At 72.1% G+C, this 57,332-nt stretch carries 52 protein-coding genes and 1 pseudogene (2 of these 53 cut by a window edge); 33 read left to right on the forward strand and 20 right to left on the reverse strand.

What is annotated here, in order from left to right; translation table 11 throughout:
* Positions 1–168, forward strand: partial view of a DUF427 domain-containing protein gene (locus tag B0I31_RS24175; protein ID WP_106617668.1) — the end only. 585 nt of this gene lie to the left of the window's left edge; the window shows 168 of its 753 coding nt (coding positions 586–753); the start codon falls outside the window, past its left edge; its stop codon occupies positions 166–168.
* A 71-nt stretch (positions 169–239) separates the two neighbouring features.
* Positions 240–842 carry a uracil-DNA glycosylase gene (locus tag B0I31_RS24180; RefSeq protein WP_106617669.1) on the forward strand — a complete coding sequence of 201 codons (603 nt, stop codon included), beginning with the start codon at positions 240–242 and terminating at the stop codon, positions 840–842.
* An 86-nt stretch (positions 843–928) separates the two neighbouring features.
* Here B0I31_RS24180 and B0I31_RS24185 read toward each other — a convergent pair whose 3' ends face one another.
* On the reverse strand, positions 929–1,993 hold the full coding sequence (locus B0I31_RS24185) for an ATP-dependent DNA ligase (RefSeq protein ID WP_181320310.1): 1,065 nt from the start codon (positions 1,991–1,993) through the stop codon (positions 929–931).
* Between the two features lie 116 nt (positions 1,994–2,109).
* Here B0I31_RS24185 and B0I31_RS24190 point away from each other — a divergent pair, with 116 nt between their 5' ends.
* Positions 2,110–2,613 carry a DinB family protein gene (locus B0I31_RS24190; protein WP_106617670.1) on the forward strand — a complete coding sequence of 168 codons (504 nt, stop codon included), beginning with the start codon at positions 2,110–2,112 and terminating at the stop codon, positions 2,611–2,613.
* A 5-nt stretch (positions 2,614–2,618) separates the two neighbouring features.
* On the opposite strand, the gene B0I31_RS24195 is transcribed toward B0I31_RS24190, so the two are convergent.
* Positions 2,619–3,068: a cupin domain-containing protein gene (locus tag B0I31_RS24195; RefSeq protein WP_106617671.1), complete on the reverse strand. Its 450-nt coding sequence runs from the start codon at positions 3,066–3,068 to the stop codon at positions 2,619–2,621.
* A 10-nt stretch (positions 3,069–3,078) separates the two neighbouring features.
* A complete protein-coding gene (locus tag B0I31_RS24200) occupies positions 3,079–4,602 on the reverse strand; it encodes a GGDEF domain-containing protein (protein WP_106617672.1) in 1,524 nt (507 codons plus the stop codon).
* A 180-nt stretch (positions 4,603–4,782) separates the two neighbouring features.
* Here B0I31_RS24200 and ruvC point away from each other — a divergent pair, with 180 nt between their 5' ends.
* The 8 genes from ruvC (at position 4,783) to B0I31_RS24240 (ending at position 13,696) form a co-directional block, all read left to right on the forward strand.
* On the forward strand, positions 4,783–5,382 hold the full coding sequence (ruvC, locus tag B0I31_RS24205) for a crossover junction endodeoxyribonuclease RuvC (RefSeq protein ID WP_106617673.1): 600 nt from the start codon (positions 4,783–4,785) through the stop codon (positions 5,380–5,382).
* The gene (ruvA, locus tag B0I31_RS24210) at positions 5,379–5,972 is read left to right on the forward strand and encodes a Holliday junction branch migration protein RuvA (protein ID WP_106617674.1); all 594 of its coding nucleotides are present in this window, start codon (positions 5,379–5,381) and stop codon (positions 5,970–5,972) included. Before ruvC ends, ruvA begins: the two co-directional genes overlap by 4 nt.
* On the forward strand, positions 5,969–7,033 hold the full coding sequence (gene ruvB, locus B0I31_RS24215; protein ID WP_106617675.1) for a Holliday junction branch migration DNA helicase RuvB: 1,065 nt from the start codon (positions 5,969–5,971) through the stop codon (positions 7,031–7,033). The genes ruvA and ruvB overlap by 4 nt, the downstream gene beginning before the upstream one ends.
* A 98-nt stretch (positions 7,034–7,131) precedes the next feature.
* Complete coding sequence (yajC, locus tag B0I31_RS24220; RefSeq protein ID WP_106617914.1) at positions 7,132–7,494, forward strand: preprotein translocase subunit YajC; 363 nt, start codon at positions 7,132–7,134, stop codon at positions 7,492–7,494.
* A 140-nt stretch (positions 7,495–7,634) separates the two neighbouring features.
* On the forward strand, positions 7,635–9,479 hold the full coding sequence (gene secD / locus B0I31_RS24225; protein ID WP_106617676.1) for a protein translocase subunit SecD: 1,845 nt from the start codon (positions 7,635–7,637) through the stop codon (positions 9,477–9,479).
* 1 nt (position 9,480) lies between these two features.
* Positions 9,481–10,668 carry a protein translocase subunit SecF gene (gene secF / locus B0I31_RS24230; RefSeq protein ID WP_106617677.1) on the forward strand — a complete coding sequence of 396 codons (1,188 nt, stop codon included), beginning with the start codon at positions 9,481–9,483 and terminating at the stop codon, positions 10,666–10,668.
* Positions 10,665–11,183 (forward strand): adenine phosphoribosyltransferase, encoded by a 519-nt coding sequence (locus B0I31_RS24235; protein WP_181320314.1) that lies wholly within the window; start codon positions 10,665–10,667, stop codon positions 11,181–11,183. The genes secF and B0I31_RS24235 overlap by 4 nt, the downstream gene beginning before the upstream one ends.
* A 212-nt stretch (positions 11,184–11,395) precedes the next feature.
* Entirely contained in the window at positions 11,396–13,696 is a 2,301-nt protein-coding gene (locus B0I31_RS24240) for a RelA/SpoT family protein (RefSeq protein ID WP_106617678.1), read from the forward strand.
* A 245-nt stretch (positions 13,697–13,941) separates the two neighbouring features.
* Here the strand turns inward: B0I31_RS24240 and B0I31_RS24245 are convergent, their stop codons facing one another.
* Complete coding sequence (locus tag B0I31_RS24245; protein ID WP_106617679.1) at positions 13,942–14,793, reverse strand: peptidylprolyl isomerase; 852 nt, start codon at positions 14,791–14,793, stop codon at positions 13,942–13,944.
* A gap of 145 nt (positions 14,794–14,938) precedes the next feature.
* On the opposite strand from B0I31_RS24245, the gene B0I31_RS24250 reads away from it, so the two are divergent.
* Genes B0I31_RS24250 through B0I31_RS24260 form a run of 3 tightly spaced genes read left to right on the forward strand, consistent with a single transcriptional unit; the run spans position 14,939 to position 17,539 of the window.
* A complete protein-coding gene (locus tag B0I31_RS24250) occupies positions 14,939–15,646 on the forward strand; it encodes an MBL fold metallo-hydrolase (protein ID WP_106617680.1) in 708 nt (235 codons plus the stop codon).
* Between the two features lie 4 nt (positions 15,647–15,650).
* Complete coding sequence (gene hisS, locus B0I31_RS24255) at positions 15,651–16,913, forward strand: histidine--tRNA ligase (RefSeq protein WP_106617681.1); 1,263 nt, start codon at positions 15,651–15,653, stop codon at positions 16,911–16,913.
* On the forward strand, positions 16,910–17,539 hold the full coding sequence (locus tag B0I31_RS24260; protein ID WP_073895093.1) for a hypothetical protein: 630 nt from the start codon (positions 16,910–16,912) through the stop codon (positions 17,537–17,539). Before hisS ends, B0I31_RS24260 begins: the two co-directional genes overlap by 4 nt.
* Positions 17,540–17,555: 16 nt before the next feature.
* Here B0I31_RS24260 and B0I31_RS24265 read toward each other — a convergent pair whose 3' ends face one another.
* Positions 17,556–18,419 carry a spermidine synthase gene (locus tag B0I31_RS24265; protein ID WP_181320316.1) on the reverse strand — a complete coding sequence of 288 codons (864 nt, stop codon included), beginning with the start codon at positions 18,417–18,419 and terminating at the stop codon, positions 17,556–17,558.
* 7 nt (positions 18,420–18,426) lie between these two features.
* Positions 18,427–18,834: a hypothetical protein gene (locus B0I31_RS24270; protein ID WP_106617682.1), complete on the reverse strand. Its 408-nt coding sequence runs from the start codon at positions 18,832–18,834 to the stop codon at positions 18,427–18,429.
* Positions 18,835–18,853: 19 nt separating this feature from the next.
* On the opposite strand from B0I31_RS24270, the gene B0I31_RS24275 reads away from it, so the two are divergent.
* Positions 18,854–19,216 (forward strand): DUF1304 domain-containing protein, encoded by a 363-nt coding sequence (locus B0I31_RS24275; protein ID WP_106617683.1) that lies wholly within the window; start codon positions 18,854–18,856, stop codon positions 19,214–19,216.
* On the opposite strand, the gene B0I31_RS24280 is transcribed toward B0I31_RS24275, so the two are convergent.
* Positions 19,143–20,573: a YibE/F family protein gene (locus B0I31_RS24280; protein ID WP_106617684.1), complete on the reverse strand. Its 1,431-nt coding sequence runs from the start codon at positions 20,571–20,573 to the stop codon at positions 19,143–19,145. The genes B0I31_RS24275 and B0I31_RS24280 overlap by 74 nt on opposite strands.
* A gap of 164 nt (positions 20,574–20,737) precedes the next feature.
* Between B0I31_RS24280 and B0I31_RS24285 the strand changes: the two genes are divergently transcribed.
* Positions 20,738–21,364 carry a nitroreductase family protein gene (locus tag B0I31_RS24285; RefSeq protein WP_106617917.1) on the forward strand — a complete coding sequence of 209 codons (627 nt, stop codon included), beginning with the start codon at positions 20,738–20,740 and terminating at the stop codon, positions 21,362–21,364.
* Here the strand turns inward: B0I31_RS24285 and B0I31_RS24290 are convergent.
* Positions 21,343–22,440, reverse strand: coding sequence for an AAA family ATPase (locus tag B0I31_RS24290; protein WP_106617685.1), 1,098 nt, complete (start codon positions 22,438–22,440; stop codon positions 21,343–21,345). The genes B0I31_RS24285 and B0I31_RS24290 overlap by 22 nt on opposite strands.
* On the reverse strand, positions 22,437–23,072 hold the full coding sequence (pnuC, locus tag B0I31_RS24295; RefSeq protein ID WP_245950336.1) for a nicotinamide riboside transporter PnuC: 636 nt from the start codon (positions 23,070–23,072) through the stop codon (positions 22,437–22,439). Before pnuC ends, B0I31_RS24290 begins: the two co-directional genes overlap by 4 nt.
* Positions 23,073–23,118: 46 nt before the next feature.
* Between pnuC and B0I31_RS24300 the strand changes: the two genes are divergently transcribed.
* Positions 23,119–25,023 carry an intein-containing Rv2578c family radical SAM protein gene (locus B0I31_RS24300; protein WP_181320318.1) on the forward strand — a complete coding sequence of 635 codons (1,905 nt, stop codon included), beginning with the start codon at positions 23,119–23,121 and terminating at the stop codon, positions 25,021–25,023.
* A gap of 420 nt (positions 25,024–25,443) precedes the next feature.
* Here the strand turns inward: B0I31_RS24300 and B0I31_RS24305 are convergent, their stop codons facing one another.
* Entirely contained in the window at positions 25,444–26,838 is a 1,395-nt protein-coding gene (locus B0I31_RS24305; protein WP_106617686.1) for an FAD-binding oxidoreductase, read from the reverse strand.
* Between the two features lie 84 nt (positions 26,839–26,922).
* Between B0I31_RS24305 and B0I31_RS24310 the strand changes: the two genes are divergently transcribed.
* From B0I31_RS24310 to B0I31_RS24345, 8 genes and pseudogenes are all read left to right on the forward strand, one after another.
* A complete protein-coding gene (locus B0I31_RS24310) occupies positions 26,923–27,300 on the forward strand; it encodes a hypothetical protein (protein ID WP_106617687.1) in 378 nt (125 codons plus the stop codon).
* 96 nt (positions 27,301–27,396) lie between these two features.
* Entirely contained in the window at positions 27,397–27,996 is a 600-nt protein-coding gene (locus B0I31_RS24315; protein ID WP_106617688.1) for a TetR/AcrR family transcriptional regulator, read from the forward strand.
* Positions 27,993–28,742, forward strand: a complete 750-nt coding sequence (locus tag B0I31_RS24320; RefSeq protein WP_106617689.1) for a TIGR03084 family metal-binding protein — start codon at positions 27,993–27,995, stop codon at positions 28,740–28,742. Before B0I31_RS24315 ends, B0I31_RS24320 begins: the two co-directional genes overlap by 4 nt.
* Positions 28,743–28,798: 56 nt before the next feature.
* A pseudogene (locus B0I31_RS24325) lies at positions 28,799–30,297 on the forward strand (acyclic terpene utilization AtuA family protein).
* The gene (locus B0I31_RS24330) at positions 30,294–31,448 is read left to right on the forward strand and encodes an acyl-CoA dehydrogenase family protein (RefSeq protein ID WP_281262314.1); all 1,155 of its coding nucleotides are present in this window, start codon (positions 30,294–30,296) and stop codon (positions 31,446–31,448) included. The pseudogene B0I31_RS24325 and the gene B0I31_RS24330 overlap by 4 nt, the downstream one beginning before the upstream one ends.
* Positions 31,445–33,040: an acyl-CoA carboxylase subunit beta gene (locus B0I31_RS24335; RefSeq protein ID WP_106617690.1), complete on the forward strand. Its 1,596-nt coding sequence runs from the start codon at positions 31,445–31,447 to the stop codon at positions 33,038–33,040. The genes B0I31_RS24330 and B0I31_RS24335 overlap by 4 nt, the downstream gene beginning before the upstream one ends.
* A 7-nt stretch (positions 33,041–33,047) precedes the next feature.
* Positions 33,048–34,913, forward strand: a complete 1,866-nt coding sequence (locus B0I31_RS24340) for an acetyl/propionyl/methylcrotonyl-CoA carboxylase subunit alpha (RefSeq protein ID WP_106617691.1) — start codon at positions 33,048–33,050, stop codon at positions 34,911–34,913.
* 2 nt (positions 34,914–34,915) lie between these two features.
* Positions 34,916–36,103, forward strand: coding sequence for an acyl-CoA dehydrogenase family protein (locus tag B0I31_RS24345; RefSeq protein WP_106617921.1), 1,188 nt, complete (start codon positions 34,916–34,918; stop codon positions 36,101–36,103).
* A 1-nt stretch (position 36,104) separates the two neighbouring features.
* On the opposite strand, the gene B0I31_RS24350 is transcribed toward B0I31_RS24345, so the two are convergent.
* Positions 36,105–37,067, reverse strand: a complete 963-nt coding sequence (locus B0I31_RS24350; protein ID WP_106617692.1) for a hypothetical protein — start codon at positions 37,065–37,067, stop codon at positions 36,105–36,107.
* A 753-nt stretch (positions 37,068–37,820) separates the two neighbouring features.
* Here B0I31_RS24350 and B0I31_RS24355 point away from each other — a divergent pair.
* Both B0I31_RS24355 and B0I31_RS24360 read left to right on the forward strand, forming a co-directional pair.
* On the forward strand, positions 37,821–38,939 hold the full coding sequence (locus tag B0I31_RS24355; RefSeq protein WP_106617693.1) for a S8 family peptidase: 1,119 nt from the start codon (positions 37,821–37,823) through the stop codon (positions 38,937–38,939).
* A 35-nt stretch (positions 38,940–38,974) separates the two neighbouring features.
* Entirely contained in the window at positions 38,975–40,099 is a 1,125-nt protein-coding gene (locus B0I31_RS24360; protein ID WP_106617694.1) for a S8 family peptidase, read from the forward strand.
* A gap of 7 nt (positions 40,100–40,106) precedes the next feature.
* Here B0I31_RS24360 and B0I31_RS24365 read toward each other — a convergent pair whose 3' ends face one another.
* On the reverse strand, positions 40,107–40,592 hold the full coding sequence (locus tag B0I31_RS24365) for a GNAT family N-acetyltransferase (protein WP_106617695.1): 486 nt from the start codon (positions 40,590–40,592) through the stop codon (positions 40,107–40,109).
* Between the two features lie 232 nt (positions 40,593–40,824).
* Between B0I31_RS24365 and B0I31_RS24370 the strand changes: the two genes are divergently transcribed.
* Entirely contained in the window at positions 40,825–42,009 is a 1,185-nt protein-coding gene (locus B0I31_RS24370) for a S8 family peptidase (RefSeq protein ID WP_106617696.1), read from the forward strand.
* A gap of 105 nt (positions 42,010–42,114) precedes the next feature.
* On the opposite strand, the gene B0I31_RS24375 is transcribed toward B0I31_RS24370, so the two are convergent.
* From B0I31_RS24375 to dprE1, 5 genes are read right to left on the reverse strand one after another with little or no spacing between them, the layout of a single operon-like run.
* Positions 42,115–43,014 carry a decaprenyl-phosphate phosphoribosyltransferase gene (locus B0I31_RS24375; RefSeq protein ID WP_106617697.1) on the reverse strand — a complete coding sequence of 300 codons (900 nt, stop codon included), beginning with the start codon at positions 43,012–43,014 and terminating at the stop codon, positions 42,115–42,117.
* Positions 43,011–43,514, reverse strand: coding sequence for a phosphatase PAP2 family protein (locus tag B0I31_RS41920; RefSeq protein ID WP_425444393.1), 504 nt, complete (start codon positions 43,512–43,514; stop codon positions 43,011–43,013). Before B0I31_RS41920 ends, B0I31_RS24375 begins: the two co-directional genes overlap by 4 nt.
* A gap of 44 nt (positions 43,515–43,558) precedes the next feature.
* Entirely contained in the window at positions 43,559–45,259 is a 1,701-nt protein-coding gene (locus B0I31_RS24385; RefSeq protein ID WP_106617698.1) for a hypothetical protein, read from the reverse strand.
* Positions 45,256–46,011: a decaprenylphospho-beta-D-erythro-pentofuranosid-2-ulose 2-reductase gene (gene dprE2, locus B0I31_RS24390; protein ID WP_106617699.1), complete on the reverse strand. Its 756-nt coding sequence runs from the start codon at positions 46,009–46,011 to the stop codon at positions 45,256–45,258. Before dprE2 ends, B0I31_RS24385 begins: the two co-directional genes overlap by 4 nt.
* A complete protein-coding gene (gene dprE1, locus B0I31_RS24395; protein WP_106617923.1) occupies positions 46,008–47,351 on the reverse strand; it encodes a decaprenylphosphoryl-beta-D-ribose oxidase in 1,344 nt (447 codons plus the stop codon). Before dprE1 ends, dprE2 begins: the two co-directional genes overlap by 4 nt.
* Before the next feature lie 49 nt (positions 47,352–47,400).
* Here dprE1 and B0I31_RS24400 point away from each other — a divergent pair, with 49 nt between their 5' ends.
* From B0I31_RS24400 to B0I31_RS24420, 5 genes are all read left to right on the forward strand, one after another.
* Positions 47,401–47,832 (forward strand): GtrA family protein, encoded by a 432-nt coding sequence (locus B0I31_RS24400; RefSeq protein WP_106617700.1) that lies wholly within the window; start codon positions 47,401–47,403, stop codon positions 47,830–47,832.
* Positions 47,833–47,897: 65 nt separating this feature from the next.
* Entirely contained in the window at positions 47,898–49,673 is a 1,776-nt protein-coding gene (aspS, locus tag B0I31_RS24405) for an aspartate--tRNA ligase (RefSeq protein ID WP_106617701.1), read from the forward strand.
* Between the two features lie 4 nt (positions 49,674–49,677).
* Positions 49,678–50,619, forward strand: a complete 942-nt coding sequence (locus B0I31_RS24410) for a DUF389 domain-containing protein (protein WP_106617702.1) — start codon at positions 49,678–49,680, stop codon at positions 50,617–50,619.
* A 112-nt stretch (positions 50,620–50,731) separates the two neighbouring features.
* Positions 50,732–51,931 carry a hypothetical protein gene (locus B0I31_RS24415; RefSeq protein ID WP_106617703.1) on the forward strand — a complete coding sequence of 400 codons (1,200 nt, stop codon included), beginning with the start codon at positions 50,732–50,734 and terminating at the stop codon, positions 51,929–51,931.
* 51 nt (positions 51,932–51,982) lie between these two features.
* Positions 51,983–52,807: an SGNH/GDSL hydrolase family protein gene (locus B0I31_RS24420; protein ID WP_245950338.1), complete on the forward strand. Its 825-nt coding sequence runs from the start codon at positions 51,983–51,985 to the stop codon at positions 52,805–52,807.
* A gap of 4 nt (positions 52,808–52,811) precedes the next feature.
* Here the strand turns inward: B0I31_RS24420 and B0I31_RS24425 are convergent, their stop codons facing one another.
* The 3 genes in view from B0I31_RS24425 to B0I31_RS24435 are tightly spaced (at most 38 nt apart) and all read right to left on the reverse strand, a layout consistent with a single transcriptional unit that may run on beyond the window.
* Positions 52,812–54,608 carry a glycosyltransferase family 39 protein gene (locus B0I31_RS24425; protein ID WP_106617705.1) on the reverse strand — a complete coding sequence of 599 codons (1,797 nt, stop codon included), beginning with the start codon at positions 54,606–54,608 and terminating at the stop codon, positions 52,812–52,814.
* Positions 54,609–54,637: 29 nt separating this feature from the next.
* On the reverse strand, positions 54,638–55,846 hold the full coding sequence (locus tag B0I31_RS24430) for a bifunctional glycosyltransferase family 2/GtrA family protein (RefSeq protein ID WP_245950339.1): 1,209 nt from the start codon (positions 55,844–55,846) through the stop codon (positions 54,638–54,640).
* 38 nt (positions 55,847–55,884) lie between these two features.
* Positions 55,885–57,332 carry the 3' portion of an ArnT family glycosyltransferase gene (locus B0I31_RS24435; RefSeq protein WP_106617707.1) on the reverse strand. 343 nt of this gene lie beyond the right edge of the window, so only the last 1,448 of its 1,791 coding nucleotides appear in the window; its start codon lies beyond the right edge, outside the window; it ends in the stop codon at positions 55,885–55,887.

Genomic DNA, 57,332 nt, shown 5'->3' on the forward strand with positions numbered 1-57,332 from the left:
TGGTCGGTGGTGGTCGGCGACGAGACCCACGAGAACGTCGTCTGGGGCTACCGCACGCCGCTGCCGGAGAGCAGGCAGGTCGCGGGTCTGGTCGCGTTCTACAACGAGAAGGTCGACACCTACGTCGACGGCGTCCTGGAGGAGAAGCCCCGCAGCCACGTGGGCTAGGGCATGATCACCGGGGTGCCGCCCGGACGGCGGATGGTAGTGCCTGATCAAGACAGGAACGCTAGCCAACCATGGACGTCTTCCCCTCCACCCCGAGGGCACACCGCAACCCCGTGGTCGTCGCACGGAAGAAGGCCCTGCTCAAGGCACCCCATTTGGCGAAGCTGACGGAGTTCGCGGAGCGCATCGCCACCGAGCGCAAGGTCGGCGTGCCGATGTTCGACCCGGCGAGCGGCGGCGTGAACTCGAAGGTCCTGCTGCTGCTGGAGTCGCCCGGGCCCGCCTCGGCGGGCTCGGGCCTCAACTCGCCCGACAACGACGACCCGACCGCCGCCAACGTGTTCGCCGCGATGGCGGAGGCGGGCCTGTCACGCCGGGTGAGCCTGAGCTGGAACGTGGTGCCCTGGTACCTGTCCAGTCGCGAGCCGACGCCCGCGGACCTGCGGGCGGCCGTGCCGTACCTGGTGGAGCTGCTGCGGATGCTGACCGCGCTCAAGGCGGTCGTGGTGCTGGGCAGGCCCGCGGGCACCGGCTGGACGCTGTCCGGCCGCGGCCACAAGCTGAAGGTGTTCAACGCGCCCCACCCGTCGCCGCTGTCGATCAACCGGGACCGGGCGGGCCGGTGGCCACAGCTCGTGGACGCCTGCCGGCAGGCCGCCAAGGCGGCCGACTGACGCTCGGCGGCGCGACCGGAACCGACCCGGCTGACCGACGCCGACGCGCTGCCGGCCGCCGCGTGACGCCCCGGCCGACCACGTCCTCAGCCGCGCCCGGACAGCCCGAAGATGTCCATCAGCTCCGCCGGGGCGACCTCTTCGAGCTGGGCGTACGTGCACGACTCGGGCGTGCGGTCCGGCCGGAACCGGACCAGCCTGCTCGTGTGCCGGAACCGCCGTGACTGCACGTGCTCGTAACGCACCTCGGCGACCAGCTCCGGCCGCACCGGCTCCCAGGTCAGCGTCTTGGTCGGCGCCCACCGGCTCTGCGCGCCCGGCGTGGCCGCGTCGATCGCGGCCCACTCCGCCCACGGGTGGTCCACCAGCGCGTCCTCCCGGAACGGCGCCAGCTCCGCCAGCAGCTCGCGGCGACGCGCGGCGGTGAAGCTGCTCGCCACGCCCACGTGGTGCAGCGCGCCCGCGTCGTCGAACAGCCCGAGCAGCAGCGACCCGACGCCCTCGCCGTCCTTGTGCGGCCGGTACCCGGCCACCACGCAGTCCGCCGTGCGCTCGTGCTTGACCTTCCACATCACCCGCTTGTCCTGCTCGTACGGCAGGTCCGTGCGCTTGGCCACCACGCCGTCGAACCCGGCGCCCTCGAACCGGGTGAACCAGTCCTCGGCCTGGTCCGGGTCGTCCGTCGCGGGCGTCAGGTACAGCCCCGGCACGTCGGTCAGCACCTGTTCCAGCAGCCGGCGGCGTTCGCCGAACGGCGTCGGGGTCAGGTCCCGGTCGTCCAGCGCGAGCAGGTCGAACGCGACGAAGCCGGCCGGGGTGTCCGCGGCGAGCTTGCGCACCCGCGACGCGGCCGGGTGCAGCCGCAGCTGCAGCAGGCCGAAGCTCAACCCCTCGGGCGTGACGATGACGATCTCGCCGTCCACCACGCACCGCGGCGGCAGCCCGGACCGCAGCACCTCGACCACCTCGGGGAAGTACCTGGTCAACGGCCGGTCGTTGCGGGAGCCGAGCTCCAGTTCGGCGCCGTCGCGGAACACGACGCACCGGAACCCGTCCCACTTCGGCTCGTAGACGAGCCCTGGCTCGCGCGGCACCGAGTGCACGGCCTTGGCGAGCATCGGCCGCACGGGTGGCATCACGGGGAGGTCCACGCCGCCGAGCGTAGGTCGGCGGGACGGATTTCACCGTGGATCGGAATCGAGGACCGGACCTGTCCGCGATGGGGCCTAGCGTGGTGGCAACACCGAAACGGAAGGCAGAACCCACCATGAGCGCCACCGCGACCGCCTCGACCGAGCTGACCGACCTGCTGTCCACGCTGGCCAAGCACCGCGGCTTCCTCCGCTACACCGTGCAGGGGCTCACCGACGAGCAGGCGCGGCAGACGCCCACCGCCAGTGCGCTCTCCCTCGGCGGCCTCATCAAGCACGTCCGCAACGTGGAAGAGGGCTGGATGCGCTTCGCGGTCGGCGGCGCGGAGTTGATGGAGAGCGTGCAGGAGGACTGGGTCGACGGCTTCCGGATGGTCGAGGGCGAGACCTTGGAAGGGCTGCTCGCCGACTACGAGGAGACCGCCGCGAAGACCGAGCGGCTGCTCGCCGACCTCGACCTGAACACCGCACACCCGCTGCCCGTGGCGCCGTGGTTCGAACCGGGCGCCTCGTGGACCGTCCGCCGCGTGCTGCTGCACCTGATCGCCGAGACTTCCCAGCACTCGGGCCACGCGGACATCCTCCGCGAGAGCGTCGACGGCCAGAAGACCATGGGCTGACCGGCTCAGCGACGGCAGAGCCGGCGGACCAGGTCGGCGTGCGAGGGGTAGAGCGGGGCGAGGGTGTCGGCCTCACCGAAGGTGACGATGTCATCGGTGTAGGGCGGCACCACCACCGTGCCGACCAGGGACCACTCGCCGTCCGGCTCACTGGCCTGCCAGACCCCGGCGGGCACGACGACCTGCGGCCGCTGTCCCGCGGCGAGATCGGGACCGAGCACGGGCTGCGTCACCGTGCCGTCCGGGTGCAGCAGCAGCATCCGCAACGGCGCGCCGACGTGGTGGGCGTAGATCTCCACGTGGTCGAGCTTGTGCACACCGGAGAACTCGCCCTCGCGCAGCAGGTAGTGGATCGCGGACACCTCGGGCGAACGCCACGACTGCCCGAACCACCCGCCCTCCACCGGCAGCTCGACCAGCCCCAATTCCGCGATGACCTCTTCGGCCTTCACCACCCGACCCCGTTCACGTGAGTTCCGCTTCCACCGTGCCGTGCACCACGACCATGCCCTTGCCCAGCCGCTTGGCCGTGTACATCGCCGCGTCCGCCGTGCCGATCAGGTCGTCGGCGGTCAGCGACGGGTCGAACCCGTCGCGGTGCGAGATCCCGATCGACGCGCGGATCACGTGCGAGCCGTTGGCGGTGCGGTGCGGCTCGTCCAGGGCGCCCAGCACCCGCTGCCCGATCTCCTCCGGCGGCTGCGGGTAGCCGTCGACCAGCACGCCGAACTCGTCGCCGCCCAGCCGTGCCACCACGTCCTGCGTCCGCACGCACGCCTGCAACCGGGACGCCACGATCCGCAGCACCGCGTCGCCCTCGGCGTGGCCGTAGTTGTCGTTGACGTCCTTGAACCCGTCCACGTCGATGAACAGCACCACCACCGGCGACGTGCCGGCCAGCGCCGCGTCCAGCCGTTCCCGGAACAGCGCCCGGTTCGGCACCCCGGTCAGCGGGTCGTGGTAAGCCTGGTGCCGCAGCCTCTCCCGGCTGTCGCGCAGCTGCTCCAGCAGCTTCACGTTGTCGATCAGGGTCAGCAGCTGCCGGGCGATCACCAGCAGCACCACGCCGAGCCCGACGTAGATCTCCAGCGGGTTGAGCCGCACGCCGGTGGCCGTGCCGACCACGATGAACAGTCCCGTGACCAGCATCGGCAGGTACGGCACCAGCAGGTGCAGCAGCTCGCCCGCGCGCAGCCGGGTCGCGCCGACCCGTTCCCGCGCGGCGCTGCTCGGCGCGACCGAGCTGAGGAAGAACAACGCCGGGCACACCATGAACCCGATGTCGGCGGCGGTCGGGATGGTGTCGGCGCCCTTGCTCACCAGGTACGCGAACGCCCACGCCGACGACGCCTGCGCCACGCCCGCCAGCGCGATGAACAGCATCGGCAGCTGCCGCACCGAGCGGTGCGTCCACGAGGACACCAGCAGCACGACCAGCATCACCAGGTACGCCGCCGGGTGCGCCACCACGGTCGCGAATCCGGGGCCGGAAGTGGCCCACGCGCGCACGATCGACTCCAGCAGCGACACCCACGTGAGCACGAACAGTGAGCCGACCACGATCAGCCCGTCCAGCGCGACCACCAGCCTGCTGCGGTGACCGGGCAGGTTGCCGGGACCGCCGTGCGCCAGCACCAGGATCGCGCACAGCGTGAGCGCGGGCACGAGCATGAAACCGATCGGCGCCAGCGTGGAGGAAGGCAGCGCCACCCCGAGGAACACCTGGCCCCAGATCCACACGGCCAGCCCGACGACCAGGCTCGCCATCGCCGCGGCCATCCACATTCGCCAGTGCCGGGCCACGCCGTGCCGTCCCCGCGCGGCCCGCCAGTACGACACCATCGCCGCGCTCGCGGCGAGCAGCTGGGTGAACTTGTCGATCGCGACCGACGTGGGCCGGTCGAACACCCCGGAGACGACGAGGCTGACGATGCCGATCACCAGAGCGCAGACGGCGACGCAGAGGACGCCGAACCGCCTCACGGTCATGGCACCTCGCTCACGCCGCCACTGGAGTCGATCAGTCGACCGAGCCACTGTAATGACCCGGTGACGCTGTGTCGATCTGGGGGTGTCTGTTCGTCACCGTGCGCGTGTCATGAAGGGTCCTCACCGTGATCACCGGCTAAGGTTTCGAACTGGTGTTCGTCGGCGGTTGAGGGGACCAGCGTGCGCGTGTTCGGAGTCGACCCCGGCTTGACCCGGTGCGGGTTCGGGGTGGTCGACGGCGGCGCGGGCCGCACCGTGCGGCCGGTCGCGGTGGACGTGGTGCGCACGCCCGCGGACCTCGACCTGGCGTTGCGGCTGCTCCAGCTCTCCGACGCCGTCGAGCAGTGGCTGGACCGCTACCAGCCGCAGGTCGTGGCGATCGAGCGGGTGTTCAGCCAGCACAACGTCCGCACCGCGATGGGCACGGCGCAGGCGGGCGGTGTGGTGGCGCTGTCCGCGGCCCGCCGCGGCCTGCCGGTCGTCTTCCACACGCCCAGCGAGGTCAAGGCGGCCGTGACCGGCTCGGGTCGCGCGGACAAGGCACAGGTCACCGCCATGGTCACCAAGCTGCTCGGCCTCAAGACCGCGCCGAAGCCCGCCGACGCCGCCGACGCGCTGGCGCTGGCCATCTGCCACCTGTGGCGCGCGCCGATGCGGTCGCGGCTGGAGGAGGCTCAGGCGAGGGCCGCCGACATCGCCCGGACGCACCGCGCGAGACTGGCGCAGGCGGGTGCGAAGGCACCGGCCAAGCCGACGAAGACCGGAGGTAGGAGCCAGTGATCTCGTCACTGCGCGGGCAGGTGCTGTCCATCGGGCTCGACCACGTGGTCGTCGAGGTCGGCGGCGTCGGCTACGCCGTGCAGGCCACCCCCGCCACGCTGGCCACGCTGCGCCGCGGCGAGGAGACGCAGTTGGCCACCGCCCTGGTGGTGCGCGAGGACTCGCTGACGCTGTTCGGGTTCGCCGACACCGAGGCCCGCGAGCTGTTCGGCCTCCTGCAGACCGTGTCCGGCATCGGGCCGCGGCTGGCGCTGGCCACGTTGGCCGTGCTGGAACCGGACAAGCTGCGCGCCGCCCTCGCCGAGGGCAACATCACCGTCCTCACCCAGGTGCCGGGCATCGGCCGAAAGGGCGCCGAACGCCTGATCATCGAACTGCGCGACAAGGTCGGCCACCTCGCGCCCGCGCCGACCGCCACCGGTGGCGACACCGGCCAGGTCCGCGCGCAGGTCACCGAAGCGCTGCTCGGGCTCGGCTTCCCGGCCAAGCAGGCCGAGCAGGCCGTGGACGCCGTGCTGGCCGCGGACGGCGCGCTGGGCACGTCCGAGGTCCTCCGCCGCTCCCTGGCCACCCTGGGCCGCAAGCGATGAACCACGAGGACGACTTCGCCGACGACACCCTCAACCCGCTGCCCGACCCGACCGAGCGGGACGTCGAGTCGACCCTGCGGCCGAAGGACCTGCACGAGTTCGTCGGCCAGCCCAAGGTCCGCGAACAGCTCGAACTGGTCCTCCAAGGCGCGCTGCAACGCGGCTCGCCGCCCGACCACGTGCTGCTGTCCGGACCGCCCGGCCTGGGCAAGACCAGCCTCGCCATGATCATCGCCGCCGAGCTGGGCGCGTCGCTGCGCATCACCTCCGGCCCCGCCCTGGAACGCGCGGGCGACCTGGCCGCGATGCTGTCGAACCTGGTCGAGGGCGACGTGCTGTTCATCGACGAGATCCACCGGATGGCCCGTCCCGCCGAGGAGATGCTGTACCTGGCGATGGAGGACTTCCGGGTCGACGTGGTCGTCGGCAAGGGACCGGGCGCGACCAGCATCCCGCTCGACATCGCCCCGTTCACGCTCGTCGGTGCCACCACCCGGTCCGGCGCGCTGACCGGCCCGCTGCGCGACCGGTTCGGCTTCACCGGGCACATGGAGTTCTACAGCCCCGAGGAGCTTGAGCTGATCGTCCGCCGGTCCGCCAAGATCCTCGGCGTCGACCTGCGCGAGGACGGCGGCCGGGAGATCGCGGGCCGGTCCCGCGGCACGCCCCGCATCGCCAACCGCCTGCTCCGCCGGGTTCGGGACTACGCAGAGGTGCGCGCGGACGGCGCGGTGACCCTGGAGGTCGCCCGGGACGCCCTGGAGGTCTACGACGTGGACGAACTGGGCCTGGACCGGCTGGACCGGGCGGTCCTGGGCGCGCTGGTCCGGTCGTTCGGCGGTGGACCGGTCGGCGTCTCCACGCTGGCCGTCGCGGTGGGTGAGGAACCCACCACGGTCGAGGAGGTCTGCGAGCCCTACCTGGTGCGCGCGGGCATGCTGGCGCGCACGCCCCGTGGTCGCGTCGCCACCGCCGCGGCCTGGTTGCACCTCGGCCTGCAACCACCGCCGCGGGCTCCGGGCGAGGCCACCCGATCCCTGTTCGACGACGCCACCGAGTGATCGGGATAACTCACCTGGCACAATCGGCAGCGGCACCCCAGAAATTCGGACGTACCGGGCGCTGATCGCGCCTGCCCCGTCCGGTTGATCGGAGAATGATGGACCTGTCCTCCTTGATGTTCCCGCTGCTGCTCGTGCTGCTCGCGGTGCCGCTGTTCCTCAGCGCCCGCAAGCAGAAGCGGGCCGTCGCCGAACAGCAGGCGCTGCTGAACTCCCTGGAGCCGGGTGACCGGGTCATGACCACCTCCGGGCTGTACGCGACGGTGGCCGGCGTGAACGACGAAGACAACACGATCGAGCTCGAGATCGCCGACGGCGTGGTCACCACTTGGCTGCGCCAGGCCATCCGCGAGAAGGTCGTGGTGGACACCGAGACCGACGCGGTCGTGGACGACGTGGAAGACGACGTCGTGGACGAGACCGCCGACGTCGAACGCGCGCAGCAGGAGAGCAAGAAGTAACCAGAAGTAACCAGCGGACCCCTCGGCCTGGAGCCGGCAACTGTCAACGTGCCGACTCCAGGCAGTGACGCGCAGCTCACACCATCAGGGGTACGCTGCGGCCTCGCTGACCTTGTCAACTATCAGGAGACGGACGGACCGTGGCACCTCCGGCCGGGCAAATCCGCCCCGCGAAGTACCTGGGCGCATTTGTCCTCATCGTGGTCGCGCTGTACTCCCTGGTGTTCTTCACCGGGAACGGCAAGGCGACCCCCAAGCTCGGCATCGACCTGCAGGGTGGCACCCGTGTCACGTTGACCGCCCGGGCTCCTGATGGGAAAACGCCGTCCGAAGAGTCGCTCAACCAGGCCCGCACGCTCATCGAGACGCGGGTCAACGGTCTGGGCGTGGCCGGTCCCGAGGTGGTCCGCGACGGCACCAACCTCGTGATCACCGTCCCCGGCGACGACAGCGAGGGCGCCAAGCGCCTCGGTCAGACGGCGAAGCTGAACTTCCGCAAGGTCATCGGCTCGCCGGTGCCGAACACGCCGGCGCCGACCGAGAGCAGCACGCCGCCGTCCACGTCGGGCTCCGCCGCGCCGACCACCACGGGCTCGGCCGCGCCGACCGAGACCGCGGCCTCCGTCCCGCCGACCACGACCGCCCAGGGCCGCCCGGCCCCGGCGTTCGAGGGGCAGCCGGAGACCACCACGCCGCCCGCCGAGACCACGACGCCGCCCGCGGACCCGAACGCGCCGCCGCCCGCCGAGGGTCAGGAGTCGCAGGTCGACTGCCGCGCGGTGTTCCAGGGCGTCTACTCGGAGGACCCGACCAAGGCCATCGATGAGTCCCGCACCTGCCGGCAGGACCCGCAGCTGACCACCCTGGACGCCCAGACGGTGTCCCAGGCGCTCGGCGCGTTCACCTGTCCGACCAAGGACCCGCTGATCGGCAACGACGACCCGGCGCTGCCGCTGCTGACCTGCAACCAGGACCTCACCGAGAAGTACGTGCTGGCCCCGGTCACCCCGCCGGCGGACGGCAGCGTGAAGGAAGACGACTACAGCCTGTACTCGCGGCTGACCGGTGAGGACATCGACAACGCGGTGTCCGGTACCGACCCGCAGGGCGCGGGCTTCGTGGTCGACCTCACCTTCAAGGGCGAGGGCGGTGACAAGTGGGGCAAGTTCACCTCGGCGAACGTCTCGCAGCAGGTCGCCGTCGTGCTGGACACCCAGGTCGTGTCCGCGCCGAACATCAACGAGCCCATCCTCGGCGGTTCGACGCAGATCAGCGGCACGTTCACGCAGAGCGAGGCGACCCACCTCGCCAACGTGCTCAAGTACGGTTCGCTGCCGCTGTCGTTCGAGGCCTCCGAGGCGGAGACGGTGTCCGCGACCCTCGGCCTGGCGTCGCTGAAGGCGGGCCTGATCGCCGGCGGCATCGGCCTGGCGCTGGTGTTCGTGTACTGCCTGTTCTACTACCGCCTGCTCGGCGTGCTGACGATCCTGTCGCTGGTCCTGTCCGGTGTGATCGTCTACGCGGTGCTGGTGCTGCTCGGCCGCTGGATCGGGTTCACCCTCGACCTCGCGGGCATCGCCGGTTTCATCGTGTCGATCGGTATCACCGCCGACTCGTTCGTGGTGTTCTTCGAACGGCTCAAGGACGAGATGCGCGAGGGCCGGTCGTTCCGGTCCGCGGTACCGCGCGCCTGGGTCCGCTCGCGCCGCACGATCCTGTCCGCGGACGCGGTCAGCTTCCTCGCCTCGGCCATCCTGTACGTGCTCGCGGTCGGCCAGGTGAAGGGCTTCGCGTTCACCCTCGGCATGTCGACCGTGCTCGACCTGGTCGTGGTCTTCCTGGTGACGCACCCGCTGGTCAGCATGATCTCCAAGTCGAAGCGACTGTCCAACCCGAAGCTGGTGGGTCTGGGCGGCGCCGTCCAAGCCGCGGTCGACGACCGCGCGCTGTCGGGTGCGAAGAGCACCGCTGTGAAGGAGGTCTGACGTGGCCGAGAAGAAGAAGGGCAACGTTTTCCAGCGGCTCTACGTCGGCAACGGCGCGTTCGACATCGTCGGCAAGCGCAAGCGCTGGTACCTGCTGTTCGGCCTGATCCTGCTGATCTGCGTCGGGTCGATCGTGTTCCGGGGCTTCAACCTGGGCATCGACTTCACCGGCGGCACCCGGGTGCAGATGCCCGCGCAGAGCGCGTCCGGCCCGATCAGCGTCGAGGCGGCCAAGGACTCGTACGAGAAGGCGCTCGGCAAGGAGCCCGCGGCCACGCAGACCGTGGGCGCGGGTGACTCGGCGACCATCCAGATCCGGTCGGAGGCGCTGAACGCCGACCAGGTGCTCAAGCTCAAGAACACGCTGAACGAAGACCTCCAGCCCAACGGCGGCACGAACGCCATCAGCGACAGCGCCGTCTCCGCCTCGTGGGGCGGTGAGATCACCAGCCAGGCGCTGATCGCGCTCCTCGTGTTCTTCGTCGCGGTGATGATCTTCCTGGCGCTGTACTTCGAGCTGTCGATGGCGATCGCCGCCCTCGTGGCGGTGTTCCACGACGTGCTGATCACGGCGGGTGTCTACTCGCTGGTCGGCTTCGAGGTCTCGCCCGCGACGGTGATCGGCCTGCTCACCATCCTCGGCTTCTCGCTGTACGACACGGTGGTGGTGTTCGACAAGGTCCGGGAGAACACCCGCGGCCTGCTCGGCCTCACCCGCCGCACCTACGGCGAGGCCGCGAACCTGGCCGTGAACCAGACCCTGATGCGGTCGATCAACACCTCGCTGATCGCGCTGCTGCCGGTGCTCGGCCTGCTCGCCATCGGCGTCGGCCTGCTCGGCGTCGGCACGCTGAAGGACCTGGCGCTGGTGCAGCTCACCGGTATCGCGATCGGCGCGCTGTCCTCGATCTACATCGCGACCCCGGTCGCGGTGGACCTGAAGATGCGCGACGCCCGCTACAAGGCGCAGGCCGCGCGGGTACAGGCGCGTCGGGACAACCTGGCCCGCAGGGCGGCGGCCGGCAGCGAGGTCGTCAGCGGTGGCGACATCGTGGAGTCGACCGACGACGAGTCGCTGCAGGCCGAGTTGCGCAAGGAGAAGGCCATGTCGGCGGCGGCGAGCGTGCCGTCGCGGACCGGCAAGGCAGGCGACGCGCGGCGGCGCCCGACCGGCAAGAAGCACCGTTGAAGCTGGACCGCGCCCTAGGGCTGCTGCGTGAGGTCCCGGACTTCCCCCTGCCGGGGGTCGTCTTCCGGGACCTCACGCCGGTCCTCGCCGACCCGGACGCGCTGCGCGCCGTGGTCGACGCCCTGCAGGACAAGATCCACCCGGACACCCAGGTCGTGGCCGCGATCGAGTCGCGCGGCTTCCTGCTGGGCGCCGCTCTCGGCTACGGCTGGCACTACGGCGTCGTGCCGCTGCGCAAGCCGGGCAAGCTGCCCGCCGTCGCCCACCGCGTGACGTACGACCTGGAGTACGGGACGGCCACGCTGGAGCTGCCGGCGGAGGCCGTCGTGCCGGGGCAGCACGTGGTCGTGGTCGATGACGTGCTGGCGACCGGTGGCACGGCCGCGGCGGCGTGCGAGCTGGTCGAGCGGGCCGGTGGCGTGGTGACGGGGGTGTCGGTGGTGCTGGAGATCCCGGGGTTGGGCGGGCGTGAGCGGCTGGTCGGCCGCGAGGTCAACGCCCTGCTCAGCGTCTGAGCACACCGCGGTCGCGGATTTCCGAGAGAGATTCGTGGCGCCCCCGGAGGCCGTCCGGAGCGGGCCGCGGGCACGTTCACGCAGGTGAATGCCGACTGGTCGGGCTGAACGGCCGGTGCTGCTCGTCGTGTGAACCGCACCGCTCATCGGCTCGCCGCCGAAGTCGTCGCCGCTGCGGAGTTATCCTCGGTTCCTAGACCCGAGGAGCGTGGTTGAGCCAGGACACCGAACCCGCCCAGACGTCGCAGCCCGTGCCCGCACGGCCGCCGTCCGCGACGAGGCGCGTGCGCGCGCGGCTGGCACGTCGGATCACCGCCCAGCGCGCCGCGCCGGTCAAGCAGGTCCTCGAACCGCTGGCCGCCGTCCACCGCGACCTGCACCCCAAGGCCGACCTGGCGCTGCTCCAGCACGCCTACGACGTCGCGGAGGAGAAGCACCGCCCCCAGCGGCGCAAGTCCGGCGACCCCTACATCACCCACCCGCTGGCCGTGGCGACGATCCTGGCCGAGCTGGGCATGGACACGACGACCCTGGTCGCCGCCCTCCTGCACGACACGGTGGAGGACACCGACTACTCGCTGGACCAGCTGCGGGTCGACTTCGGCACCGAGGTCGCACTGCTGGTCGACGGCGTGACCAAGCTGGACAAGGTCAAGCTCGGCGCGGCGGCCGAGGCCGAGACCATCCGCAAGATGGTCATCGCCATGGCCAAGGACCCCCGGGTGCTGGTCATCAAGCTCGCCGACCGGCTGCACAACATGCGCACCATGCGGTTCCTGCCGCCGGAGAAGCAGGCCCGCAAGGCGCGCGAGACGCTGGAGGTGCTGGCGCCGCTGGCGCACCGCCTCGGCATGGCGACGGTGAAGTGGGAGCTGGAGGACCTGGCGTTCGCGATCCTCCAGCCGAAGAAGTACGACGAGATCGTGCGCCTGGTGGCCAACCGCGCGCCGTCCCGCGACACCTACCTCGGTGGCGTGATCACCGAGCTGTCGCAGCAGCTGGAGGGCGCCCGGATCACGGCCAAGGTCGAGGGCAGGCCGAAGCACTACTACTCGATCCACCAGAAGATGATCGTGCGCGGCCGCGACTTCGACGACATCCACGACCTGGTCGGCGTGCGCATCCAGGTGGACGAGGTCCGCGACTGCTACGCGGCCATGGGCGTGGTGCACGCGCTGTGGCAGCCCATGCCCGGCCGGTTCAAGGACTACATCGCGCAGCCCCGGTTCGGCGTCTACCAGTCGTTGCACACGACGGTCATCGGGCCGGACGGCAAGCCGCTGGAAGTGCAGATCCGCACCTACGACATGCACCGGACGGCCGAGTACGGCATCGCGGCGCACTGGCGGTACAAGGAGACGCGCGGTACGCACAGCGGCAAGGGCGTCGAGGTCGACGAGATGGCCTGGATGCGGCAGCTGCTGGACTGGCAGCGGGAGGCCGCCGACCCGGGCGAGTTCCTGGAGTCGCTGCGGTTCGACCTGGCTGCCCGGGAGATCTTCGTCTTCACGCCGAAGGGCGACGTGGTGACGTTGCCGACCGGGTCGACGCCGGTGGACTTCGCGTACGCCGTGCACACCGAGGTGGGTCACCGGTGCATCGGGGCACGGGTGAACGGTCGGCTCGTCGCTTTGGAGCGCAAGCTCGAGAACGGCGAGGTCATCGAGATCTTCACCTCGAAGGCCGAGGGCGCGGGTCCGTCGCGCGACTGGCTCTCGTTCGCGGCCTCGCCGCGCGCCAAGGCGAAGATCAAGCAGTGGTTCGCGAAGGAGCGCAAGGAAGAGGCCATCGAGGTCGGCAAGGACGCCATCGCGAAGGAGGTCCGACGCGTCGGGCTGCCCCTGCAGCGGCTGGTCTCGGCCGACTCGATGGGCGCGCTGTCGAAGGAGCTGCACTACCCCGACGTGTCGGCGCTGTACGCGGCCGTGGGGGAGGGGCACACCTCCGCGCGGCACGTCGTGCAGCGGTTGGTGGCGCAGCTCGGTGGCGTGGAGCACGCCGAGGAGGAGCTGGCCGAGCGCTCGACGCCGTCCACCGTGGCGCGGCGGCGGGTCACCGGTGACGCCGGGGTCGTCGTCAAGGACGCGGCCGACGTGTGGGTGAAGCTGGCGCGGTGCTGCACGCCCGTGCCGGGTGACGACATCCTGGGCTTCGTGACGCGTGGTGGCGGGGTGTCCGTGCACCGGACGGACTGCACGAACGCGGACGAGCTGCTGAAGACGCCGGAGCGGTTGCTGGACGTCGAGTGGGCGCCGTCGTCGTCGTCGGTGTTCCTGGTGGCGATCCAGGTGGAGGCGCTGGACCGGCACCGGCTGCTGTCGGACGTCACCAAGGTGCTGGCCGACGAGAAGGTCAACATCCTGTCGGCGTCGGTGACGACGTCGCGGGACCGGGTGGCGGTGTCGCGGTTCTCGTTCGAGATGGGCGACCCGAAGCACCTCGGCCACGTGCTGAAGGCCGTTCGGAGCGTCGAGGGCGTGTACGACGTGTACCGCGTGACGTCGGCGTCGTAGTGGAGACCGTGCTCCACGGCTGACGGCCGCATGCTGCCGACCGGCGGTCGCGTCAGCGAAACGTCATCGGGCGGTGGGAGCATCGGCGCAGGTCGGCCTGGTCAGGCCGCCGGGGAAGACGCAAGGGCCCGCACTCCTCTCCCGAGTGCCGGGCCCTGCGCGTTTCCGGGGCTACGCGTTCGCAGGGGAGCCGGGGCAAAGCGAAGGGGCCGCCTGGTCGGGCGGCCCCTTCGAAGGTCAGCGCACTACTTGACGACGGTCGCGGACTTGATGTCGACGGCCTTGTTCGGCTTGCCGTCGCCCTGGCCCTGGTCGGTGCCCGCCTTGGCGACCTCGTCCACGAGCTTGAGGCTCTCCGCGTCGACCGAGCCGAACACGGTGTACTTCGGCTCGAGCTGGGTCTGGCCGTAGACGATGAAGAACTGGCTGCCGTTCGTGTCCGGGCCCGAGTTCGCCATGGCGAGCTGGCCGCGGCCGTAGGTCAGCTCCGGCCACACCTCGTCCTTGAAGCTGTACCCGGGGCCGCCGCTGCCGGTGCCGCTCGGGTCGCCGCACTGCAGCACCTGGATGCCGGACGTGGTCAGGCGGTGGCACGTGGTGTCGTTGAAGTAGCCCTGCTCGGCCAGGTTGACGAAGCTGTTCACCGCGCACGGCGCGAGCGTGCGGTCGAGGGTCAGCTTGATGTCGCCGACCGAGGTGGCCAGCGTGGCGCCGACCGTGCCCTCCGCGGACGTCTGGCCTCCCGCGGGAGCCTTGACCTCCTTGCTCGCGGGCTGCTCGTCGGCCGGGTACTCGCAGGCCACCTGGGCCGGGAGGGGCGTGGTCCGCTTCACCGCCGGGTGCAGCTCGGTGGGGATCGACTGCGCGCCGTCGGAGCCGGCCGCCGGGGCGGTCGAGCTGGCCGCGGCGGCGTCGTCGCCGGTGCTGCTGAAGTCGGTCGTGGCGAGGAAGTACACACCGCCCGCGACCACGACGACGGCGACCGCCGTCGCGACCACGGCGATCACCCGGCGCCGCTTCGCGCGCTCCGCCCTGCGGACGAGCTGGCGTTCCAGCTTCCGCTTGGCCTGCTCGCGGCGCTGCACGTTGGTCGGCACCTGCAACCTCCCTGATCTCTGCGTCGACGGCGACGATCGGTGAGCAGTCTAGGGGGCACGCATGTGACTGGTGTATGCCGGATAGGCTGCTTGACGGGGTCCACAGGGATCCGTTGTCGATCCGTTGCCGACGAGAGGTGATCCCGTGCTGGTGATCGGGTTCCCCACCGGCGCCCTGCAGGCCAACTGCTTCCTCCTGGCCACGGGCGCGGGCGGGCCGTGCGTGGTGGTCGACCCCGGCCAGGACGCGGCCGAGCCGATCGCCGAGGCCCTGCGCGAGCACCGGCTGTCCCCGGTCGCCGTGCTGCTCACGCACGGGCACTTCGACCACGCGTTCTCGGTGGCCCCGGTCTGCGACGGCAACGACATCCCGGCGTGGGTCCACCCGCGTGACCGGGAGCTGCTGTCGGACCCGCTCAAGGGCATCAGCGCCGAGTCACGGGCCTTCTTCGGCGGCAACCTGGAGATGAGGGAGCCGCGCGAGGTGCGCGAACTGGTCGACGGCGGCGAGCTGGACCTGGCCGGTCTCCGGCTGACCGTCGACCACTCACCGGGCCATACCGGCGGGTCGGTGATGTTCCGCGCCGGCACCGAGGAGGGCGGACGGCTCGTGCTGTCCGGTGACACCCTCTTCGCCGGCTCCATCGGACGCACCGACCTGCCGGGCGGCGACCACCGCGAGATGCTGACGTCGCTGCGCACCAAGGTGCTGACGCTGGCCGACGACACGGTGGTGCTGCCCGGCCACGGCCCGACGACGACCATCGGCCGCGAACGCGTGAGCAACCCGTTCCTGCTGGACCTGGGCTCACCCGACGACGAGCCGGCACCCGCACCGCACCGAGGACTGTAGAACCGTGACCACGTTCGCCGCGCCCAAGGGCGTGCCCGACTACTTCCCGCCGACCTCCGCGCAGTTCCTGGCGGTCCGCGACACGCTCGTGGAGTCCGCGCGCCGCGCCGGCTACGGCTACATCGAGCTGCCCGTCTTCGAGGACACCGCGTTGTTCGCGCGCGGTGTCGGCGAGTCGACCGACGTGGTCAGCAAGGAGATGTACACGTTCACCGACCGCGGCGGGCGGTCCATCACGCTGCGGCCCGAGGGCACCGCCGGCGTGATGCGCGCCGTGATCGAGCACGGCCTCGACCGCGGCCAGCTGCCGGTGAAGCTCGCGTACGCGGGGCAGTTCTTCCGCGCCGAGCAGCCGCAGGCGGGGCGGTACCGGCAGTTCCACCAGGTCGGCGTCGAGGCGATCGGCGTGGACGACCCGGCGCTGGACGCCGAGGTCATCGCGGTGGCTGACGCCGGGTTCCGGGCGCTGGGGCTGACCGGGTTCCGGCTGGAGCTGACGTCGCTGGGCGACGCCACGTGCCGTCCCCAGTACCGGGAGAAGCTGCAGGCGTTCCTGGCGGAGCTGCCGCTGGACGAGGAGACGCGGCGGCGGGCGGAGCTGAACCCGCTGCGGGTGCTGGACGACAAGCGGCCCGAGGTGCGCGAGCTGGTCGCCGACGCCCCGCTGATGGTGGACCACCTGTCGGCCGAGTCGCTGGCCCACTACGAGCAGGTCAAGGTCTACCTGAACGAGCTGGGCGTGAAGTTCGCGGAGAACCCGCGGATGGTGCGCGGGCTGGACTACTACACCAAGACGACGTTCGAGTTCGTGCACGACGGGCTGGGCGCGCAGTCCGGCATCGGCGGCGGCGGGCGGTACGACGGGTTGATGGAGCAGCTGGGCGGGCAGCCGCTGTCCGGGGTCGGGTTCGGGCTCGGGGTGGACCGGGCGCTGCTGGCGTGCCAGGTCGAGGGCCTGACGCCGGGTGACGTGACGCGGTGCGACGTGTACGGCGTGCCGCTGGGCGAGGCGGCCAAGTCGCGGCTGGTCGCGTTGTCCGCGCCGCTGCGGGCCGCCGGTGTGCGGTTCGACCTGTCCTATGGTGGTAAGGGCCTCAAGGGTGCGATGAAGGGTGCCGACCGGTCCGGTGCGCGGTTCGCGCTGGTGCTGGGTGAGCGCGACATCGAGGCCGGGGTCGTGCAGGTGAAGGAGTTGTCGTCGGGCGACCAGCGCGAGGTGCCGCTGGCGGACGTGGTGATCTCTGTGCTGGAGGCGTTGGGCCGGTGAGCGAGCGGATTGCCCTTGACCTGCTTGACCCGAAGGCGGTGCGCAAGCGCGCGCGGACGGTCGCCATCGGCGCGTTGATCGTCGCCGCCGCGTTCGGCGGGCTGCTGGGGCTGCTCGCGGGGCGGACCGCCGGGTTGGTCACGGCGGCGGTGTTCGCGGTGCCGCTGTTGATGTTGGCGTGGTCGGAGGCGCGGCGGCGGGTGTGGCTGGAAGGTCACGTGCTGTCCGTGCGGGCGTTCGGCACGCGTTCGGTCGACCTGCACACGGCCGAGCAGTTGGACTTGCTGGTGACGGATGTGCGTGGGGCGCGGACGGTGGGGCTGTTCGTGCGTGGCGGCGGCAAGGCAATCAACCTGGCGTTGGCGATCTACGCCGGCACGGGCGGGCGCGAGCAGGGCGTGTTGCCGCTGCGGAAGCTGGCCGACGTGCTGGCCGGTCGCGGTGACGCCCCGGGGCTGGTGTTCTCCGAACTGCTGGTGGCGCAGTTGCGGGCGGAGGCGCGTGGCCTGGCCGCCGCCGATCGGCCGCTGTACCAGCTCGGCTCGATGGCGCCCACGGGTCGCTTGGCGCAGAAGCTGAACCCCGAAGCCATCTCCCGCTTCGTCTCCACCCTCGACCAGTCCTGACCGACCGGGGCGGGGGTCAGTCGTCGGGGAGGCCCCAGGTGCCCTTCGGTGGTGCGGGGGACTGGGTCGCGGTGGTGTCGGTGGTGGGTGGGATGCCGCCGATGAAGCGGATCAGCGAGTCGTCGTGTTCGACCCGGCCGGGGAACGGGTCGCCGGCCGTCAGCCTGGTCAGGGCGGCGATCGGTAGTTCGGTGTGGGAGGCGACCAGCACGAAGTTGCCGAACCGCCTGCCCCGGAACACGGCCGGTTCGGCCAGGACGCACACGTGGGGGAAGACGGCGCGGACGGTGGCGGTCTGGGCCTTGGCGAACGCGAGCTTCCCGCCGTCGCCGATGTTGGCGGCGTAGACGCCACCGGGGCGCAGGGTCCGGGAGGCCAGGGCGACGAACTCCACCGACGTGAGGTGCGCGGGGGTGCGGGAGCCGGCGAAGACGTCGGTCACGACGAGGTCGAACGTGGCTTCCGGTGCCTTGGCCAGCACGGCACGGGCGTCGCCGTTGCGGATCCGCAGGCGCCAGTTGCGGTCCAGGGGGAGGATGCCCCGGACCAGGTCGATCAGGGCCGCGTCGATCTCCACGACCTGCTGGCTGGAGCGGGGACGCGTGGCGGCGATGTAGCGGGGCAACGTGAACGCGCCGCCGCCCAGGTGGAGGGCGCGGATCGGGTCGCTGCCCGGTGCGACCAGGTCGGCGACGTGGCCCAGCCGGCGCAGGTACTCGAACTCCAGGTGCGTGGGGTCGTCCAGGTCGACGTGGGACTGCGGTGTGCCGTTCAGGCGCAGCATCCACGCCCTCGGCACGTCGGGATCGGGGATCAGTTCCGCGATGCCCGAGTCGACCTCCCGGCTGATGGTCTCGTCGGCTTTCCGGATCCGTCCCACCGGACGATTATCCCGGTAGCGCCTGCGTGCGGCGCTTGCGGTCCGGTAGGCGGTCCACCAGCCTGCCCAGCCGTTCCGTCGTGCCCTGCAACGGGCCGAGCGCGGCGGCCAGCACGCGGATCGAGTCGTCGAGTTGGCCGGTGTTCCCGGTGAGCGCGGCGATCCTGGCCTCCAGCTCGGCCAGCTGGTGCTGCACCGCCTCCAGCTGGTGCAACGCCTCGGGCATCTCGTTGGCCAGGAACGTGGCGAGCTGCTCCAGCCGTTCGAGCGTGCCCCGCAGCTCCGCGACTTGCGGCAACGCCTGCGCCAACGGGGTCAGCTTCTCCAGCGCGTCGGCGATCCGCGGCAGTGCGAGCACGCCTGACACCAGTCCGGTGGCGACCCGGGCGGCGAGGCCCAGCGCGGTCCGCAGCATGCGAGTACGTTACCCACCCGTGCAGATCGCCGCTGATGTTCTGACCGCGCTGGTCGCGGCCATCCACCTCTACATCGTCGTGCTGGAGATGGTCCTCTGGACCACGCCGCGCGGCCGGGCGACGTTCGGCACTACGCCGGAGTTCGCCGCCGAGTCGAAGGTGCTGGCCGCCAACCAGGGCCTCTACAACGGCTTCCTGGCCGCCGGGTTGATCTTCGCGTTGGTCGTGCGGGGGACGACGGGGTTCGCGTTCGCGGTGTTCTTCCTGGTCTGCGTGATCGTGGCGGGCCTGTACGGCGCGGCGACGGTCAGTCGTCGGATCCTGGTCGTGCAGTCCGTCCCCGCCGCGATCGCGTTGCTGCTGGTCCTGCTGGCCCGGTAGTCGGGCCGGTGGTCGGTGGCCGCCGCCACGGGCCCTTGGCGGGGTCGTAGCCGGTGCGCAGGTCGCCGGTGACGCGGTTGCGGGTCGGTGGGGTGGTGCGGGCGCGCGTCGGCTCGGGGGCGGGTTCGGCGGTCGGCTCGGGCGTGGTCGGCGCGGGTTCGCGGCCGGCGACGAAGGCGGCCAGCGCGGTGGTGATGGGGACGGCGGCGACGAGGCCGATGCTGCCCACCAGGGTGCGGACGACCTCCTGGGCCACTTCCTGGGCGGTGAGGATCTCGCCCAGGTCGCGGCCGGACAGCGAGAAGGCGAGCAGCAGGGGCAGTGCGGCGCCCGCGTAGGCCATGACCAGGGTGTTCACCACGGAGGACAGGTGGTCGCGGCCGATCCGGGAGCCCGCGGCGTAGAGGTCGCGGAAGCCCAGCGACGGGTTGGCCCGGCGCAGTTCCCAGACGGCGCTGGTCTGGGTGACGGTCACGTCGTCCAGCACGCCGAGGGCGCCGATGATCGTGCCCGCCAGGAGCAGGCCGCGGGTGTCGATGCCGTGCCCGAGCAGCGACACGAGGTTGGCGGTGTCCTGGTCCAGGCCGGTCAGCTTGCCGAACGCCGAGAACAGGGCGCCCAGGACCCCGATCAGGGCAAGGCTCACCAAAGTGCCCAGGACGGCGGTCGACGTGCGGGCGGACAGGCCGTGGGTCAGGTACAGGACGATGAACATGATCAGGCCGGCGCCGACCACGGCCACGGTCAGCGGGCTCTCGCCGGCGAGGATCGCGGGCAGCACGAACAGGACGAGGACCACGAAGCTCAGCGCGAGCGCACCCAGCGCGGCGAGGCCCTGCCAGCGGCCGAGCAGGAGCACGGCGGCGGCGAAGAGCACGGCGAGGAGCAGCAGCGGCACGCCGCGCTGGAAGTCGGCCAGCTGGTAGGACGTGCTGTCGTTCGGGTCGCCGCCGCCGTACGAGAGCACCACGGCGTCGCCGACGGCGAACTCCGGCGTGCCCGGCTGGTCGGGGACCGGTACCCGGATCTCGCGGCCGGCCGCGGCGCCGTCGGTCATCCGCACGGTGACCAGCACGCAGCCCGTGGCGCCCGGCTCGGCTGGGTCCGGGCCGCACCCGCCCCGCGCCACGGCGGTCACGTCGCCGCGCACCGGCACCTGCGCCAGCCCGGCCTCGGCGCCCGTGCGCTGCTCGTGCCCGAACGGGTACAGCAGCAGCGCGCCGACGACGGTCGCGAGCACGAACGGCAGCAACAGGACCAGCAGCAACTTGCGCACGGGTCGGGACGAGGGCTCGGCGGGGCCGCCGTGCCCGTGTCCATGGGCGGCGATCAGGTCCTTGGCGCGCACGGCGCACATACTGCCCGCCCACCCCGGACGTCCGCATTCCGGACACTTCAGTGCGAATTCCGGGGTGAACCCTTCAGCTGTGCCGCCATCGGTGCGACGCTCGCCGCGTGACCACGAACTGGACACCCATCCACGGCCGGTCCTTCGAGCCGGTCCCGTACCGACCGGCCAGGATGCCGGTCGACGAGTCCCTGCGCACGGCCGCCGACCTGCGCGCCCGGATGCGGGAACGCCGCACGGTGCGCATGTTCTCCTCCGATCCCGTACCCGAACAGGTGGTGCTCGACGCCATCGAGGTCGCCTCCACCGCGCCCAGCGGCGCCCACCAGCAGCCCTGGACGTTCGTGCGGGTGAAGGACCCCGAGGTGCGTCGGCGCATCCGCGAGGCCGCCGAGCACGAGGAGCGCGTCTCCTACGCGGGCAGGCTCGGCGAGGAGTGGTTGGACGCCCTGCGCCCGCTCGGCACCGACGACGTCAAGCCGCACCTGACCGACGCGCCGGAGCTGGTCGTCGTGTTCCAGCAGCGCTACTACCTGGAGCCCGGCGGCACCCGCCGCAAGCACTACTACGTGGACGAGTCGGTGGGCATCGCGGTCGGCATGCTGCTGACCGCGCTGCACCTGTCCGGGCTCGCCGCGCTGACCCACACGCCGTCGCCGATGAAGTTCCTCGGCGACGTGCTGGGCCGCCCGGGCAACGAGAAGGCGTTCGCGGTGATCCCGATCGGTTACCCGGCCGACGACTGCGTGGTGCCCAACCTGGTCCGCAAGTCCCTGGATCAGGTCGTGGTGACCGTCTGAGGCGCCAACGGGTCGGCGAACCGGAAGTGCGCCGAGATCGCCTCCGCGGACGCCGTCAGGGCCTGTCGCAGCCGTTCGTCCGGCGATCCCGTGACGAGCCGCCACGGCACGCCCCGCGCGGTGAGGCGGGTCTGGAACTCGGCGGTCATCCACCCGCGCAGGTGCTCGCCGTCCCGCCACCCGTCCTGCTCGAACGGCACGCCGACGTGATCGGTCAGCAGGTACAGGGCGGGGCGGTGGGCGTCCGGCGCGATGTCCGGGTGCGGCGCGCCGAGGTAGCGGTGACCCCACACGGTCGCCGCCCACGAGTCGTTGTCGCACACCAGGACCGGTCCGTCCACGGCGGCGTCGGCCAGTTCCCGCTGCCTGCGCGCCACGTCCTGGAAGTCGCCGACCGTCCACACGAGACCGTCGACGGTGGCGCGCGGGTCGAACGCGCGGGCGGCGGCCAGCTTGAGCTCGGTGTGCTCGCGGCCGTACTCGGGCACCCAGGGCGCGTCCAGGGCGGTGGCGAGGTCGCGGGACAGGGTGGTGGTGCCGGTGCTCTCGGCGCCGAGGACGACGATGCGCGCGCAGAGGCCGACCCGGGTCGCCCGCGCGAGGTGCGACCACTGGCGGCGGGGGTCGGCGCGGACGGCGGTGCCCGAGACGGGGAACGCGTCGCGGTCGAGGTCGACCAGGACGTGCCGGGCGCCCAGCCGCTTGGCCATCTCGTCGCCGTAGTGCTCGCTGGAGAACACCGCGTCGACCGGTGCCGACGCGGGGTCGCCGTCCAGGATGGCCCGTCGCGCGAGCACCGCCCGTGCCACGCCCATGTGCAGTTCCCACACGGTGTCGCTGTGGAAGTCCATCTCGTGGTCGTCCACGTCGCCGAGGACGACCAGGCCGGGCGTGCCGGCGTGCTCGGCGCGCAGCCAGGCCACCCGGTCGGCGACCGGGATGGACTCCGCGCCGGAGGCAAGCACGGTCACTGTGGTGCGCCGGCTGCGCGCGGCGGCGGTGCGGATGAGGTGGTGGTGACCGGCGTGCGGGGGGTAGAACTTGCCGAGCACCAACGCGTGGTCGAAGTCGGTCACGCGGCCACCGGCTCGTCCGCGCGCAGCGCCTTCGTCCAGTTCCGCAGGCCGAGCACGCACAGCGCCATGAACCCGACGTAGAGGATCGCGGTCAGCCACAGGCCCTTGTAGGCGTACAACGGAACGTAGATCACGTCCGCGGCGATCCACAGCCACCAGCACTCGACCTTCTTGCGGGTCTGGCCCCACGTGGCCAGCAGCGAGAGCACGGTGGTCACGGAATCCGCCCACGGCACGGTCGAGTCGCTGAACGTGGTGAGCACCCACACCAGCAGCAGGGTGCCCGCCACGCCGGCCAGGAGCAGCCACCACCACTGCGCGCGGGACGTGCGGCTGACCGGCAGCGGGGTGTGCTCGGTGCCGCCCCGCAGCCACGCCCACCAGCCGTACAGCGCGAGCGCGACGTAGACGACCTGCAGGCCCGAGTCCGCGTACAGGCCGCTGGTCGCGAACAGGACCAGGAAGGCGAGGTTGTTGAGGATGCCGATCGGCCAGTTGAGCGGGTTCTGCCGGGTGACCAGCCACACGCACAGCGCGCCGGTGATGAAACCGGCGATCTCGCCCCAGCTGGTGGCGGCGCCCGCGAACGTGAACGCGGTGGTGTTGAACGGCCACAGGATGACGTCGAGCACAGGCACTCCGTTTGACCATGGTTCGAACACGTGTTCGAATGTGGACATGCGATGGGACGGGCAGAAGGACGGGGCGGACCGACAGCAGGCTCTGCCGGGTTTGCCGGGGCTGGTGCGCAGCGTACGAACTCCCGACTTCGCCGACGTCGTGTTCCACGAGGTGAACGCCAAGTCCGTGCTGAACAAGGTGCCCGGTGGCGGGTTGCCGTTCGGTTGGACGGTCAACCCCTACCGGGGGTGCACGCACGGTTGCACGTATTGCCTGACGGGTGACACGCCCGTGTTGCTGGCCGATGGCCGCACCAAGCCGATCGCCGAGCTGGCCGTGGGCGAGGAGGTGTTCGGCACGTCCGAGGGCCGGTACGTGGTCACCCGCGTGCGGGCGCACTGGAAGACGTCCAAGCCCGCCTACCGGCTGACGTTGAGCGACGGCACGCAGGTGGTGGCGGGCGGTGACCACCGGTTCCTCACCGACGAGGGCTGGAAGCACGTCACGCCCGGCCGGTGCGACGACTTCGAGGAGCGGCCGTACCTGGTCAAGGGCGCGCAGCTGGTCGGGACGGGCCGGTTCGCCGCGCCGCCGGCGCGGGGCGCGGAGTACCGGACCGGCTACCTGTGGGGCTTGGTGCGCGGCGGGCTGCCCAGCCACCCGGACGTGCTGGCGCGCGTGCGCGAGTTCTCCGGCGGCCGGGTGCCGCGCGAGAACGAGCTGGTGGAATGGCCGACCACGCCGGGGGAGGAGTGGTCGAAGGGCTTCCTGGCCGGCCTGTTCGACGCGCGCGGCAGCTCGACCGGCGGCGAGCTGGTGATGTCCAGTTCGGACAGCGCGGTGTTCGAGGCGGCGGTGCTGGCGTTGACCCGGCTGCGCGTGTCGCACGTGGTCGAGGTGCGCGGGGTGCGGATCGTCGGCGGGCTGGCCGAGCGGCTGCGGTTCCTGCACCTGGTGTGCCCGGCGATACCGCGCGGCAACGCGGTGGAGGGCATGGCGGTGCCCGTGACGGCCGGGCTCGCGGTGGTGTCGGTGGAGTCGCTCGGCGTGACGCGGACGTTGTACGACATCACCACCGGCACCGGCGACTTCGTGGCCAACGGCCTGGTCAGCCACAACTGCTTCGCCCGCAACACGCACACCTACCTCGACCTGGACGCCGGGCGCGACTTCGACACCCAGGTGGTGGTGAAGGTCAACGCGGTGGACGTGCTGAAGGCCCAGCTGCGGTCCCGCCGTTGGCGGCGGGAGCACGTGGCGATGGGCACGAACACCGACCCGTACCAGCGGGCCGAGGGCCGGTACGCGCTGATGCCGGGCATCATCCGGGCACTGGCGGATTCCGGTACGCCGTTCTCGATCCTCACCAAGGGCACCGTGCTGTCGCGGGACATACCGTTGTTGGCGCAGGCAGCTTCGTCGGTGCCGGTGGGCATCGGGGTGTCGTTGGCACTGCTGGACCGCGAGCTGCAGTCGGGGCTGGAACCGGGCACGCCGAGCCCTCAGGCGAGGTTGGAGCTGGTGCGCCGGGTGCGTGACGCGGGGCTGCCGTGCGGTGTGTTCGTCGCGCCCGTGCTGCCGAAGCTGACCGACTCGGAGGAGCGGTTGGACGCCCTGCTGGCCTCGATCGCGGAGGCGGGCGCGACCGGGGTGACCGTCCTGCCGCTGCACCTGCGGCCGGGGGCACGGGAGTGGTTCGCCCGGTGGCTGGTGCGGGAGCGGCCGGACCTGGTCGACGACTACCGGCGGTTGTACGCGCGGGGGTCCTATGTGGATGCTCGGTACCGGCGGTGGTTGACGGCTCGGATCCAGCCGTTGTTGGGGCGGCACGGGTTGGACGTGCGGGGTAAGCGCGACGCGGTCGGCGTGCCTGGTGATGACGAGGGTTTGTGGCCGGAGGGCAGCCTGCCGGCCTCGACTCCGAACGCGCCGGTGGCCCAAGAGCAACTGACCCTCCTGTAGGCGGATGGGGGAGGGCTCGAAAAGCTTGAAAAGCCTAAAAGCGTCCTCGCCGGACGGGCAGATCAGCAGGATGACCCCAACTGCGCCTGGATGTCCTGTTGGGTTGGTGGTCCGGACTCCGTGTCCTCCCACCGACCTCCCTCCGGGTTACCACACGTGTCAAGGGCGGCGCGCGGTCCCAGTTGACGCCGCGGGCAGAGGTGGACGCGCCGCCCTTGACACGTGCGGTAAGGCTTCGCCAGGTCGGCGGGATGACACGAAGCCCTCCTTTGGGAAGAAGGACGTGCCAGTGGACGGCGCGGGGGTCGCCGGCGGGCGCGGGGTCGGGCGGCGCCGGGGCGGGTGCGGCTGCTGATCTGCACGTCCGGCGAGGACGCTTTTAATCTTTTGATCTTTCCAAGCTTTTGATCTCTCACGTCTTCAGGACACCGACTGGGGGAACCGGAGCACACGGTCCGGGTCGTAGCGGTGGGCGATGGCGCGCAGTCGGCGGAGGTTGTGGCGGTAGCCCGTCTCCGCCCAGTCCTCCTGTTCCGGATCGAGGTAGTTGATGTAAGTACCGGTGCCGATCAAGCCCGCCAACGCCGACTGCGCGTCGTCCACCTCCCGCGTCACGTGCTCAGCCGGCAGGTTGCCGACGGTGCCGAAGACCTCGACGGACGTCGGTGCGCCACGATGCGGGTAAGCGGTGTCGGTTGGGCTCAACCTGTCGATCGCGCCGCCGAGCGCGCCGATGATGAGCAGCGCGCTGTCCGTGCCGCGCACCGTGTCGGCCACCGCCGCCGGGTCGTCCCACCCGCTGTCCGCGATGCGTGACGACGCGCGGAAGGCGTTGCGGGGCGGGTGGCCCTGGGTCATGATCGCCGTCGCGGTCGGGTAGTCGACCTCGGCGTGCTCCAGCGGTCCGTCGACGCCCAGGTGGGCCAGTTCGCCGAGCAGGAGGGCGGCCGGGCCGATCGAGCAGCCGGTGAGGTCCACCGAACCGTCCGGCAGGACCACGCACGTGCTGGAGATCCCCTCGGGCACCGCGGTGCTCCACGGTTGCCAGGCGCCGAGCACGTCCGCCGCGGACCCGGCCGGGAACCGGATGCGGAACACGGTCAGCACCTCCGGCACTGGCGCGGTGGCGAACTCGAACGACGTGACGACGCCGAAGTTGCCGCCGCCTCCGCCGCGCAGTGCCCAGAACAGGTCGGGTTCGCGGTCTTCCGAGGCGGTCACCTCGCGGCTGTCGACGGTGACCACCCGGGCGGCACGCAGCCAGTCGCACGTCAGGCCGTACGCGCGGCCGACCCAGCCGAGTCCGCCGCCCAGGGTGAGGCCGGCGATGCCGACCGAGGGGCAGTTGCCCAGCGGCAGGCACCGGCCCGCGGCGGCGAGCGCCGCGTAGACGTCACCGAGCCGGGCACCCGCGCCGACCACGGCGGTGCCGTCCTGCCGCACCTCGACGCCGTCCAGCGGCGCGAGGTCGATCACCAGGCCGTCGTGCGGGGTGGAGTAGGCGGCGTAGCTGTGCCCGCCACCGCGGGGGGCCACCCGGAGGCCGGACCGGCGGGCCTCCTCCAGGCAGTGCCGGACGTCCTCGGCCCGCGTGCAGCGGGCGATCGCGGCCGGTCGGTGGTGGTCGAACAGCGAGTTGAACGGCAGTCGCGCGGTCTCGTACGCCGCGTCACCGGGAAGCAGCAGCTCACCGGCCAAGCGGGCACGCAGCCGCGCCCACCGCGCGGGCCGCGTCCCCGCGACCGCGCCACCAGCGGCCACCGCCGCACCCGCCCACCGCAACACGTTCCGCCGCGAGACCACCACGCGACCCATCCAACAAGGCGCTGAACCGCACCAGAACCGCTGTTCGGACGTGCGCGGCCCAACCACCGTACATCGTACGGTACACTGTACGGCATGACGTTCGTGCCGACCGGTGAAGACGTGGCAGGTGTGCTCGCGTGGTTCGAGCAGTGGGACGCCTTGGCTGTGGCCAAGGACGTCGAGGCGATGGCCGGGATGGCGTTGTTCCCGGTCAACGCGGTGACCGAAGGGTCGGCGCAGTCGTGGGACCGGGCCCGGTTCCTCAACGACATGGCGGCGACCCTGGGCGACGGTGACGTGCACATGGAGTCCGTCCGGACGCCGGTGTTCATCAACGCCGACCTGGTGTTCGTGGTGACCGACGCGACGATCACGGCCGGCGAGTTCACGCAGGCCGTCCGGTACGGCGACCTGCTGGTGAAGGTCGACGGCGAGTGGCTGTTCCAGACGATGGTCCAGGGCGGCTGGTAGCCGGTACGCGCCAACCGGCAACCTCCCGACTACCACTCCGCGCCAACTAACAATCAGTCTTGACTGTTTGTTAGTTGGCGCGGAACACTCGGTGCCATGTCCACCGACACCGGGCAGCGGGAAACCCGGCGCCAGGCCGACCGCAGCCGCGAGACCCGGCGCAAGCTCATGGAGGCCACCGTCGAGTGCCTGGTCGAGCGGGGCTGGGCGGGCACGACGACGACCGTGGTGGCCGAGCGCGCCGGTGTGTCGCGCGGCGCTCAGCTGCACCACTTCCGCACCCGCGGTGAACTGGTCGCCGCCGCGGTCGAGCACCTGGGCGCGGAGAGCGTCCTCGACCTGAAAGAGCGCGCACGGCAGGTCAACGGCAGCGTCGTCGCCGTGGTCGAGCTGATCGCCGACTTCTACGCCAGCGACCTGTTCACCGCCGCGCTCGAACTGTGGGTCGCCGCACGCACCGACCCCGACTTGAAGACCGTGGTGGTGCCCCTGGAGGTCCGCCTCGGCCGCGAGACGCACCGCCTGGCCGTCGAACTGCTGGGCGCCGACGAGACCGAGCCGGGCGTCCGCGAGACCGTGCAGCTCACTTTGGACCTGGTGCGCGGTCTGGCGCTGGCCAACCAGCTCACCGACGACGGCAAGCGGCGGAGCCGGATCATCCGGCACTGGGCGCGGATCCTGGAGGAGTCGCTGTGATCGACGAGATCCTGATCGACCTGCACATGGAGAGCGACGTGCTGGACGCACTCGTCGCCCCGCTGGACGACTGGTCGATCCCGACACCCGCGCCGGGCTGGACGATCGCCCACCAGATCAGCCACCTGAACTGGACCGACCGGATCGCCGCGCTCGCCGCGCGCGATCCGGGGGCGTTCGCCGAAGCGCTGAAGGGGGCCACGCCGGACATGGTGGACGAGGGCGCGCGCGAACCCGTCACCCTCGAGCAGTGGCGCGCGGGGCGCGAGGAGGTGGCCGATGCGCTGCGCGCCGTGCCCGAGGGCGCGAAGGTGCCGTGGTTCGGCCCGCCGATGAGCCCCGCCTCGATGGCCACCGCCCGGTTGATGGAGACCTGGGCGCACGGCCAGGACGTGGCCGACGCGCTCGGCGTGACCCGCGAGCCGACCGACCGGCTCAGGCACGTCGCGCACATCGCGGTCCGCGCGTTCGGCTGGTCGTTCCTGGTCAACGGGCTGCCGGTGCCGCACACCCCGGTCCGCGTCGAACTCCTCGGCCCGGACGGGGACCTGTGGACCTGGGGCCCACCCGACGCCGAGGACCGGATCACCGGTCCGGCGCTGGACTTCTGCCTGCTGGCCACCCAGCGCAGGCACCGCGACGACCTCGCCGTGACGGCCGCCGGCACCAACGCCACCGCGTGGCTGCCCATCGCGCAGGCGTTCGCGGGTCCGCCCGGTCCCGGTCGGGAGAAGGGCGCGCCGTGATCCGCATCGGCAACGCCTCCGGCTTCTACGGCGACCGGTTCTCCGCGGTCCGCGAGATGTTGACCGGCGGCGACCTCGACGTGCTCACCGGCGACTACCTGGCCGAGCTGACCATGCTCATCCTGGGCCGCGACCGGGCGAAGGACGCGAGCCTCGGCTACGCCCGCACGTTCCTGCGCCAGCTGGAGGAGAACCTGGCCGACGCGCTGGCCCGCGGCGTGAAGATCGTGTCCAACGCGGGCGGGCTGAACCCGGAAGGGCTGGCCGAGGCGGTCGACCGGCTCGGGCTCGGCGCGGAAGTCGCCTACGTGACCGGTGACGACGTGCGCGACCGGTTCCCGGACGCGTTGACCGCCAACGCCTACCTCGGCGCGTGGGGCATCGCGGAGTGCCTGGGCGCCGGCGCGGACGTCGTGGTCACCGGCCGCGTCACGGACGCGTCGCTCGTCGTCGGACCGGCCGCCGCGCACTTCGGCTGGCGCCGGGACGACTTCGACGCGCTGGCGGGCGCGACGGTCGCCGGTCACGTGCTGGAGTGCGGCACCCAGGCCACCGGCGGCAACTACTCGTTCTTCACGTCGATCGACGCGACCAGGCCCGGTTTCCCCATCGCGGAGGTCGAGGCGGACGGCTCGTCGGTCATCACCAAGCACGACGGCACGGGCGGCGCGGTCACCGTCGACACCGTCACCGCGCAACTGCTCTACGAGATCGGCCCGCCCGCCTACCTCGGGCCGGACGTGGTCAGCCACTTCGACACCATCCGGCTCGACCCGCACGAACGGGGTGTGCGGATCTCCGGGGTGAAGGGCTCGCCGCCGCCGGACACGCTCAAGGTGTGCCTCAACGAGCTGGGCGGCTTCCGCAACTCGACGACGTTCGTGCTGACCGGGCTGGACGTCGGGGCGAAGGCGGACCTGGTCCACCGCCAGCTGGAGTCGGCGGTCGGCGCCGAGGGCCTGACGTGGACCCTGGCCCGGACCGACCACCCCGACGCGGACACCGAGGAGACGGCCAGCGCGCTGCTCCACGTGACGATCAAAACCTCGGACCCCAAGCGCGCCAAGGCGTTCTCGCGGGCCGGTGTCGAGCTGGCGTTGGCGTCCTACCCGGGTTTCCACGTCACCGCGCCGCCCGGCGACGGCACGCCGTACGGGGTCTACCGGGCCGCGTACGTGCCGCGTTCGTCGGTGCCGCACCGGGCCGTGCTGCCGGACGGGAAGGTGGTCGAGGTATGAGGGTTCCACTCGGAACGATCGCCGGCGCGCGCTCCGGCGACAAGGGCGGTGACGCCAACCTCGGCGTGTGGGTGCGGACGGACGCGCAGTACGAGTGGCTGCGCGCGGAGCTGACCGTGGCACGCCTGAAAGAGCTGCTGCCGGAGGCCGGCGAGGTCGACCGGTACGAGCTGCCGAACCTCAAGGCGCTGAACTTCGTGCTGCACGGCCTGCTCGGTGAAGGCGTCTCCTCCTCCACCCGCTTCGACCCGCAGGCCAAGGCGCTGGGCGAGTGGCTGCGCTCCCGGCACGTCGAGATCCCGGAGGAGCTGCGGTGACCGCCACGTCGGAGCTGTTCGAGACACCTGAGCGCGGTGACCTGCGGGCGATGGTGCGCAAGTTCACCGAGCAGGAGGTCGTGCCGCACCTGTCCGACTGGGAACGCGCCGGTGAGCTGCCCCGATCGCTGCACCGCAAGGCGGCGGAGGTCGGGTTGCTGGGCCTCGGGTTCGCGGAGGACGTCGGTGGCGCGGGCGACCTGCTCGACACGATCGTGGCCACCGAGGAGCTGATCCAGGCCGGCGGGTCGTCCGGGCTGGTCGCCGGGCTGCTCACGCACGGCATCGCGCTGCCGCACATCGTGGACGCCGGTGGCCCCGACCTGGTCGACCGGTTCGTGCGGCCGACGCTGGCGGGTGAGCTGATCGGGTCGCTCGCGATCACCGAACCGGGTGGTGGTTCGGATGTGGCGGCGCTGCGCACCACGGCCCGTCGTGACGGTGACTCGTACGTGGTGAACGGGACCAAGACGTTCATCACTTCGGGTAGTCGTGCGGATTTCGTGACGACGGCCGTGCGGACCGGTGGTCCCGGCTACCAGGGCGTGAGCCTGTTGGTGGTCGAGAAGGGCACGCCCGGGTTCACCGTGGACCGGCGGCTGGAGAAGATGGGTTGGCACTGCTCCGACACCGCCGAGTTGTCCTTCGTGGATGCCCGGGTGCCCGCGGCGAACCTGGTGGGGCCGGAGAACGCCGGGTTCGCGCTGATCATGCGGCAGTTCCAGGTGGAGCGGATCTCGCTGGCGGTGCAGGCTTACGCGACCGCTCAGCGCTGCCTCGACCTCACGCTGGCGTACGTGCGTCAGCGCGAGACGTTCGGCAAGCCGCTCATCGCGCGCCAGGTGGTCCGCCACCGGCTCGTGGAGATGGCGCAGCGCATCGACCTCGCCCGCACGTACACGCGCGAGGTGGCGGTGAAGGTGCTGGCCGGCGAGGAAGTCGTGGCGCAGGTGTGCTTCGCGAAGAACGCGGCCGTGGAGGCGTGTTCGTTCGTCGTGGACGCGGCGGTCCAGCTGCACGGCGGCGCTGGTTATCTCCGCGTTACGGAGGTCGAGCGACACTACAGAGACGCGCGGATCCTCGGCATCGGGGGCGGTGCGACCGAGGTGATGACGGAGCTGGCGGCACGGCGATTGGGGTACACGGCATGACAGCGTTGCGCACGGCGGTGGACAGCCGGTCGCCCGAGTACGCGCGGAACCGGGAGGCGTTGCTGGCCAGGCTCGCGGAGCTGGACGCCGAGCAGGCCAAGGCGCTCGCGGGCGGTGGGCCGAAGTACACCGAGCGGCACCACAAGCGCGGCAAGTTGCTGGCCCGGGAGCGGATCGAGCTGCTGGTCGACCCCGACAGCCCGTTCCTGGAGCTGTCGCCGCTGGCCGCGTGGGGCACCGACTACCCCGTGGGCGCGAGCGTGGTGACCGGGATCGGGGTGGTCGAGGGCGTCGAGTGCGTGATCGTGGCCAACGACCCGACCGTGCGCGGCGGTGCGAGCAACCCGTGGACGTTGCGCAAGACGTTCCGGGCCAACGACATCGCGCTGCAGAACCGGTTGCCGCTGATCGGGCTGGTCGAGTCCGGCGGGGCGGACCTGCCGAGCCAGAGCGAGATCTTCATCCCGGGCGGGCGGGCGTTCCGCGACCTGACCAGGCTGTCGGCGGCGGGCATCCCGACGATCAGCACGGTGTTCGGCAACGCGACGGCCGGTGGTGCGTACGTGCCGGGCATGTCGGACTACGTGGTGATGATCAAGGAGCGCTCGAAGGTGTTCCTCGGCGGGCCGCCGCTGGTGAAGATGGCCACCGGCGAGGAGTCCGACGACGAGTCGCTCGGCGGCGCGCGGATGCACGGCACCACGTCCGGGCTGGCCGATTTCGTGGCCGAGGACGAGGTGGACGCGATCCGGCTGACCCGGCGCGTGGTGGCCCGGCTGAACCGGCGCAAGCTCGGTCCCGCGCCGAAGGCCGTCGAACCGCCGCTGCACGACGAGGAGGAGTTGCTCGGGCTCGTGCCGACCGACCTGCGCGTGCCGTTCGACCCGCGCGAGGTGATCGCCCGGATCGTGGACGGGTCGCGGTTCGACGAGTTCAAGCCCGACTACGGCGGCAGCCTGGTCACCGGGTGGGCCGACCTGCACGGCTACCCGATCGGGGTGCTGGCCAACGCGCGCGGCGTGCTGTTCAGCGAGGAGGCGCAGAAGGCCACGCAGTTCATCCAGCTGGCCAATTCCAGCGACACCCCGTTGCTGTTCCTGCAGAACACGACCGGGTACATGGTCGGCGCCCAGTACGAGCAGGGCGGGATCATCAAGCACGGCGCGATGATGATCAACGCGGTGTCGAACAGCCGGGTGCCCCACCTGACGGTGGTGATGGGCGCGTCGTACGGCGCGGGCAACTACGGCATGTGCGGCCGGGCGTACGACCCGAGGTTCCTGTTCACCTGGCCCAACGCCAAGTCGGCCGTGATGGGCCCGAAGCAGCTGGCGGGTGTGCTGTCGATCGTGGCGCGGCAGGCCGCCGCCGCGAAGGGGCAGGACTACGACGAGGAGCACGACGCGGCCATGCGCGAGATGGTGGAGGGCCAGATCGAGCAGCAGTCGCCGGCCGCCTTCCTGTCCGGCCGGCTCTACGACGACGGGGTGATCGACCCGCGCGACACCCGCACCGTGCTGGGCCTGTGCCTGTCGGCGATCCACAGCGGACCGATCGAGGGCGCCGAGGGCTACGGCGTCTTCCGGATGTGAGGGCGCGATGATCCGCAAGCTGCTGATCGCCAACCGGGGCGAGATCGCCCGCCGGGTGATCAGGACGTGCCGCGAGGTCGGCGTGTCGCCGGTGGCCGTGTTCTCCGACCCCGACGCGGGCTCGCCGCACGTGCGGGAGGCCGACGCGGCGGTCCGGCTGCCCGGGGCCACGCCGGGGGAGACGTACCTGCGCGGTGACGCGTTGGTGGCCGCGGCGCTGGCGGCCGGCGCGGACGCCGTGCACCCCGGTTACGGGTTCCTGTCCGAGAACGCGTCCTTCGCGCGTGCCGTGCTCGACGCGGGCCTGACGTGGGTCGGACCGGACCCCGAGGTCGTCGAGGCGATGGGCTCGAAGGTCGCGGCCAAGAAGAGGATGGCCGCCGCCGGGGTGCCCGTGCTGCCGGAGCTCGACCCGGAGTCCGCCGACGAGTTCCCGCTGCTGGTCAAGGCGTCCGCCGGTGGCGGTGGGCGCGGCATGCGGGTGGTGCGGTCGGCGTCGGAGCTGGCCGGGCAGGTGGCCGCCGCCCGCCGGGAGGCCGAGTCGGCGTTCGGCGACGGCACGGTGTTCTGCGAGCCGCTGCTGGAGCACGCGCGGCACGTCGAGGTGCAGGTGCTGGCCGACGCGCACGGCACGGTGTGGGCGTTGGGCGAGCGGGAGTGCTCCATCCAGCGCCGGCACCAGAAGATCATCGAGGAGACGCCGAGCCCCGCCGTGACGCCGCGGGCCCGCGAGCGCCTCTTCGAGGCCGCCACCAAGGCCGCCGAAGCCATCGGGTACGTCGGCGCGGGCACGGTGGAGTTCCTGTTCACCGACGACGGCTCGTTCCACTTCCTGGAGGTCAACACCCGGCTGCAGGTGGAGCACCCGGTCACCGAGGAGGTGTTCGGCGTCGACCTGGTGGCCTGGCAGCTGGCCATCGCCGAGGGCGCCCGCCTCCCGGCCGAGCCGCCGACCCCGGACGGCCACGCCGTCGAGGCCCGCCTGTACGCCGAGGACCCGGCGCGCGACTGGCGGCCCGCCAGCGGCACCCTGCACCGGTTCGCCGTGCCCGCCGGCGTGCGGGTGGACAGCGGCGTGGAGGACGGCAGCGAGGTCGGCGTGCACTACGACCCCATGCTGGCCAAGGTGATCGCGTGGGCGCCCACCCGGCACGCCGCGATCCGCAAGTTGGCCGCCGCCCTGGAGCACGCCGAGCTGCACGGCCTGGTCACCAACCGCGACCTGCTGGTCCGCACGCTGCGGCACCCGGAGTTCGGCGCGGGCAACACCCACACCGGCTTCCTCGACCAGCACGGCCTCACCACGCCGGAACCGGTCGACGTGCGGCCCGCCGCGCTGGCCGCCGCCCTCGCGCTGGCCGAACGGCGGCGCACCGGCCTGCCGCTGGGCTGGCGCAACCTCGCCTCCCAGCCGCAGCGAGCCGTGTTCGAGCACGGGGACGACACGGTCGAGGTCGATTACCGGCACACCCGCGCGGGCGTGGAGACGAGCCTGGACCTGGTGGTCGTCGCCGCCGCGCCGGACGCGGTCACGTTCGAGCGGAACGGGGTGCGCACGACCCACCCGGTCGCGGTGTACGGCGACCGGGTCGAGGTGGGCGCGGTGTCGCTGAGGCTGCGGCCCCGGTTCCCCGAGCCGGGGGCCGCGGTCGCCGAGGGCGCCACCGTCGCGCCGATGCCCGGCACGGTGGTGCGGGTCGCGGTCGAGCCGGGGCAACGGGTCGAGGCGGGCGCGGAACTGCTCGTGCTGGAAGCGATGAAGATGGAGCACCGCGTGCTGGCCACCACCGGCGGCGCGGTCGCGGAAGTGCTCGTGCGGGCGGGTCAACAGGTCGACGCGGGCGACGTGCTCGCGGTTGTGGAGGCGTCGTGACGATCAACTTCACCGAGAGCGAAGAGCGGCGGGCGTTGCGCCGGGCCGTCGCCGACCTCGCCGGCAAGTACGGCCAGGAGTACTTCACCGCCAAGGCGAAGGCGGGGGAGAAGACCGACGAGCTGTGGGCCGAGGCGGGCAGGCTCGGCTACCTCGGCGTGGCCGTGCCCGAGGAGTACGGCGGCGGTGGGGGCGGGATCGGCGACCTGGCCGCCGTGTGCGAGGAGTTGGCCAGGGCGGGCTGCCCGCTGCTGCTGACCGTCGTCTCGCCCGCCATCTGCGCCACGGTCATCGCCCGCTTCGGCACGGCCGAGCAGAAGCGGCGGTGGCTTCCCGGGTTCGCGGACGGCACCACCAAGATGGCCTTCGCCATCACCGAGTCGGACGCGGGCTCCAACTCGCACCAGCTGTCCACCTCCCTCCGCCGCGACGGCGACGAGTGGGTCCTGGGCGGCGGCAAGACGTTCATCTCCGGCGTGGACGAGGTCGAGGCGGTCATGGTGGTGGCCCGGCACGTCGCCCCGGGTGCGGGTGCCCCGCAGGACGCCGGCTCGGGTCGTCGGTTGCTCCTCCCCTCGTTGGTGATCGTGCCGACGAACGCGCCCGGCTTCACCTACCGGCACATCCCGATGGAGGTGCTGTCGCCGGAGAAGCAGTTCACCTGCTTCTTCGACGACGTGCGCCTGCCGTCCGACGCGCTGGTCGGCTCCGAGGACGCGGGGTTGGCCCAGCTGTTCGCCGGGCTCAACCCGGAGCGGATCATGGCGGCGTCCTTCGCCACCGGCATGGCCCGCCGCGCACTCGACCAGGCGAGCGAGTACGCCCGCACGAGGACCGTCTGGGACACGCCGATCGGCGCGCACCAGGGCATCGCGCACCCGTTGGCGCAGTGCGCGATCCAGGTCGAGCTGGCAAGGCTGATGACCCAGAAAGCCGCGGCTCTCTACGACGCTGGGGAGGACCGGGCTGCTGGTGAGGCGGCCAACATGGCCAAGTACGCGGCGGGGGAGGCGGTGGCGGGGGCGGTGGACCAGGCCATCCAGGTCCACGGCGGCAACGGGCTGTCGTCCGAGTACGGACTGGGCGCCATGCTGGCCGCGTCCCGGTTGTCCCGCATCGCCCCGGTCAGCCGGGAAATGATCCTGAACTTCGTGGCGCAGCACACGTTGAAGTTGCCGCGCTCCTATTGAGTCAGGCCCATTCCCAGCGCAAGCCGACCACGCCGGGCCCGAAGTCGAGCGCGACCGCGTACGCGTAGCCCCAGGTGTCCACCGGGGTCTCGCGGACGTCGGTTGGTTCTCCACCGGTCAAACCGGTCGTGAATTGTTCACAACGCGCGGGTCGGCACCGCGAGTCGTACCGGACCTCCAGGACGTACTCGCGAACGGGGTGGCGGAAGCGCCGCGAGTGCGTGTTGTCGAACGTCGGGTGGTGCGGCGCCACGTGGATCAGCTCGTACTCGACGGCGGTCCGCTCACCCCGGCGCAGCGGGCGGTCGAGCAGCAGTTCGGCGACCATCAGACCGTTGCGCGGGTCGGCGGAAACCCGCCCCAGTCTGCACGAGCGCAGCGTGCCGATCACCGGCAGCGGATCGCCGGGCAGCCGGGTGTCGTAGCCCAGCAGCACGCGGTCCACGCCCGAGCGCTCGGCCCGCAGCACCTGTCGCGAGCGCACCCGGCGGGTGCTGCCGTCCATCGCGAGCTCGACCTGGTCGCGCAGGCTGAGCCGGGTGAGGTCCTGGTCGGTGCTGGTGTCGACGTCGGCGAGCAGTTCCGCGATGGTCGCGTAGTCGTTCTCGCCGACCCACCCCTCGGGGCCGGACACCCGCGACCGCGGTCGGGCCTTGCCGCGTGGCCGCGGCGGTCCGAGCAGCGAGCTCAACCCGCCCGCGCCGACGTCCAGGATCTCCTCCAGGTGGCTGACGGCGGTCAGCGAGTCCGGTCGTTCCGGTCGCCTGCGACCGGACTGCCAGTAGCTCAGCGCGGCGATGCTCACCGCCACGCCCCGCGCCCGCAGCTTGTGCTGGATGCGTTCGAGGCTGAGCCCTTTCGCGCGGATCGCCGCACGCAAAGCGTCCGCGAAGGGGTCCGCCCCCGCGTCGATCCGTCGGGGATCGCGCGTCCGCGATTCCGGTCCGACGACTGGCGTAGGCATCTTCGCTCCGTTCTCCCAAGGACAAGGCGAGCGACGTTATCGTGCGAAATCGCCGGGGCGGTACAGCCGATCGGGTTTCCCGTGGTGAATTTAACCAATCGGAGGGCAAAATCCGGTCCGGCGCGAAACGTTTGAATTCTCATTAACAGCAGTGCTGTGAAGAGCCCGGTACCGGCGATCGCCGCACCGCGCTCGGTCGTCTGGTCGCTTCCCGGTACGCGGACCAGCCCATAGCCTCGGGTGGTGGGGTGATGCACGGCACACCCCGGGTGGTCGCGGACTTCGACCCCTGTCGCAATCCGGTCCGGGCGGCTGTTCGACGGGAAGGGCGGAACCCCTATGCCGAAGCTCACGTTGACCACCGGGGCATTACCGGCCGCACCGGTGTTCTCGCTGGTGGCGGACCTCGCCGCGGTCGTCGGGGGTGTCATCCGCCCCGGCCGTGGCGCCGGGCGCCGGTGCGACGGTTACATAGTCACCCCGAAGAACTTCTCCGTGTTGGCCGCGGACGCGTTCGACTCTCGATTCGACAGGGCCCTTCGCCGTATTTTCTCCACAGCGTTGAATCGCTTCTCAATCACGTTGTCCGCGTCCGCTTCACGCCTCTCCGCCGTAGTGCGGTCACGGCGCCGGCGGGTGGTTACCCGAACCGACTCCACGCCCGTGCACCCTCCGGTCGGGCGCGGTTGGGCACACTGGCAGCCCCGCGCGTGATCCGCGCCGGGGAACCCTTACCCCGCAAAGGAAAGCCGTATGCGCAAGCTCTTACCGGGCCTCGCCGTGGCCGCGCTGACCGCCACCCTGGTCGCCACGCCCGCCCACGCCGAGGGCACCGTCCGGCACGCGGGCTCACCCACCGCCGTGCCCGGCAGCTACATCGTCAAGCTCAAGGACCCGGCCGCGGCCGTGGAGGGCGCGCTCGCCGGGCGGGTGACCCGCACGTTCACCGCGTTCGGCGGCTTCGCCGCGTCGCTCACCCCGCGGCAGGCACGACGGCTCGCCGCCCACCCGGCGGTGGCGTACGTCGAGCAGGACCAGGTCGTGCACGCGGACTCGACGCAGCCCGACGCGCCGTGGGGCCTGGACCGGATCGACCAGCCGGCCCTGCCGCTGGACACCACCTACAGCTACACGTCCACCGGCGCGGGCGTCACCGCCTACGTGATCGACACCGGCCTCCGCACCACGCACGTCGAGTTCGGCGGTCGGGCCGAGCACGGCTACGACGTCGTGGACGACGACTCCGTCGCCCAGGACGACAACGGGCACGGCACGCACGTCGCGGGCCTCATCGCCGGCAGCACGTACGGCGTGGCCAAGGGCGTGCGCGTGGTCGGCGTGCGGGTGCTCAACGCCCAGGGCAGCGGCACGACCGCCGGTGTCATCCGGGGCCTGGACTGGGTGCGCCTGAACGCCCGGCGCCCCGCCGTGGCGAACCTCAGCCTCGGCGGTGGCGCGTCGACCGCGCTGGACGACGCGGTGCGCCGGTTGATCGCCTCGGGCGTCACGGTGTCGGTCAGCGCGGGCAGCGGCAGCGGCGGCGTGGCGAACACCTCGCCCGCCCGGGTCGCCGAGGCGATCACCTCGGGCGCCGCCACCCGGACCGACACCAGGGCGCCGTTCTCGAACTACGGCCCGGGCGTGGACCTGTACGCGCCGGGCGTCGGCATCACGTCGGCGTGGCACACCGGCGACCGGGCCACCAACACCCTCAGCGGCACGTCGATGGCGACCGGGCTCGTCAGCGGCGTCGCCGTCCGGTTCCTCCAACTCGACCCCACCGCCACCCCCGCCCTGGTGCAGACCGAACTCACCAGGCCGGGTCCGGTGCCGTGGGGCGGCCGGCTCCTGCACTGGTCGCCCACCCGGTAGAAGTCCCGTTCCCCTTCCCTGCAAAGGATCACGCCATGCGCACACTGCTGTCCGGCCTGGGCGTCGCCGCCCTGGCCGCCGTCACCCTCACCGCACCGGCGCACGCCGAGGGCGCGGTGCTCCACGCGGGCTCGGCCACCGCCGTGCCCGGCAGCTACATCGTCAAGCTCAAGGACGTCGCCGCGACCGACGCGGTCACCGCCCGGCTCGACGGCCACGTCACCCGCTCGTTCCCGGCGCTGCACGGCTTCGCCGCGTCGCTCACCCCGCGGCAGGCACGACGGCTCGCCGCCGACCCGGCGGTGGAGTACGTCGAGCAGGACCAGGTCGTGCGGGCGCACACCACCCAGCTCAACGCGCCGTTCGGCCTCGACCGGATCGACCAGCGCGGTGCGACGGGCGACGGCCGGTACAGCTACACCTCGACCGGGCTGCGCACCCGCGCCTACGTGATCGACACGGGCGTGCGGACCACGCACACCGAGATCGCCGGCCGCACGTGCGCGGGCTACGACGCGGTCGACAACGACACCGTGCCGCAGGACGACAACGGGCACGGCACGGCCATCGCGTCCCTCATCGCCGGCCGCGTGAACGGCGTCGCGAAGCAGGCGCTGGTGTGCGGTGTGCGGGTGCTCAACGGCGCCGGCAGCGGCACGACCGCCGGCGTGATCGCGGGGATCGACTGGGTGGCGCGCAACCACGTCAAGCCGGCCTCGGCCAACCTCAGCCTGGGCGGTGGCGCGTCGACCGCGATGGACGACGCGGTGCGGCGGCTGATCGCGGCGGGCGTCACGGCGTCGGTCACCGCGGGCGGCAGCAACGCCAACGCGGGCAACTACTCACCGGCCCGCGTCACGGAGGCCCTCACGTCCGGCGCGTCCACCAGGACCGACACCCGGGCCACGTTCTCCAACTACGGCCCGGTGGTCGACGTCTACGCGTACGGCATGAACATCACCGTCGCGTGGCACACCGGCGACACCGCCACCAACACGCTCAGCGGCACGTCGCTGGCCACCGCGTACGTCACCGGCGTGACGCTGCGGTTCCTCGAGTTCAACCCCGGTGCCACGCCCGCGCAGGTGCACTCGGCGGTCGTCTCCGAGGCCACGCCGCTGTCCTGGGGCCGGCTGCTGTACTGGTCGCCGACCCGCTGACCGGCGGCTACTGCCCGGCGAGGTGGGGCTGGGCCCCCGGCGGAACGTGGTCGGGGCCCGACGCGGCGAGTTCGTGGCGCATCACGAGCTCGCCGCCGTCCACCTCGCCGGTGTCGGTGAAGCCGAACGCCGCGTACAGGCCGCGGGCCACCGCGTTGCCCGGCACCACGCTCAGCACCAGCTCGGTGCGGCCCTCGGCACGCGCCAGGTCGGCGATCGCGGCCAGGCCCTTGCGGCCGAGCCCGCGGCCCTGAGCCCGCCGGTCGATCATGAACCGGGCGATGTGCAGCGCCTGCGGCCGGTCGCGTTCGAGGAGGGTGAACCCGACCAGCTCCTCTCCGCTGAACAGCGCAAGGGGTTGCAACTTCGGGCGGTGGATCCAGGCGTCCGCGATCGACTTGAGGTTCGTCGCGACGAACGCCCGCTGCTCCTCGTGGACCTCCAGGCCGATGACGGCCCGGTAGTTGTCCTCGGTAACCGGTTCCAAGCGCATGACGGGACGGTAGCGCCGCGGTCACGCCACCGCGCCCGGATTATGGGAACCCGCAGGTCAGCCGCTTTATTAACGCTGAGCGTGCAACTGGCAAATGTTCACACTTCCGAGTTAACGCTCCGGTTGCCTACGTTGTGACTGTCAGCGAGGGCAAGGTGGCCCAATGTCACCCCCGAGCCCTGCGAAGCTCCTCGGGGTGAGTTGGGGTCACCGTTCGAAGAACGGAATCCGCATGCGACAGTCACGACAGGTCCGGTTCCTGGCCGGGGTCGGGGCGACGGCGCTCGCCGTCACCGCGTCCTCCCTGTTGGCCGCCCCGGCGCAGGCCGCCGAGGGCGAGATCCGCGCCGCCGACGCCGCGAACAAGGTCCAGAACCACTTCATCGTCAAGCTCAAGGACGGCTCGGCCGCGTCCGCCGAGAGCCTGGCGAACCAGTACGGCGGCCAGGTCGACACCGTCTTCAGCAAGGCGCTCAACGGCTTCACCGTGTCGCTGCCGGAGAAGGCCGCCAAGCGGCTCGCGGCCAACCCCGCCGTCGAGTACGTCGAGCAGGACCAGGTGTTCACCATCCAGGCCACGCAGAGCAACGCGACCTGGGGCATCGACCGCATCGACCAGCGCAACCGGCCGCTGAGCACCACCTACAACTACACCTCCACCGGCTCGGGCGTGAACGTCTACGTCATCGACACAGGCTTGCGCATCGCGCACGGCGACTTCGGCGGTCGCGCCCGCAACGGCTACGACGCGGTCGAGAACGACAGCGTCGCCCAGGACGGCAACGGCCACGGCACGCACGTCGCGGGCACCATCGCCGGCACCACCTACGGCGTGGCCAAGGGCGCGACCGTCTACGGCGTGCGCGTGCTGAACAACTCCGGCTCCGGCACCACCGCCGACGTGGTCGAGGGCATCGACTGGGTGACCAACAACCACGTCAAGCCCGCGGTCGCGAACATGTCGCTCGGCGGCGGTGCCTCCACCACCATCGACGCGGCCGTGCGCCGCTCGATCGCGGCCGGCGTCACCTACGCCCTCGCGGCCGGCAACAGCAACGCCAACGCGGCCAACTACTCGCCGGCCCGGGTGACCGAGGCCATCACCGTCGGCGCGACCACCAACACCGACGCCCGCGCCAGCTACTCGAACTACGGCTCGGTGCTGGACATCTTCGCGCCGGGCTCGTCGATCACCTCGGCGTGGCACACCGGCAACACCGCCACCAACACCATCAGCGGCACCTCGATGGCGGCCCCGCACGTCGCCGGCGCCGCCGCCCGCTACCTGCAGGGCAACCGCTCGGCCACGCCGGCGCAGGTGGCGAGCTACCTGGTCGGCCAGGCCACGACCAGCGTGGTGACCAGCCCGGGCACCGGTTCGCCGAACCGCCTGCTCTACCTGGCGCCCAGCGCCTGATCGACACCACGCGTCGGGGCCGTCCCTCTCCGGAGGGGCGGCCCCTTCGTCATGTCTCACCCGCGGATCGACGGTCTGCTCACCGTTCGTCCGGCGCCGCCGCTCTCACACGTAGAGCGACAACGCCAGCGACGCCACCCAGCAGACACCGATCACCTGGAGCACGTGGTCGCGCAGGGCGATGCGCTCGGGCTCGCCCGCGCCACCGTTGTCCACGTCGACCGCGTACCGCAGCACGGCCACCACGAACGGCACGATCGACAGCATCGCCCAGTACGAGTTGTAGTCGGCGCGCTCGCGCATCTCGAACGCCCACAACGCGTAGGCCAGGATCATGATCGCGGCCGCGGTGGCCCACACGAACCGCAGGTAGCTGGCCGAGTAGCGGCGCAGCGACGCGCGGATCTCCGCGCCCGTCCGCTCGTACAGCACGATCTCGGCGTACCGCTTGCCCGCCACCATGAACAGCGAGCCGAACGCCGTCACCAGCAGGAACCACTGCGACAGCGGGATGCCGGCCGCGATGCCGCCCGCGATGGCGCGCAGCAGGAACCCCGACGCCACGATGCACAGGTCGATCACCGGCTGGTGCTTCCACCCCAGGCAGTAACCCAGCTGCGCGGTGCAGTAGACGGCGATCACCACGACCAGCGGAGGGCCGGAGCACAGCGCGACGCCGACCGACCCGGCGAACAGCACGGCCGCCGTGACGTACGCCGTGCGCGTGGAGACCACGCCCGCCGCGATCGGGCGGTGCCGCTTGGTCGGGTGGGCGCGGTCGGCGTGCACGTCGATCGCGTCGTTGACCAGGTACACCGCCGAAGCGGCGAGGCAGAACGCGGCCAGCGCCAGCGCGGTGTCCAGCAGCACGGCCGGCTCGCCCAGCCGGTTCGCGGCGAACGGCGCGGCCAGCACGAGGAGGTTCTTCACCCACTGGTGCGGTCGGGCGGCGTGGACCAGTCCCGCGATCGCGCCGGCGGGGCGCGTGGCGATCGTGTCGCTCACCTCGCCGCTCCGCCCAGCCCGCGGCGGACCAGCCGGCCGAGCACCGCGCCCAACGCCGCGCCCGCCGCCACGTCGGTCGGGTAGTGCACGCCGAGCACCAGCCGGGACAGCGCCATCGGCGGCACGAGCACCGGTTCGAGCCGCCGCCCGGTGAGCCGCGAGAACACCACCGCGGCGGCGGCGGTCGACACGGCGTGCGCGGACGGGAAGCTCAGCCGGCTCGGGGTCCCGACCAGCACGCGCACCGACTCGTCGTCCGGGCGCCGCCGCCGGACCACCCGCTTGACCGCGATGGCGACCGCGTGCGACCCGGCCACGCCGGCGGTGGCGACCAGCCAGTCCCGCCGCCGCTCATGGTCCACCGCCGCGCCCGCGAGCCCGAACGCCAACCACCCGGCGCCGTGCTCGCCGAACCACGACAGCCCGCGCGCCGACGCCACCACCAGCCGGTGGCCCAGCACGCCCTGCACCCGGCTCAGAACAGTGATCTCGGCAGACACAGCGGTCCTCCTGCGCTCGGCGGTTCGGGGCTGTCGGGAGGCCGTCACGGCTGCTGGCCGGGGCGCAGCGCCGGGCCGCACCGGCCGCGCGGGCTCTTGGCCTGCTCGCCGTGGGCGCGCGTCACCCGCTCGCGCAGGTAGTCGCGCATCGCGGTCAACCGGGCCTCGTCCGGCACGGCGTCCCGGCGCACCCAGTCCTCGGCCACCGGCCCGGCCGAGATCACGTGGTAGTCCGCCGCCATCCGCGGGTCCTCGGCGATGCCGGTGGCCTGCGACCACGACCCGTGCGAGTGGATGAACGTGGGTTTCACCCGCTCGAACACGTAGTCGCGGACCCCGGGCATGTCGCGGGCGCCCCAGAGGTCGGCGAGCCGGGGCTCGGCCAGCCCCACCAGGTCGACCACGGCGAGCCTGGAGGTCAACGCGGTGCCGCCGACGTCCGGCAGGAGCAGGGTGGCGCGCTCGACGCCGAGGATGTCCGCCGGGCCGTTGAACCCGCGCCCGAACGTCTCGGCGATCAGGCACATCGGCACGGTGGGCTGGGCGCGGAACTGCCGTGCCGCCGTCGCGAACTGCGCGGCGGAGGGCACGATCGCGACGACCAGGGCCACCGACAGCACCGCGCGCCGCCGTGCCCCGCCCCGACCCAGTGCCCGTGCGACGGCGAAGACGGCGGTCAGCGCGCCGAGCACCCACACGGGCGTGGCGAACCGCAGCTGCTCCATCCAGTCCGGCGCCAGCACCGCGAACCCGAGCAGCGCCAACCCCAGCGGCACGAGCAGCGCGACCAGCCCCGAGGCCAGTCGCGAACCCCGGGCCAGCACCAGCCCCACGCACACCGCCACCACCAGCACGGCCAACGCTCCGGTGTAGTGCACCACCTCGCCGACCCGGGTGAACTGCGCCGGCTCGGGCGGTCCCTGGCTCTTCGCCACCGCGGGCAGCGCCAACCACCGGCCGAACTCCACCCGCCGCCACGCCACGTACGCGCCGAACGGGACCAGGAACACCGCCGTGGACAACGCCGCCGACCGCACCGCCGCCGCGAGCCCGGCCCGCCGTGACGTCAGCAGCACCAGCAGCGGGTACGCCCCGGCGTAGACGAGCCCGTCCGGCCGGGTCAGCGCGGCCAGCGCGACCAGCAGCCCGGCGGTGACCGCGACGCGCCCGGACAGCAGCCGGTCGTCCAGCACCGCGCCGAACAGCACCACCGCCAACCAGCAGATCACCAGCGCGTACAGCGGGTTCTCCAACCCGGAGAACACCCAGACCACGAACGACGGGATCGCCGCCAGCACCGCGCCGAACGCCACCGTCACCAGGCCAGGCCGGCGGAACACCCGCCGTGCGGCCGTGTGGCACGCCAGCAGCACGCCCGCGCAGCACAGCACGGCGAGCGCTTTGGGGAACAGCACGTAGTCCGGCACGCCGAACAACGTGCCCCGGTCGAACAGGCCGACGAGCTTGCCGAGCGCCAGCAACGCCAACCACGCCGGGTTCGAGTACCCCTCGGTGGGGGTCAGGCCCGGCTGCAGCACCGAACCCTCGCCATCGGCGACGTTGCGCGCGTACGCGAAGGTGATGGCGGCGTCGTCGACCACCCAGTTGCCGTACAGCGCGCCGTGGGCGGCGATGAGCGCCGTGCCGCCCGCCACCGCGGTGACCGCCGCGGGCCAGGACCGGCGCGCGGGTCGGGACGGGGACGCCGGGTCGGTGACGCGCTCGGGCGCGGCCGTCGCGGTCATACCGGCAACCTCCGGAACACCGCGCGCGGCAGGTGCCGCAGCGCCGACATCACCAGGCGCAGCGGCGCGGGCGCCCACACCAGCTCACGCCGGTCGCGCACCGCGGTCACGACCACCTCGGCGACCTGGTCCGCGGTGCTCGACAACGGCGCCGGCCGCAGCCCCTCGGTCATCCGGGTGCGCACGAACCCCGGCCGCACCACCGTGACGGTGACGCCGTGCGGGCGCAGCGCCTCGCCCAGCCCCTGGTAGAACGCGTCCATCCCGGCCTTGGTCGACCCGTAGACGAAGTTCGACCGGCGCACCCGCTCGCCCGCCACCGACGACAGCGCGACGATCACGCCGTGGCCCTGCGCGCGCAGCCGTTCGGCGAGCCCGACGCCCACCGACACGGCGCCGGTGTAGTTGACCTCGGCCAGCTCGATCGCCGCCTCGTGGTCCTGCCACGCGCGCTCGGCGTCGCCCAGCACCCCGAACGCCACCAGCGCCACGTCGACCCCGCCATCGGCGAAGGCCTTGTCCAGCACGGCCGAGTGGCCGCCGACGTCACGCGCGTCGAAGTCCAGCGCCGTCACCGGCACGCCCTCCGCCGTCAGCTCCGCCACCGCCGCGTCACGGCGGGGCGAGGGCCGGGCGGCGAGGACCACCCGCGGCTTGCGGGCGCCGGTGTAGCGCCGGATCACCGCCAGCGCGATCTCGGACGTGCCGCCCAGCACGAGCACGCTCTGCGGATTGCCCACCGCGTCGATCACAGTTCCAACCTCCTGGACATGTCGGACGCGAAAACTCCGTCCGGGTCGACCGACGCGCGCACCGCGCGCCACTCCTCGAATCGGGGGTAGCCGCGGCGGACGGCCTCGGCCGTGGCCCGCGACTCCTTGGCCAGGTAGTGCCGCCCGCCCGCGCCGAGCACCAGCTCGTCCAGCCCGTCGCACAGCTCGCCGAGACCCGGCCGCACCGGCAGGTCGACGCACAACGTCCAGCCGGGCCCGGGGAACGACAGCGGCGCGCGGTTGCCCGGCCCGAACCGCTTGAGCACGTTCAGCGCCGACACGTGGCCGGACGAGGCGATCCGCTCCACCACCCGCCGGATCACGTCGACCGCGGCGAACGGCACCACGAACTGGTACTGGAGGAACCCGCGCGGTCCGTAGCCGCGGTTCCACTCGCCGATCACGTCGAGCGGGTGCAGGAACTGCGTGATGTTCTGCACCTGCCCCGACCGGGTGGGCGACTTGCGGTACCAGAGCTCGCTGAACGCGCGGGCGGTCGCCCGGTTGAGCAGCCCGGACGGCAGCACGTCCGGCACGGTGAACAGCCGGGGCGCGTCGAACGCCAGCGGGTCGCGCCGCGGTTTCGCCGGCAGGTCGTCGCGCCGGGCGTGGTTCGCCCTGGTCAGCACGCCCCGGCCGAGGCGCGGCCCGGTGGCCGTGGCGTCGAACCAGGACACCGACTCGGCGTACCGGTCGTCGTCGGCGGACTGCCGGGCCAGCAGGTCGTCCAGGTTGTCCAGCCGCTCGGTGTCCACCACGAAGTACGAGGTCTCCACCGGGACGACGCGCAGCGTCGCGCGCAGCACCACGCCGGTCAGGCCCATGCCGCCGACCGTCGCCCAGAACAACGCCGAGCCCTCGCCGTCCGGGGTGAGCTCGCGGATCGAGCCGTCCGCCGTGAGCAGGTCCAGCGACCGCACGTGGTCGCCGAAGCTGCCCACGACGTGGTGACCCTTGCCGTGCACGTCCGCGGCGATCGCGCCGCCCACGGTGACCTGCCGCGTCCCCGGCAGCACCGGCGGCCACAGCCCGAACGGCAGCAGCACCCGCATCAGGGCGTCCAGCGACACCCCCGCCTCGACGTCGACCAGGCACTCGTCCACGTCGACCCGGCGAATGCGGTCGAACCGGGTCATGTCCAGCACGACGCCGCCCGCGTTCTGCGCCGGATCGCCGTAGCTGCGGCCGAGGCCCCGGGCGATCACGCCCCGTTCGCGGGACTTCTTCACGACATTCGCGACGGCCTCGAAATCGCGCGGTGAAACGAGCCTCGCGACGGTGGGAGCAGTCCGACCCCAACCGGAGAGCCTGGTTAGCATCGGCACACACTGACGGGCACGGTCATTTCCATTCGAGAGGTGTCAAACGGTGGTGCACCACGGCGGCGCGACCCGCCAGGCGACGAGGTTCGTGCTGGTGGGAGCGCTCTGCGCGCTACTCGACTACGGTGTTTACGGTGCCTTGCTCGCCTTCGGGGTGTGGGTGCACGCCGCCAAGGCGGCCAGTTTCACGCTCGGCACCACGGCGGCGTTCTTCCTCAATCGGCGGTTCACGTTCGGTATCTCCGAGGGCGGGGTGCGGCAGGTCGCGGGGTTCGCCCTGCTGTACCTCAGCACATTCGCCGTCAACGTATTGGTCAACGCGCTCGCGTTGCACCTGTTGCCACCCTTTCGGGTGGAATTCGCGGTGGCCTGGGTGGTGGCGCAGGGCACGGCCACGGCCGTCAACTTCGTCGGGCTGCGCGCAGTGGTCTTCCGCGTCGGGAAACCTGGTGGCGTCGGGTGCCGGGTCGTTGGTTAGCCTTGACGACCAGTCGTCAGTCGAGTCGACCCACGAAGAAGCAAACACCGAGGAGAGCAGTTCCCGTGATGCGCACGCACGAGGCCGGGAAGCTCCGCGCCGAGCACGCCGGGCAGTCCGTCACCCTGACCGGGTGGGTGGCCCGCAGGCGCGATCACGGTGGCGTGATCTTCATCGACTTCCGGGACGCCTCCGGCATCGCGCAGGTCGTCTTCCGCGAGGGCGAGATGGCCGAGCGCGCGCACAAGCTGCGCTCCGAGTTCGTCATCAAGGTCGTGGGCGAGGTGACCCGCCGCCCCGAGGGCAGCGAGAACCCCGACCTGCCCACCGGTGACATCGAGGTCTACGCCTCCGAGCTGGAGGTGCTCAACGAGGCCGCGCCGCTGCCGTTCCAGCTGGACGAGCACCTGGAGGTCGGCGAGGAGGCCCGCCTGCGGCACCGCTACCTCGACCTGCGCCGCAGCGGCCCGGCCAAGGCCATGCGGCTGCGCAGCGAGGCCAACCGGATCGCCCGCGAGGTGCTGCACGCCGAGGACTTCGTCGAGGTCGAGACCCCGACCCTGACCCGCTCCACCCCGGAGGGCGCCCGCGACTTCCTGGTGCCCGCGCGCCTGCGCCCCGGTTCCTGGTACGCGCTGCCGCAGTCGCCGCAGCTGTTCAAGCAGCTGCTCATGGTCGGTGGCCTGGAGCGGTACTACCAGATCGCCCGCTGCTACCGCGACGAGGACTTCCGCGCCGACCGGCAGCCCGAGTTCACCCAGCTCGACATCGAGATGAGCTTCGTCGAGCAGGACGACGTGATCGCGCTCGGCGAGAAGATCATCTCCGCGCTGTGGCAGGACCTGGCCGACCACGAGATCGCCCGGCCGTTCCGCCGCATCTCCTACGCCGAGGCGATGGCCAAGTACGGCACCGACAAGCCGGACCTGCGCTTCGACCTCGAGCTGACCGAGCTGACCGAGTACTTCAAGGACACCCCGTTCCGGGTGTTCCAGGCGGCGTACGTGGGCGCGGTCGTCATGCCCGGCGGCGCGTCGCAGCCCCGCCGCACGCTCGACGCGTGGCAGGAGTGGGCCAAGCAGCGCGGGGCCAAGGGCCTGGCGTACGTGCTGGTCCAGGAGGACGGCACGCTCGGCGGCCCGGTCGCCAAGAACCTCTCCGACGCCGAGCGCGACGGCCTGGCCAAGGCCGTGGGCGCGAACCCCGGCGACTGCGTCTTCTTCGGCGCGGGCGACCCGGACGGCGCGCGGGCGCTGCTCGGCGCGGCCCGGGTGGAGATCGCGCACCGGGTCGGCCTGATCGACGAGAACGCCTGGTCGTTCGTGTGGGTCGTGGACTTCCCGATGTTCGAGGCGGTCGACAAGATCGGCGACGACGTGGCGGTCGGCAGCGGCAAGTGGACCGCGCTGCACCACGCGTTCACCTCGCCGACCCCGGAGTGGGTCGACCGGTTCGAGGAAGACCCGGGCAACGCCCTGGCCTACGCCTACGACATCGTCTGCAACGGCAACGAGATCGGCGGCGGGTCGATCCGTATCCACCGCGCCGACGTGCAGCAGCGGGCGTTCCAGGTCATGGGCATCACGCCCGAGGAGGCGCAGGAGAAGTTCGGCTTCCTGCTCGACGCGTTCAAGTACGGCGCACCGCCGCACGGCGGCATCGCGTTCGGCTGGGACCGGATCGCCATGCTGCTCGGCGGGTACGACTCGATCCGCGAGGTCATCGCGTTCCCGAAGAGCGGCGGCGGCTACGACCCGCTGACCGCCGCGCCCGCGCCGATCACCCCGCAGCAGCGCAAGGAGGCGGGCGTGGACTTCAAGCCGGCGCCCGAGGCCAAGTAGCACCGTGCTGCACCTGCGGGCCATCTGCCCGGCCGAGCGCACCGACGCGGTGCTGGCCGCGCTGAAGGCCGAACCCGGCGTCACGCACGTCGTGCTGCTGCGCGGCGCGGCCGTCGACCCGGTGGGCGACGTGGTGGAGGCGGACGTCGCGCGGGAGGCCACCGACCAGGTGGTGGCCTCCCTGTGCGACCTCGGCGTCGACCGCGACGGCGGCGTCACGCTGGAGCAGATCGACACCGCGCTGTCCGACGCGGCCGACCGCGCCGAGGAGGCCGCGCCCGGTGACGGCGCGGACGCCGTGGTGTGGGAGGAGTTGCTGGCCCGCACCGGCGAGGAGTCCCGGCTCAACGCCACGTTCCTGTCGTTCCTGACCATCGCGTGCCTGCTCACCGCGGTCGCGGTGGTGACCGACTCGCCCGTCACGCTGGTCGGCGCGATGGTCGTCGGCCCGGAGTTCGGGCCGCTGGCCGCCATCTCGGTGGGCCTCGTGCTGCGGCGCTGGGACCTGGTGCGCCGGGCGGCCCTCGCGCTGGCCGCCGGTTTTCCGGTGGCGATGCTGATCACCGCGGTCGGCACGTGGCTCGGATCGCGCACCGGCCTGTTCGACCCCGACCTCGCGCTGGCCGGTCACGAGCTGGACTTCGTCTTCGAGGTCGGGCCGTTCTCCTTGATCGTCGCGCTGCTCGCGGGCGCGGCGGGGATGCTGTCGATGACGTCGGCCAAGTCCGCGGCGCTCGTCGGGGTGTTCATTTCGGTCACCACCGTGCCCGCCGCCGGCTACGCCGCGGTCGCCGCCGTTCTCGGCCAGTGGGACATATGCCTCCAGTCGATTGCACAGCTGGCGGTGAACCTGGTCGGCGTCGTGGTGGCGGCGGCGCTGGTCCTGGCGTTGCGCAACCGCCGCGGCCAGGTCCGTGACCTGGGCCGACCCCTCGGGAACGGTTGACCGCCGGCGGATTTCCACAAAAGGTGGAGCCGGGCGGTCCGTGAGCACTACCGTCACGGTGCCCGGACGGGTTCTGTCAGGACGGTCGGCACCGGGAGTAGGGTCGGAGGGGATGAGCGTGGAGATCACCGCCGGCCCGCAGGACATCGACGACGCTGCACCCTCCGAGCTGGACGACGCGGTGGCAGCGGCCGAATCGGTGTTGAGCGGCAGGTTCGGCGCACCGGTCCGACTGGCCGACCCCGAAGACCTCGGGGGTGCCGGCCGGTCCGTGGTCGCGCGCGTCCGGGTGGCCCACACCCCGTTCTCCCTGCCACGCACGCTGGTGGTCAAGCGCTACCCGTCGCCGGTGGCCGACCGCGACCCGTTCGCGCACGAGGTGGTGAGCCACAAGCTGCTCACCGCGCTGCCGTCCGAGGAGCGCCTCACCCCCGAGCTGGTCGCGCAGGACAACGCCAAGCGGTTGGTCGTGCTGGAGGACCTGGGCAAGGCGCCGCGGCTGGCGGAGAAGCTGCTGGGTTCCGACGCGCGGGCCGCCGAACGGGGCCTGCTGTCGTGGGCGCACGCCATGGGCAGGCTGCACGCGACGACCGCCGGGCGTGACGCGGACTTCGACGCGCTGATGCGCCGGCAGGGCTCGCAGTGCTGCGCCGACCCGATCGTGGTGGACGTGCACACGGCGTTGGCCGGGTTGCCCGAGCTGCTGGTTGAATCGTTGGAAGTCGACACGCCCGACTCCGTGGGCACGTTCGCCGCGCAGGCGGTGCGCCGGTTCGTGACGTCCCGCCGGCGCGCGTTCAGCCCGTCCACGTCGTGCCCGGACAACCACCTCGTGACCAGCAAGGGCGTGCGGTTCCTCGACTTCGAGGGCGGGTGCGTGCGCGACATCGTGTTCGACGCGGCCTGCCTGCGGGTGCCGTTCCCGTCGTGCTGGTGCGCCTACGGGCTGCCCGCGGGCATGTCGGAGGCGATGGTGGCGGCATGGCGGGCCGAGGTGTCGTCGGTGTGGCCGGACCTGGACGACGACGCGGTGTTCCTGCCGCGGCTGCTGGAGGCGCAGCTGCTGTGGGTGTGGCTCGGCACGTGGCGCGGGCTGCCGGGGCTGGACTCGGCGCTGCCGTCCGGCCACCGGCCGCTGGACTCGCCGCCGCGGGTGGTCGTGCTGACCTCGCGGTGGGTGCGGCTGCGGGCCGACGCGGTGGCCGCCGGCGAGAAGCACATCGCCGAGCACGCCGACGACGTGATCGCGGCGCTGGTGGCGCGGTACGGCAAGCGGGCCGCGGAACTGCCGCTGTACCCGGCATTCCGTTAGCGTTGGGCTGTTCGTTCTCGGCACGTCACGTCGCTGCGCGATCGTTCCGGTGTGGCCAAGACGGTGCGCAGCCTGGTGGTCCTGGGTGACTCGACGACGGTGGGCGTGGGCGATCCCGTGCCCGGTGGGTGGCGTGGCGTCGGCCCGCTGCTCGCGGCGGCGCTGCCGCACGCGCGGTACCTGAACGTCTCGTTCACCGGTGCCAGGGTGACGTCTGTGCGGCACGAGCAGTTGGCGAAGGCGCTGTCCGCGCGGCCGGACGCGGCGGTGCTGCTGGTCGGCATGAACGACACGCTGCGGTCCGATTTCGACGCGCGTCGGCTGCACCTGGACCTGGACGCGATCGTGGGCGCGTTGGTGTCGGCCGGCGCCGCCGTCGTCACGGTGCGGTTCCACGACCACAGCCGGGTGTTCCGGCTGCCGGCCGCGTTGCGGCGGGCGTTGCGGGCGCGGATCGCGGAGCTGAACGGGATCATCGACGCGGTGGTGCGGCGGCACGGGATCGAGTGCGTGGACCTGGATTCGATGGAAGGCGCGTACTCGCTGGACACCTGGGCGGTGGACCGGCTGCACCCCTCGGAGTCGGGGCACCGGCGGCTGGCGGCGGCGTTCGCGGAGCGGTTGGCGCGGGCGGGCTGCGACGTGCCGGGCCGGGTGTCGCTGGTGTGCACGGGTGGGCTGAAGGTGACGCCGCTGCACCACGTGGGGTGGCTGGTGGTGAAGGGGATCCCGTGGCTCTGGCGGCGTGGCCGCGACCTGGTCCCGTACGCGGCCACGATCACGTACCGCTCGTGGGCGGGCCTGCCGGAACCACCCCGGTACGTCGTCGACGCCGAAGAGGCGGTGGCCACGTCGACCACCGCCTCCACCGGGTGACGCCTCAGCCGAGCCGGTAGACGGTGCTCTCGCCGATGGTCATGGCCTCGTAGTTGGCCTCGACCCACTCACCGATCTCGTTGGCACCGCGCATACCGCCGCCCATGCCGCCGGTGACGTAGTAGCCGATCCGGCCGTCCGCGACGTACTGCCGGAACTCCTCCAGCGTGGGCGCCGGGTCACCGCCGCTCCAGCCGCCGATGCCGATCACCGCCTTGCCCGAGTCGAGCGCCAGGTTCGCCGCGCCCTGCGCGCTGACCGTCGCCGCGGCCCACGTCCCGGTGGTGGCCTTGAGCAGGTCGGTCAGCTCGTCGGACGTCGCGCCCATCGGGCCGCCGCCCGGGCCGCCGTCGCCCGCGTAGGACGGGGGACCGGACATCGGGATGGACCCGGCGTGCGGCGTGGCGGCGGTGGCCACGCCGAAGGCCGCGGTGGACAGCACCGACGTGACCAGCGCGAGCGCGGCCACCCGCCGCACACCCATCACGATCGCCGTGGCCACCAGCACGGTCAGTGCGGCCACCACCCAGCGCAGCGCGGGCACCCACTCGCCGAACCGCTGGAGCAGCGCGAAACCCCAGAACCCGGCGCCGGCCACCATCATCGCCAACGCGACGCGCACCGGCAGGTGCCCGCGTCCGCGCCACAGCTCACGGCCGGCGATGGCGACGAGCGCGGCGACGCCCGGTGCCACGGCGACGGTGTAGTAGGGGTGGGTGATGCCGCTCATGAAGCTGAACACGATCCCGTTGCCCAGCACCCACAGGCCCCATAGGACCAGGGCGGCCCGGGTGCGGTCGGTGCGCGGCAGCCGGCGGGTGAACCACAGTCCCGCCACCATCCCGATGAGGGCGGCCGGCAGCAGCCAGGAGATCTCGCCGCCCATGCTGGCACCGAACAGCCGGCCGATGCCGGTCTCGCCGCCGAAGCCGAGGTTGGCGTTGCCGCCGCCCCCGACCACACCGCGGCCACCGCCGAAGATCCGGCCGAGGCCGTTGTAGCCCATGGCCAGCTCCCACAGCGAGTCGTTCGACGACCCGCCGACGTACGGCCGCGACTGTTCCGGCCACAGCTCGACCAGCGCGATGAACCACCCGGCGGACAGGACCACGGCCAGGCCCGCGCCGAGCAGGTGCAGCAACCGCTTGACCGGTGGCACGGGCGCGGCCAGCAGGTAGGCGGCGGTGAACGCGGGCAGCACCAGCAACGCCTGCCCCATCTTGGCCAGGAACGCGAACCCGACCGCCACGCCCGCCAGCGCGAGCCACCACCCGGAACCCTTCTCCAGCGCCCGCACGGTGCAGTACGCGCCGGCGACCATCAGCAGCACCAGCAACGCGTCGGGCAGGTTGAACCGGAACATCAGCACGGCCACCGGCGTCACCGCGAGCGCCGCGCCCGCCATCAACCCGGCCACCGCGCCGGACGTGCGCTTCACCGTGGCGTACAACAACCACACGGCCAGCACGCCCTCGACGGCCTGCGGTGCGAGCACGGTCCAGCTGGAGAACCCGAAGATCCGCGCGAACAACCCGCTCACCCACAGCGCGGCGGGCGGCTTGTCGACCGTGATCACGCCACCGGCGTCGAGGCCACCGAACAGCCACGCGGTCCAGCTCTGCGCACCGGCCTGGGTGGCGGCGGCGTAGTAGCTGTTGCCCCAGCCGGACGCGGTGACGTCCCACAGGTACAGCACCGCCGTGCCGACGAGCAGCACGACCAGCGCGGGCGTGGTCCAGTTGCGGCCGGACGGTGGCGCGGCCGCGCCTGGTGCGGGTGCCGTCAGGGTTGCGGTGGTCATGGAAGGGGTCCCTAGGGTCGACGGTGTGGTCATGAACCGGCCTCCGCGGTGCGCTTGGGCCGGAAGACCCAGTTGCGCAGCAACAGGAAGCGCAGCACGGTGGCGAGGAGGTTGGCGCCGACGACCGCGACCAGCTCGGCCGGGCCGCCCGGCGCGGCGAACAGGTGCAGCAGGGCCAGCGAGCCGCTGGTCAGCGCGAGGCCGAGGCCGAACACGAGCAGGCCCTCGAACTGGTGGCGGCCCGCGCCGCGCCGACCGCGCACGCCGAAGGTGAACCGGCGGTTGGCCGCGGTGTTGGCGATGGCGGTGACCAGCAGCGCCACCAGGTTCGCGCCCTGCGCGCCGAGCCCGCCGCGCAGCGACACGAACAGCAGCAGGTAGGTCACCGTGCTGAGCACGCCGACCGCGGCGAACCGGACCAGCTGCTTGACCAGCCCGGCGGGTACGCCCGGTGCCCGCGGCTCCAGCGGTTCCCGGCCCAGCTGGGCGCGGAGCTCGCCGATCGGGATCCGCCCGGTCACCAGGCCGCGGGCCACCCGGGCGACGCCCTTCAGGTCGGCCACCGCGGTCGACACGATGTCCACCCGGCTGTCCGGGTCGTCGACCCAGTCCACCGGCACCTCGTGGATCCGCGCGCCCGCGCGTTCGGCGAGCACCAGCAGTTCGGTGTCGAAGAACCACCCGGTGTCCTCGACGTGCGGCAGCAACCGCCGGGCGACGTCGGCCCGGATCGCCTTGAACCCGCACTGCGCGTCGGTGAACCGGGTCGCGAGCGTGCCGCGCAGGATCAGGTTGTAGCAGCGGGAGACGAACTCCCGCTTCGGCCCGCGCACCACCCGCGCGCCGCGCGCCAGCCTGCTGCCGATCGCCAGGTCGGAGTGCCCGGAGATCAGCGACGCGACCAGTGGCGCGAGCGCGGCCAGGTCCGTGGACAGGTCCACGTCCATGTACGCCAGCACGGCGGCGTCCGACGCGGTCCACACCGCTTTCAGCGCCCGGCCGCGGCCCTTCTCCGCCAGGTGCACCGCGGACACCCCGGGCAGCTCGCGGGCCAGCTCGTCGGCGACGGCCCGCGTGCCGTCCGTGCTCGCGTTGTTCGCGATGGTGATCCGGAACGTGTAGGGGAACGTCCGCGTGAGGTCGGCGTGCAGCTTGCGCACGCAGGGCGCGAGGTCGAGCTCCTCGTTGAACACGGGCACCACCACGTCGAGCACGGTGGTCGTCGTGAGCGTGGTCATGAGCCCACCTTCGAGCGCTTGGCTGGGCGGCTCGTGTGTCATCGCTGTGCGCCCGCTGTGAGGTCGTAGACGTCCACGCCGTCCACGGTCGTCGCGGTGAACGTGTCCGCCACCCACTCGGCGATCCGCCGGGACGCGTCACTGCCGGTCTCCGCGGGCATCAGGGCGCCGCCGAGGAAGTAGTGGATCAGTCCACTTCGGACCATCTCCTGGAACTCCTCCAGCGTGGGTGCCGGATCCGTGCCGTTGAACCCGCCGACTGCCAGCACCGGCTCGCCGCTGCCGAGCTGGTACCCGGCCGCGTTGTTCGAGCCGACGGCCGCCGCCGCCCAGGTGAACCCCTCGCTGTCCCGCAGCAGACCGACCAGCCCGGCACCCGGTGTCGGCGCGTGGAGCAGGCCGCCCATCCCGCCACCGCCGCCGACGTTGTTCACGGTGCCACCGGGTCCCATGAGGACCAGCCCGCCGGGCCGGTTCGTCACCGCCGGTCCGGCGCTGGGGATCGCGCCCGAGTGCGGTGTCGCGGCGGTGGCCACCGAGTAGGCGCCCGGTCCGAGCAGCGCGGCGACCACGGCGACCGGCACGACGACCGCCGAGGGCACGGTCGAGGCGAGGAACAGCCCCACCGCGGCGATCAGGCCCAGGACCAGCACGAGCGCGGCCAGCGCCGTGGACCAGTCCAACAGCAGCAGGTAGCACTGGAGCGCGGTCACGGCCAGCGCGCCGGACAGCGCCGCCGCCGCGACGGGTTCCTGCCGCCTGCGCCACAACGCGACCGCGCCGATCCCGATCAGCGCGCCGATCGCCGGTGCCAGCGCCACCGTGTAGTAGGCGTGGATGATGCCGTTCATGAAGCTGAAGACCACGGCGGTGACCACCAGCCAGCCGCCCCACAGCGCGAGCCCGACCCGTTCGGCGGCCCGACCCGCCCACCACCCGGCGGCGAGCAGGACCAGCGCGGTCGGCAGCAACCAGGCGATCTGGCCGCCCATCTCGTCGCCGAGCAGCCTGGCCCACCCGCCCGAGCCCCACCCGCCACCGCCGACGCTGCCGATCTCCTCACCGGTCAGCCGGCCGAGCCCGTTGTAGCCCAACGCCAACTCCAGGACGCTGTTCTCCTGCGACCCGCCGATGTAAGGCCGTGACCCGGCGGGCAGCAGTTCCACCACCAGCACCCACCAGCCACCGGCCACGACCACCGCGCCCAGCGCCGCGCCGAGGTGCCACAGCTTGCGCAACACCGGGGCGGGCGCGAACGCCAGGTACACCAACCCGAACGCGGGCAGCACCAGGAACGCCTGGAGCATCTTGGCCAGGAACGCGAAACCGACCGCGACACCGGCGAGCGCCAACCACCGCGCCGACGCCTTCTCCGTGGCGCGGACCGTGCAGTACGCGCCCGCCACCAGGAGCAGCACCATCAGCGCGTCCGGGTTGTTGAACCGGAACATCAGCACCGCCACCGGCGTCAACGCCAGCACCGCGC

The organism is Saccharothrix carnea (assembly GCF_003014735.1).
GTDB classification, from domain to species: domain Bacteria; phylum Actinomycetota; class Actinomycetes; order Mycobacteriales; family Pseudonocardiaceae; genus Actinosynnema; species Actinosynnema carneum.

Excerpts from the sequence above, each read along its gene's own strand:
- B0I31_RS24180 (WP_106617669.1), top strand. The coding sequence starts at position 240 with ATGGACGTCTTCCCCTCCACCCCGAGGGCACACCGCAACCCCGTGGTC.
- B0I31_RS24190 (WP_106617670.1), top strand. The coding sequence starts at position 2,110 with ATGAGCGCCACCGCGACCGCCTCGACCGAGCTGACCGACCTGCTGTCC.
- B0I31_RS24200 (WP_106617672.1), bottom strand. The coding sequence starts at position 4,602 with ATGACCGTGAGGCGGTTCGGCGTCCTCTGCGTCGCCGTCTGCGCTCTG.
- ruvB (WP_106617675.1), top strand. The coding sequence starts at position 5,969 with ATGAACCACGAGGACGACTTCGCCGACGACACCCTCAACCCGCTGCCC.
- yajC (WP_106617914.1), top strand. The coding sequence starts at position 7,132 with ATGGACCTGTCCTCCTTGATGTTCCCGCTGCTGCTCGTGCTGCTCGCG.
- B0I31_RS24270 (WP_106617682.1), bottom strand. The coding sequence starts at position 18,834 with ATGCTGCGGACCGCGCTGGGCCTCGCCGCCCGGGTCGCCACCGGACTG.
- B0I31_RS24280 (WP_106617684.1), bottom strand. The coding sequence starts at position 20,573 with ATGTGCGCCGTGCGCGCCAAGGACCTGATCGCCGCCCATGGACACGGG.
- B0I31_RS24285 (WP_106617917.1), top strand. The coding sequence starts at position 20,738 with ATGCCGGTCGACGAGTCCCTGCGCACGGCCGCCGACCTGCGCGCCCGG.
- B0I31_RS24300 (WP_181320318.1), top strand. The coding sequence starts at position 23,119 with ATGCGATGGGACGGGCAGAAGGACGGGGCGGACCGACAGCAGGCTCTG.
- B0I31_RS24305 (WP_106617686.1), bottom strand. The coding sequence starts at position 26,838 with ATGGGTCGCGTGGTGGTCTCGCGGCGGAACGTGTTGCGGTGGGCGGGT.
- B0I31_RS24310 (WP_106617687.1), top strand. The coding sequence starts at position 26,923 with ATGACGTTCGTGCCGACCGGTGAAGACGTGGCAGGTGTGCTCGCGTGG.
- B0I31_RS24315 (WP_106617688.1), top strand. The coding sequence starts at position 27,397 with ATGTCCACCGACACCGGGCAGCGGGAAACCCGGCGCCAGGCCGACCGC.
- B0I31_RS24335 (WP_106617690.1), top strand. The coding sequence starts at position 31,445 with ATGACAGCGTTGCGCACGGCGGTGGACAGCCGGTCGCCCGAGTACGCG.
- B0I31_RS24340 (WP_106617691.1), top strand. The coding sequence starts at position 33,048 with ATGATCCGCAAGCTGCTGATCGCCAACCGGGGCGAGATCGCCCGCCGG.
- B0I31_RS24350 (WP_106617692.1), bottom strand. The coding sequence starts at position 37,067 with ATGCCTACGCCAGTCGTCGGACCGGAATCGCGGACGCGCGATCCCCGA.
- B0I31_RS24355 (WP_106617693.1), top strand. The coding sequence starts at position 37,821 with ATGCGCAAGCTCTTACCGGGCCTCGCCGTGGCCGCGCTGACCGCCACC.
- B0I31_RS24360 (WP_106617694.1), top strand. The coding sequence starts at position 38,975 with ATGCGCACACTGCTGTCCGGCCTGGGCGTCGCCGCCCTGGCCGCCGTC.
- B0I31_RS24365 (WP_106617695.1), bottom strand. The coding sequence starts at position 40,592 with ATGCGCTTGGAACCGGTTACCGAGGACAACTACCGGGCCGTCATCGGC.
- B0I31_RS24370 (WP_106617696.1), top strand. The coding sequence starts at position 40,825 with ATGCGACAGTCACGACAGGTCCGGTTCCTGGCCGGGGTCGGGGCGACG.
- B0I31_RS24385 (WP_106617698.1), bottom strand. The coding sequence starts at position 45,259 with ATGACCGCGACGGCCGCGCCCGAGCGCGTCACCGACCCGGCGTCCCCG.
- dprE1 (WP_106617923.1), bottom strand. The coding sequence starts at position 47,351 with ATGCTAACCAGGCTCTCCGGTTGGGGTCGGACTGCTCCCACCGTCGCG.
- B0I31_RS24415 (WP_106617703.1), top strand. The coding sequence starts at position 50,732 with ATGAGCGTGGAGATCACCGCCGGCCCGCAGGACATCGACGACGCTGCA.
- B0I31_RS24425 (WP_106617705.1), bottom strand. The coding sequence starts at position 54,608 with ATGACCACCGCAACCCTGACGGCACCCGCACCAGGCGCGGCCGCGCCA.
- B0I31_RS24430 (WP_245950339.1), bottom strand. The coding sequence starts at position 55,846 with ATGACCACGCTCACGACGACCACCGTGCTCGACGTGGTGGTGCCCGTG.